Below are 53492 nucleotides of genomic sequence, written 5' to 3' on the forward strand. Positions count from 1 at the left end.
GGACGAACATGAGACCTGCCGATCGGTTCAATTAGGATAGGTATCATGATGGCGGTTCGCTTTGAATGGTCAAGCTGATTATATGAGACCGCTTACCGTCCAGTTCGATTGAGGCATACCCAAATCGAACCATGAGGATCGACTGCCTCGGGTGGGCAGCAGCTATGTTCGGTTGGGTTGGTCGCTATGATTCCGAGCAGCAGCGCGCAGGTTGTCCGCTCTCACGGGCCTCTTGGATCGGCGGACAGGGTACGTCGCCGAAGGAACAGAAGACGCAGCAGTCGCCTGCATTCGGGCGCAGGAGCGCACCGCATCCGGTGCACTCGTAGAAGAACTGGCATGCGTCGGTCGGCATCGTTTCCGTCGCCTGATGGCCGCAGCGGGGGCATGTGAGAGTGGACTGAAGCTGCATCCGCTTCACCGCATGGCCCTGAGCACCGCGGGCTCAAGGTAGGGTTCCCATACAAGCGCCAAGGCAACCAGCGCCGTCCCCATCCCGAGCAAGACAGCCGTGCGCCGTGATGGTCCGGTGCTGGCATATGGACCAGCCATGGCGCAGGCCGTTGCCCGGCGGCGGAAGAACAGCGCCCAGCCCACAAGGAGGGCCAGAGCGGCCCCGCCGAGCAGGAGCGGCCGTATGCTCGCCAACATCGTCAACCCGCCGAACACAGCCCCCGTCGCGCCGAGACCGGCGAGCGCCATCGGCAGGGCGCAGCAGGATGATGCCGCAAGCGCCCCCAGCCCGGCGACCGTGCCCAGCCCGGCAAACCAGCTCCCCGCAGGAACCGGCAGGCTGTCCCGCGGACGTGGGGCGGATCTCGCAGAGGCCGCTATGGATGGTGTGTCGGTCATGATCGTGCCACTCTGCATCCCGTAGCCACTACGGGATCAAGAGGAAAATGGTCACGGGTCCGCGCGGCCTCTCCATCGGGCAGCTTGCGGCGGCAGCCGGGGTCAATCTGGAGACGGTCCGCTACTACGAGCGCATCGGGCTCATGCCACCGCCTGCCCGCACCGGAGGCGGTCACCGGGCCTACGATCCGGCCCACGTCCAGCGCTTGGCGTTCATCCGTCACGCTCGCGCGTTGGGTTTCGGGATCGAGGATATCCGGGCCTTGCTGACGTTGGCCGCGCCCGGTCACCGATCCTGTGCCGAGGTCCGGGACATTGCCAGTGCGCACCTATCCGAGGTCCGCACCAAACTCGCCCATCTCGCACGGCTTGAGAGCATCCTGAGCAACACGATCGACCAGTGCAGCGGTACGCCGACGCCTGCCTGCCCGGTCCTCGATATGCTCGATGCTCCGATGTGATAGCGCAACCCTTTTGAAGGTCCGAATTAGGTTAGAGCAGCCGAGAATAGCGGTCCGTTAAAGGCGCATCCATAACGAACCGATGGTGCGAGTTGCGATCCGCATACCCTAATCGAGCCGTTTTGAGCGCACCCTTTTGCGCGATCGGGACTGTGTTCTGTCAAAGGCTTGTCGGGCAGGCTGCAACCGCGCGAAACCGTACCATTTTGCGCGATCAATATGTTGTGCTGGTCGCATAACGGATGCAGCGGACCGTAAGAGCCAGGACTAGAAGCGTTATGCGGCCTCAACCGGTAGCCCAGCAGCCTTCCACTCCGGAAAACCGTCCTCCAGCCGGTGCACCGTGAAGCCGCGCGCGCGGAGGACCGCGACCGTCTCGAACGACAGAACGCAGTACGGCCCCCGGCAGTAGGCAACCACCTCACGATCCGGCGGCAGCTCGTTTAATCGCTGCTCCAGTTCCGGCCAGGGGATGTTGAGCGCGCGCGGCAAATGCCCCAACCGGAACTCGCTTTCCGGGCGCACATCCAGCACCGTTACCAGCTCGCTTTCCAGGCGCTCGGTCAACTCGGACCGGGAGACCGGCTCCATCGCATCGCGGGCGCGGAAGTAGGCGGTCATCACCCGCTCGACCTCCGCCATATTGCGCTCGCCAACCTGGCTGAGAGCTTTCAGCAACGCGATCACCTCACCTTCCCCAGCCAGGCGGTAGAGCACACGCTTGCCGTCGCGGCGCGTCGCGACCAGGGAGGCCCGCCGCAGGATTTGCAGGTGCCGAGAGGCGTTGGCGAACGTCAGCGAGGCCCTTGCGGCCAACTCCTCCACGCTGCGCTCGCCCTGGCCCAGGTGCTCTAGGAGTTCCAATCGGTTCGCGTGACCGAGCGCCTGCGCGATTTCGGCCAGGCTGGCGAAGATCGCCTGTTTCGGTCCCACACTTGACACGACACCTCTCAACGTCAGAACATTCAGCATAACGATTGAATGAGTTTGAGCCTCTCAAGGGAGGAGGACAAGTCTATGAGGAAGCAACGCATTTTGCGAGCCGGATGGTAGCCGCCATGGACGCGGAGGACCGTCGCACTCATTGGCAACGCACCTACACCGCCAAGGGCGAGCGCGAGGTAAGCTGGTTTCAGGACAGCCCCCAGCCGTCTCTCGACCTTATCACGCAGGCTGCTGCCTCTCCGGAAGCCGCCATCGTGGACCTGGGCGGGGGGGCGTCATGCCTCGCGGACGCCCTCTTGGAGCGCGGCTTTCAAAACATCACCGTAGTTGACCTGTCCGAAGCAGCCCTGACCGCTGCAAAGGCGCGAATGGGCGAGGCGGCCGGGCGTATCTGCTGGATCGCCGCCGACGTGACCACTTGGGAGCCACCGCAGACCTATGACGTGTGGCACGACCGGGCGACGTTCCATTTTCTAGTCGAGGAGGTCGACCGGGTGGCGTACCTGTCCCGCCTGCGGCGCTTTCTCAAACCCGGAGGGCACGCCGTTATGGCGACTTTCGTGCCGGACGGACCGGAGCGGTGCAGCGGCCTGCCGGTAGCGCGCTACGACGCCGACAGCCTCGCCCGAACCCTGGGCCCCGCGTTCGTGCCCGTAAGCGCTCAGCAGCACACCCACACCACCCCTTGGGGTGCGCTGCAGCAGTTCCAGTTCAGCGTGTTCCGGCACGTCTCCGCATGAATGGCATGAGCAATCACAACCTCCGCGCCCTCCCGCCGATCCTGCGCGACAAGCACCCCAAGGCCGCGTCCGCATTCACGCCGCAAAACCTCCTACGCGAGGCGCGCCGCCAGAAAGACCTTCCCGATACCCCCGTACCCGAGGTCTGCATCCTCGACCCGGACGGCGATATGGTCCGCTACCTGCGCGCCACCGGCCGCGCCCGGCCCGTTGATGGGTGGGCCTGCTATCATAGCGAGATGGACTGCTTCGAGCAGGGCGGGCGCGAGTACGGCATCATCGGCTGTGCCGTTGGCGCGTCCTATGCTGTTCTGGTGGCGGAGCAGATGTTCGCCTCAGGCTGCCGCCTGCTCGTCAGCATCACCTCGTCCGGGCAGATCACCGCCTTGCGGCCCCCGCCGTATTTCATCCTGATCGAGCGGGCGTTGCGCGACGAGGGCACCAGCTACCACTACTTGCCGGCCGATGATTACGCCGAAGCCGATCCGACCCTGATGGCGGCGATCAGTCCAGCCTTGGCAAACGTAGGGGAGCCGGTCGAGCGCGGGGCGACCTGGACCACCGATGCGCCCTACCGCGAGACCGCCGAGGCGATCACCGCTGCGCGAGCGGCGGGCATCCTGGCGGTCGAAATGGAGGCGGCAGCGCTCTACGCCTTCGCCCAGGCGCGTGCGAAGGCCGTGCTGTGCTTCGCGCACGTCACCAACCAGATGGGCCAGGCCGGGGATTTCGAGAAAGGCGAGGCTAACGGAGCCACCGCTTCCCTCGCCCTGGTTCATGCCGTCGCGGACGCTTGGCTGTACGCCGAGCGATAGCGCGCCGGTTCCTCACATCCGGAGGCTACCGTGAGCAGTATCCAGCCCCACAACGAGAAGCCGGCCGGCGTCTGGAACTCCGGCGGCGGACGTTATGACGAGATCAGCCGGGGCATCGCCGACAGCATCGAGCATTGCGTGCTGCGTCTCGACCCCAAGCCCGGTGAAAAGATCCTTGACCTGGCGACCGGCACCGGCTGGACCTCGCGCCTGGTCGCCAAGCGCGGGGCTCAGGTGATCGGCGCGGACATCAGCGCCGACCTGATCGCGTTTGCGACCCAGCGTGCCACAGAGGAAGGGCTATCCATCACCTATCAGACCGGCGACGCTGAGAAGCTGCCTTTTGCGGACGGCGAGTTCGATGCGGTGATTTCCACCTGTGGTGTGATGTTCGCCAGCCGCCCGGAGGCCGCAGCAGCTGAGCTGGCACGGGTCTGCCGCAAGGGCGGGCGCATCGCGCTTACCACCTGGCTCTCGGACAGCAACCTGTTCAAGATGTTCATGGTGATGAAGCCCTACATGTCACCGCCGCCCACTCCGGCCCCGCCCTCGCCATTCGAGTGGGGCCGCACGGAGCGGATCGAGGAGCTGTTAGGCAGGGATTTCGACCTCGCTTTCGAAAAGGGCGTGTCGTTCTACCGGGAACCGAACGCCGAGGCGGCGTGGGAGACGTTCTCCAACGGCTACGGCCCGACCAAGGCCCTCGCCGTCAGCCTGGACGAGAGTCGCCGCGCGGAACTGCGCCGAGATTTCATCGCCTTCCATAAGGGGTTCTCAACCCCGCTTGGAATTTGCGTGCCCCGTGAATATTGGGTCACGCGCGGCGTCCGGCGCTAAGGAGAACCAGGTGCCCGCCCGCAAGCCAATGCAACGGTGCCGAAGCTCTCGCCCGAGCCCGGTTTATCGAGGCGCGAGGTCCTAAGCGATCATAAGCACCAGCGACCCTTCGGCTTGCGAAAAATGGTTCGGTTTCGACAGCGGGGCCGAAGGCCGACCGTCATGCCTTCTTTCGGTTGGCTGTGCTGGCGAACCTCGGTCGGAGAAAGGCGTACCCATAGCGAACCGAAAGCGCTGGTTTCCACCTGCATACCTAAATAGAACCGGCGTTTTGACCCTATAGAATGAAAACGGCCCGACTCCTTTCGCGATGAAGGATCGTGATAGCTGCCATCGACAATCTGACGGCTCTCCTTCGAAAGAGGGGCGAGAAGCGAGAATGTGTAGCGGACAGATTTGCCTACCTAGATAATCTTTACCGCAACGCACTTCGACAAGCTTTCCAGGACGGACCGTTTATCCGCCCTGTAACACCCCCAGCTTGGCAGGCATCGGGCCGCTGATCGCGATGTACATCCAGATTTCGCGTGCATCTCAGTTCAAGCCGCACGTACGGTCGCTAGAAAATGGCCCACTTCGGACGCCAGATGCTCGGACTGGCGGGACAGCTCTGAGGCGGCATCGAGCATTTGGTTGGCAGCTGCACCCGTCTCTTCGGCCGCCCCGGCGACGCCGGCGATGTTGCTCGTCACTTCGCTAGTGCCCATCGCCGCTTGGCTGACGTTACGAACGATCTCCTGAGTCGCCGCACCCTGCTCCTCGACCGCCGCCGCAATCGAGGTCGCGACGCTGTTGATCTCGCGGATGCGCGAGGCGATGCCGCCGATGGCTGTGACCGCCTGTGCTGTCGCGCCCTGGATCTGGCCGATCTGCTGACTGATCTCTTCCGTCGCTCTCGCCGTCTGCGCCGCCAATTGCTTGACCTCGGTCGCGACCACTGCAAAGCCCCGACCTGCCTCGCCTGCGCGCGCCGCTTCGATCGTAGCGTTCAGGGCGAGCAGGTTAGTCTGCCCGGCAATCATCGAGATCAGGCCGATGACATCGCCGATGCGTCCCGCCGCTCGACTTAGCGTATCGACAAGCGCCGCTGTCTCATCCGCCTGGGCGACGGCAGTCTGCGCCAACGAAGCAGAGCCGGCGACTTGGCGGCTGATTTCCTGCACCGACGCACCCAATTCCTCAGCTGCGACCGCCACCGTACCGACATTCGTCCCTGCTTCTTCCGCCGCCGCCGCGACACTGGTCGACTGGGCCGCTGTTTCAGTCGCCGTCGCAGTCATGGTCTGAGCGGTCGCCTGCAGTTCTGTCGCAGAGGAGGACACCATGCCGACGATACCTCCGACCGCCGCCTCGAACCCGTCCGCGAGTTCGATCATGGTACGCCGCCGCTCGATCGCCGCCGCCTCGTCTGCCCGACGCTTGATCTCGGCTTCCTCGGCCGCCTTGCGCGTGACCATTTCCTTGATGCCCTCGACGGCTCTGCCGACGGCGCCAATCTCGTCGCCGCGATGGGCCTCCTCGATCGTGGCGCCGATTTCACCGTGGGCCATGCGCTGCAGAACCGCGACGAGATTACCGAGCGGCCGTGTCAAACCGAACACGACGATCCCAAGCGCCAGCCCCAGAGCTGATAGCAGACCTACGACCGCTGCGGTGATAAGCAGGGTCGTCGCGCTCTGGGCATCCGCCTGAGCATCCAGCTTCGCCTGTCCCAGTTCCCGCTTGAGGCTTTCCATGATTGGCTGGACCGCGTCGCGCACCTTAGTACGGACCGGAGATGCCTCGATCAGCGCGATCTTCATAGCCGCATCGGCTTCATTTTTAAGGCCGGCGGCATTGGAGCGAGCGACGATGCTGTAATAATTATCGATAATGTTACGAAGATTTTGATTGCGATCACGCCGTTCTGGGCTATCCGCAAGTTCTGACAGCCTGTCGATCGCTTCGTATGTTTTAGTCACTGCGGCATCGAAACGGGTTTTATAACCATCCATCTCCGAGGAACGCGTTTCAAGGATAATATTACGATTTTGAACCGTCGCTTCGTTGATATTGAGCCGAACTGTCATCGCATTCTCTAGGCGCGCGGCCTGAATGTCGACGATCGATTGTGTTTGGGCGCTCAATGTCGCGAGAGTGGTTCTTGCATGCAGGACCAAGCCACCCGACACGATCGCGACAAGCACCAGCGGCACTGTGATTTTAGTGATGATTTTGGGGTCGCGGAGTAGATTCACGGTGCATCTCGGCTGCTGCGTAAGCAGCATCCCCGCCTAAATATCTCTAATATTTCTTAAATCAGGCAATCACGATGGTGTCATTCAGTCCGAGCGAAGATGCCATACATCATGAGGCGTATCCGGCAGCCCTTGCTGTACCGCCAAGTTGCTGATCGTTCATCGACATTTTGGACAGCTTAGGCCTTGGCGATCATGCCGAGAGTGCAATCAACGCCTTTGGTGGCTCCAGTCGCTCGGGCCGTCCAACCAAGTAGCCCTGGATGGCATCGCAACCGATCTCACGCATGAGTTGTAGCTGTGATGTCGTCTCCACGCCCTCGGCCTGGATCGCGACGTTCATCGTGCGCGCGATATGAGTGATACCTTCCAACACCGCCATCGAGTGTCGATCCGTCTCTGCGGTCGCCACGAAGGAACGATCTACCTTGATCCGATCGAGCGGCAAATCACGCAGATGCGCGAGCGACGAGTAGCCCGTGCCGAAGTCGTCCATCGCCACCGTCACGCCGAGGCGACGAATGGCGGCCAGCATGGTGGCGATCTGAGGCCCGTCCTCGACGATCGCTGTCTCCGTCAGTTCGATCTCTAGCCGTCGGGCGGACAACCCGCTCTGCGCCAATGCCTGCGTCAGGTCGGACAGGAGGAGAGGAGAGCGAAACTGTACCGGCGAGACGTTGACCGCCACGTAGAGGTTGCCCGGTAGCTGCACTGCCTGTCGGCAGGCTTCCTGCAGAACCCATGCGCCGATCGACACGATCTGACCGGTCTCCTCCGCCAAAGGAATGAACCGGGCGGGGGAGACCATGCCGAGCGTCGGATGGGTCCAGCGGATCAACGCCTCGTAGCCGATGATCCGATCGTCGGCGAGCGCGATCACCGGCTGGTAGGCCAAATGCATCTCGCCGCGCTCGATAGCAGTGCGCATGTCGGTTTCGAGTTGAACCCGTTCGGCAACAGTTTCCAGCATACCGGGGGTGTAGCAGCTGGTCCTGCCCCGCCCCTGACGCTTCGACTCGTAGAGTGCGATGTCGGAGAACTGCATCAGCTCGCCTGCATCGCGCGCATCGTCCGTGCAGCACACACCGATGCTGCAACCGATCGATATCCTGATCTGGTCGATCTGGAACGGGGCACTGAGTGCCGCAATCACTTGGCTAGCGACCGCCATGGTCTCTTCCTGGTCGCCGTAGACGAGCATCGCCATCTCGTCGCCACCGAGGCGCGCTACGAAGCCGTGCGGACCCGCGACCTCGTTCAGCCTACCGGCTACCTGGACCAGCAGCTGATCACCGGTCGCGTGCCCGTAGGTGTCATTGACCTGCTTGAACCGATCGAGGTCGATCAGGAGCAGCTTGAAGCGCTGCTTTGGGAAGAAGTCACGTTCCATCCGTGCGGTTAGAGCGCGCCGATTGGCTAACTTGGTTAGGGGATCGCAGAAGGCGAGTTCCGCGATCCGGCGTTGGGATTCACGGTCCTTGGTGACGTCATCGAAGGTGATGACCGTGCCACCTTCCGCGATCGGGCGGATCTCGACTTCCATGATCCGGCCGTCGTCCATGAGGTAGTCGATCAGTGTAAAGCTCTCGATCCCGCGCCACTCGTTCAAACGCATGCGTGCCTGTTGACGCCGTTCCGCGGTCCAGTCATGACGATCGCCGACCAGTTCGATGATCTCGTCCGAGTTCAGGCCGGACAAATCGGTATCGGCCGGGAAGCCGTAAATTTCGAGGTAGCGCCGATTGTAGAGGCGAACGCGGTCGGTCTCGTCAAGATACACCAAGCCGTTCGACATGTTGTCGAGGGCGGTCCGCAAGACGGCCGAATGGGCTTGCTCCTGCGCGTCGAAGCGTTGCGCCGTCAGGATCGTCAGGAAAGCGCCGAGGAATAGGACGCCAGCGGCGGCGGCTGTGAAAACGCTGAGTGTTATGTTCTCGTGCGGACCGCCAACGTATCCGGCAACGTGTTGCAGCGTCGTGCCGGCAATGGCGACGAAGTGGGTTCCGCCGACGGCCAGGGTGAAGAGAGCGCAAACCGCACGGTTGGTTGCCAAGCGTGGCGGGAGACCACAAGCCAGCGCGAGGCCGCAGGCCCCGATACAAGCGGCTAGGCCGCTTATGAGCGGGGAGTGTGTCTGCACGCATCCTTCCACCGCCGCCATGCCGGTGTAATGCATGCCGCCGATACCAAGACCGGCTACCGCACCAATGGTGGTGCGGACACGCCGCGACTTAAACAGCGGCGTCAGCGCCAGCGGCAGGCCTACGATTAGGACTGCAACAAGCGCCGAGAAGGTCGTGGTGTCGCCGGCAAAGCCTAGCAGCATGTCGGGCCTATAGCCCAGCATGGCGATAAAATGGGTCGTCCAGACGCCAAGCCCGGCCACGATCGCCGTTCCCGCCAGCCAACGGTACTGGTGGACTGGGCTGGCCTCTCTGGTCCGATGCATCAAGGCACCCACCAGCCATCCAGCCACGAGGCAGATAACGACGGCCGTAAAGATAAACCCGAGGGAATGGTCGGCGGCGAGCTGAATGGCACCGTAAATCATCGTCTGCCTATAGGCGAACATCTCTCAAGGCAGCATGAAAGAAGACGATGAAGGGACGGTTCAAACCACCGGCTTGGCGCCCTTACGACAGCGCCAGGGAACATCGACTGAAGAAAGTTGAGCCGAGATGAGCTCAAGATTTCGTGATCGTATTGTTTGAACGAAAAGTCCGCTTCCGCGAGGGGCGGCCAGCGGAAGAAAAAAACGCTTACGAGGCGCTGCACAATTTGAGGCCTACATCGTAGCAATAATTGCGCGGTACAATTATTACAAGCCAAAAAATTAACATCTTTCTTGATCCGACCATTGGCATGTCAGAACTAATGCGGGGGGTTCTCGGTGCCATTTCTTATCTTACCACCATCGGAAGCGTCGCCGGATCGAGGCGAACTCGAACACGACAGAGTATTCATCGAATCAAACGAACAGAATGATCTCATTAATGAGTTGGACTGATTGCTCGTCGGGATGGGAGGTAGGCCGCAGACGAAAGGCCAAAATTCATGTCCGCCGCCCCATCACTCGTCTCGTCAAAAGTTCACAACTCCTCTGTCGGACAGCAATTCGTGGGATGGATCCGCCGTGTGGGACCTGGCCTGCTGCTCTGTCTCGTCGTCACGGGCATCGCGATCGGGCTCGAGTATGTCGAGACCGATCTGCTTGGCCGGGCTTGGCTCGAGGCTTTGGTGCTGGCTATCCTCCTCGGTACGGCTATCCGCACCATTTGGACGCCCTCATCACGTTGGCGATACGGCATCGCCTTCTCGGCCAAGACGCTCCTCGAAATCGCCGTCGTGCTCCTCGGCGCGTCCTTGAGCGTTGGCACCATCGTCGCGGCCGGCCCGGCCCTACTAATCGGCATCGCTGCCGTTGTGGCGATAGCGATTGCAGTCAGCTACGGCCTCGGTAGAGCTTTCGGCCTTCCGCGTCGCATGGCGGTGCTGGTGGCCTGTGGTAACTCGATCTGCGGCAACTCAGCCATCGCCGCCGTCGCCCCTGTAATTGGCGCGGACAGCGAAGATGTGGCGGCCTCGATCGCCTTTACCGCCGTGCTCGGCGTACTCGTGGTGCTCGGCCTGCCCATCCTCGTTCCACTGCTGCACTTAACGAACATGCAGTACGGCGTGCTCGCCGGCCTGACAGTCTATGCGGTGCCGCAGGTGCTGGCCGCCACTGCTTCTGTGGCTGCGCTCAGCGTGCAGATCGGCACGCTCGTCAAGCTTGTGCGCGTGCTGATGCTCGGCCCCGTAGTTCTCATGCTGTCCATGCTGGCAAGCCGGCTGCGCGAGGAGACCGATGAACCTGCCCCCGATGTCACGGCGGGCGACCGGCCGGCGCCGGGCCGCGTCGCGATCCACCGCTTGGTTCCCTGGTTCATCCTCGCCTTCCTGGGCATGGCAGGCCTACGCTCTCTTGGCCTGATCCCACAGGTCATGCTCGTCCCGATCGCCACAGTGGCCACCATGCTTACCATCGTCTCGATGGCGGCGCTGGGCCTCGGTGTCGACGTGAGGGTCGTGGCCCAGGCCGGTGGGCGGGTCACAGCTGCAGTCACGCTCTCCCTGTTGGCTTTGGCCGCGATCAGCCTCTGCCTGATCCATCTGATAGGTATCACGTGAGCCAGACCGTTAGATCCGATACCCGTAGTGCCGGGGGAGCAATCGCATCCTCGAACCGCTTCAAGTATCCCTTTCCCTCACCGCCGCCGCGGTGGCCATCACAGGCGGCAGTCTGTTGTTCAAGCACGACCTGGGCTACCTGCCCAGCTAGCTATGCCTGATCGAGCTCCAGCCCTACTAGACGGCAATGCTCGTAGCAGCTGGAGCAACGATCCTACCCCGCATACGCCTCTAGCTGCCGAGCGCGGTACTACTCGTGTTCCTGCTAAAGACATGTCTCGGTATCTACCACGCACGCGCGGAACAGGGGCATGGCCCGACGCCGCCGATTGCATTGGATCTGGAGACCCTGTCGCAATGCCAGTATACGTACTTCTACAATATCGATCGAATGCCAATCGTCAGCTTCACCGAGGCAGCGTGGCTCTTCCTCGACTTTTCAATGGCTGGCTGAAACGCTGTGCTTTTACTAGGCTTTAGCATAACTCGCCTCGTATGACCGGCGCATGACAGCCGATAGCGCTATTAAAATCTGTGACAACAACCATCGCTATTGTAGAAAGATGATTATGATGAAAATCTTTGGGGATTCTATGATGATGTCTCGACGGGATGCCATGCGGATCGGCGGTTTTGCCCTGAGTGCGACGGTGACGCTGCCTCAGCTGGCAGGCCTCGCTCAAGCTGCGACCCCCTCCGTACCATTGGCAGACCTGATGCGACCGGGGCCGCTTAACGACCTATGGCTCGGTCCTGAAACTGCAAAGTGCACCATCATCGAGTATGCCTCGCTGACGTGTTCTCACTGCGCCCAATACCATACTGAGACCTGGCCGAAGCTCAAGGAGCAGTACGTCGACAAAGGCCTCGTGCGTTTCACCTTACGCGACTTTCCGCTTGATCCACTTGCAACTGCAGGCTCCATGCTGGCACGAGCCGATAATGGAGTCAGATACTATCCAGTTAGCAATCTGCTCTTTGAGCATCAGCGTGACTGGGCCTTTGTAGACAAGCCACTCGACGCGTTACAGGTTATGATGCGCCAAGCCGGCTTTTCACAAGCGAAGTTCGAAGCGACGCTGAAAGATCAGAGCCTTTACGAGGCAGTCAACACCGCGAAAGACCGAGCTTACAAAACTTTCAAAGTCGACTCGACGCCATTTTTTTTCATCAACGGCGCCCCACTGCCGGGTGCTCTTTCGTTTGCTGATTTGGAAAAGATCATCAAACCAATTATCGGCTCCTGAGACGAGCGCATGCCGAGTGATAAATGATCGAATGCTTGATTGAGATATTCACTGTCAGCCCTCGTAAAAGGGACTAGCAGGAATTTGGGTGAATGGTCCCGCCCTCCGTTCGGCCGGGCTAATCCCGCAGGCGGCGCTCCATCCGATCGCCGCGACCGCCGACGTGCTCACCATCGTCTCGATGGCGGCGCTCGGGTTGGGCGTCGATGTGCGCAGCGTCGCGGGTGCCGGCGCCCGGGTGACGCTGGCGGTGGTCGCCTCGCTCGTCGCGCTGACCGCGGTTAGCCTCGGCCTGATCCGCATCCTCGGCATCGCCTGATCCGATTTATCGAAAATACAGAACGAAACGTGCTGAACAAACCGTTTTTCAGAACGCCAGGGGAAGTCCATCTTGAACCCAAGGCGGTCGGTCGAAGGAGCCGGGACCGCCGATCCGGAGGAGGGGGCCATGACCGAGCCGGCCATCATCGAGACCGCCGAGCAGGCCCGCGAGGGCGAGACCAGCGGGCACATGCGCTGGGTCTTCCTGTGGAGCCTCGTCTTGTCCATCGCGGCCATCGCCATCGCCGGCTGACCGCCGACGCCCCGATCCCGATCCAGCAGGAGGATACAACATGACGTTCAAGACCGGACGGCGCGGAGCGCTGCAGATTCTCGGCCTCGCCGCGGGAGCGGCGGGCGGCACGGCCCTCACGCCGGCGGCGGCCCGGGCCGCGAGCCCCGACAAGCCCCCCCTGGTCGAGGCCGGGGCGGGCGACTTGCGCGCCCTGATGGAGCGCCTCGCCAAGGCGCCGCGGCGGCGCGACTTCAAGACCGTGCCGATGATCCTCACCAAGCCCGAGGAGTGGGACCACGAGGCGCTCACGGAGGTGATGGCCTACAGACCCAAACCGAAGCAGGTCTGGGACAACACCGACATCGCCAGCCCCTGGCTCAACCTGATGCGCAACGCGCTGAACGCGCAGGTCTGGTCGTTCCGCCACCCGGACTTCCTCGCGGTCTCGGCGACCCACGGCACGGCCCACCTCGCGCTCTACGATCAGGAGACCTGGGACAAATACAAGCTCGCCGACCTCGCCGGGCCGAAGTTCAAGTCGAACACCCTGATCGTCGAGGGCAAGGCGGCCTCGGCCGACCCGAAGAACTTCGAGGATCCGGCCGGCGTGTTCTCGCCCGAGGACAACGCGATCCCGGTTCTGATGCGGCGCGGCGTGGTGTTCACCTCCTGTCACAACGCGATCTGGGAGGAGGCCGGCGGCCTGATCGCCAAGGGCGTCAACCCGGACAAGCTCAGCCACGAGGCGCTCGCGGCCGAGCTGACCAACCATCTCATCCCCGGCGTGATCCTCACGCCCGGCGCCGTCGGCACGCTGCCCGAGCTGCAGCAGGCCGGTTTTCACTACGCGAAGTGAGGAGGGCTCGATGCACCGTTTCCGCAAAGCGATGCTCGCCGGCTGCGCCGTCGCCCTCGCGCTGTCCTCCGCCGCGCGGGCCGAGGACGCGAAGGGCCCACCCGGCCCGTTCCCACCTTGGCAGCACGGCGACAACAACGACGCCACGCCCCGCGGTCTGCCGTTCACCGTGCCCGAGGTCGACGTGCTCGCCGACTTCCACGGCAGCCTCGACGACCCGAAGCTCGTGCTGTTCGTGGGCGGCAACTACTTCTTCGCGATGGCGCCGCTGGTGAAGGCGTTCGAGGCGAGCCACCCGGAGTACAAGGGTCGGATCTTCTGGGAGACGATCCCGCCGGGCCTGCTCGTCAAGCAGATCGAGGCGAGCGGTACCGTCACGGTCGGCAACATGACTTTCACGGTCAAGCCCGACGCCTATTTCGCCGGGCTCAAGAAGGTCGAGGCGCTGATCCACGAGGGTAAGCTCGTCGGGCCGGCGGTGCCCTACGTGACCAACACGCTGACCATCATGGTGCCCAAGGACAACCCGGCGGGCGTGAAGGGTCTGTCTGATCTCGGCAAGCCGGGCATCCGGCTCGCGATGCCCAACCCCGAGTTCGAGGGCATCGCGCGGCAGATCAAGATGTCGCTGGCCAAGGCGGGCGGGAAGGATCTGGAGACAGCGGTCTACGACACCAAGGTCAAGGACGGCTCGACGATCCTCACGCATATCCACCATCGCCAAACGCCGCTGTTCCTGATGCAGGGCCGCGCACAGGCCGGCGTGACGTGGCAGTCCGAGGCGCTGTTCCAGCAGCAGGTCGGCAATCCCATCGGCCACGTCGACATCCCGGACGCGGACAACGCCACGGCCGTCTACGCCGGCGCCGCGGTGAAGGGGGCGGCCCATCCCGAAGCGGCCAAGGCGTGGCTCGCCTTCATCCGGTCTCCCGACGCCCTGCAGATCTTCGAGCGGTACGGCTTCAAGCCGTACCGCGGCGGTTGAGGAGGCGGCGATGGGAGGCAGGATCATGACCCTGCACCAGCTTCGCGTCTTCGTGGCGGTGGCCGAGCGGGAGCACCTGACGCAGGCCGCGGCGGCGCTGCACGCGGCACCCTCCGCCGTCAGCGCCTCGATCGCCGCTTTGGAGACCGAGTACGGGCTGTCGCTGTTCGAGCGAGCCGGGCGCGGCCTGCGCTTGACGCCTCACGGCACGGTGATGCTGGAGGAAGCCCGCGGGGTGCTGACGCGGGCCGACGCCGCTCGGGCGCGTCTCGCGACGCTGCGGACCGGGGCGGGCACAGGGGAGGCGTCGCCGTGAGCGGCACGCCGCGCCCGAGCCGACCCGGCGGATCGGCGGCCGTGCGGCCAACCGCAGGTGTACGGCCAGCCCGGACACTACCGGTGCCACGCGGCGATCACGTTCAGACAGGACCGACAACTGATGATCGGCACACCGTGCTCGTTCCACCGTGTGCGACGGACCTTATGGTTGTCGCTCGCGGCCTCGGCGCTCGCTGTCCCGGCACCGACGATGGCGGCACCGGCCTGCTCCCCGGTTTATCGGACGGTGGGGGCGGCCTGCCGGTCGATCCCCGGCAGAGCCGACCTGGATCGCCGGACGGAAACCCACGGTCCTACGGGCCCTCAGGGGGAGTGCCCGCCGGGCCTGAAGCAGGTGGCCGGGACATGCCTTCAAGCGTGTCCGGGGGGCTACGAGGACCGCGGGGCGACTTGTATCTATCGCAACCAGTCGAACTGACGCGCGATAAGTCGTCGCCACCGCTGGCGGCGGGTTGCAGCGTTCGGATCAAACGAATGGACCGCAACACGGCGAAAGCTCACACACACGTGATGACAGGCTGCTCGAATACGTCTGCGTGGTGGGGCTTCGTGGGCATGGGCGGCTGGATGTCTCGCGCAGGCCTCGCCCTGACGCTCGCGCTCCTCGCCCCTGCGCCAGTCTTCGCGGGGGACGATCCGGCTACCGGCGCGACCGTCGCGATGCAGCCCGGTTCTTCCGGACGGCCGGCCTGCGCCGCCTGCCACGGCGCCGACGGCGCCGGACAGGCGGACGTGGGCATCCCACGGCTGGCCGGACTCCACGCCTCCTACATCGCCGACCAACTCGGCCACTTCGCCACGGGGGTACGCGCCAACGCGATCATGGCCCCCTACGCCGCCTCGCTCTCGGCCGATGAGCGCCGGGCCGTCGCTGAGTATTTTGCGGCCCTGCCCATCCCCGCACCGGTCGATCCGATCCCGGAGCCGGTCGCCAAGCTCGATCGCGGCATGGCCCTGTTCCAGCGCGGGGACGCGCGCACAGGCCTGATCGCTTGTACCCAGTGCCACGGCCCGAACGGCGTCGGCGTCGGCAGCTTCACGCCGCGGCTGGCCGGCCAGTCCGGCCCCTACATCGCCGAGCAACTCCATCGCTGGCGCGCTGGCGACATCCGCGATCCGCGCGGCGCATACATGCGGGCGATCGCCGCGCGCCTGTCCCCGGCCGACATCGAGGCGGTGGCCGCCTACGCAGCCGGCCTGAAAACGGGCGAGACGATCGAAAACACGGCGGGAGGGAAGCCATGAGGTTCATGCAAGCGGCCGCGACCGCCTGCGCCGTCTCGGCCCTGGCCGTGGCGGGGCTGGCCGCGGAGACGGCGTGGTTCCCGCGTGCGGCCGGGGCAACGGAGACGCCGGCGCCCTTCACGCCGCCGGCCGAGGACGCGATTCCCGCCGGCAAGTTCGGCGACGAAGTCCGGCTGGGCGAGCAGATCTTCCGCGAGCCGGGGGAACACGCGGCCGCCTATGTCGGCAACGACCTGCGCTGCTCGAACTGCCACCTCGACGCCGGGCGGCTGGCCGGCTCGGCGCCGATGTGGGCGGCCTACGTCTCCTATCCCGCCTACCGGTCCAAGAACGGTCATGTGAACTCGTTCCAGGAGCGCCTGCAGGGTTGCTTCCGTTACAGCATGAACGGGAAAGTGCCCCCGCTCGGCGACCCGGTGCTCGTCGCCCTGGAAAGCTACTCCTTCTTCCTCGCCAAAGGCCTGCCGACCGGCGAGAAGCCCGAAGGCCGCGGTTTCCCCGCGCTCCCTAAGCCCGCGCTGGCGCCGGACTACGCCCGCGGCGCGCAGGTCTATGCCGAGAACTGCGCCGCCTGCCACGGAGCCGACGGGCTCGGCCAGTCGGCCGACGGCAAGGTTGTGTTCCCGCCGCTCTGGGGTCCGCGCTCGTTCAACTGGGGCGCCGGCATGGGCTCGATCAAGAACGCCGCCGAGTTCATCCACGCCAACATGCCGCTGGGCATGGGCGGGACGTTGACGCCGCAGCAATCCTGGGACGTGGCGACCTACATCGACAGCCAGGTCCGCCCGCAGGATCCGCGCTTCACCGGCGACGTGGCCGAGACGCGTGCCAAGTTCCACGACAACCCGAACTCCATGTACGGCCGCACGGTCGACGGCGCCGTGCTCGGCGATCCGAAGGTGACGCCCCCGGCTGGCACCGTCCCGGCCTCCAAGGCGGAGCACAAGTGATGAGCGGAGAGGGTATTCCTCCGTCGCCCGCGGAGGAGTCCGCCCCGACCGAACCCGTGCGGCCGGTCGGCACCTGGGTTGTGGCGGCCTTCCTGGTCGCCTCGATCGTCGTCGTCTGGTGCCTGGCGGCGCTGGTCTTCCATACCCGGAGCTGAGAACCCGCGATGAGCGAGACCGGCGCGTCGTCCGCCTTCGAGGACGCTTTTCACAAAGCCGCGGAGCGCCACGAGCGCGCTTGGGTTTTCCTGGCCGTCACGATGCTGACCCTGCTGCTCGCCGGCACGATGTTCCTCGTCGTCTACGCCTACGGAATCGTCGTGCGTACCGACGGCTTCCGCCGCGATCCGGCCGCGCTCGATACCCCCGAGGGCAGCATCGTGAAGACCGGTCCGAACGCCTACACCGTCACCGTGGTCGCCCACCTCTGGCGCTGGAGCCCGAGCCCGCTGCGCATCCCCAAGGGCGCGACCGTCACCTTCCGCGTGACCAGCGCCGACGTGCTGCACGGGTTCGCCATCCAGGGTACCACCGTCAACGTCACGGCGGTGCCGGGCATCACCGGCAGCGTCACCTACACCTTCAACCGGCCCGGCACCTTCAACATCGTCTGCAACGAGTATTGCGGGCTGGAGCATCAGGGCATGCTCGGGCGCATCGTCGTCACGGGAGATCCGGCATGACCGCCACCGCGATCCCCGGCACGCTGCCGGCTTCCGTCGCCGCACCCGCTGACGTCTTGGCGCCGCAGCGGCGCACGATGCTGGCCTTCCTGGTCTGGGGCTTCTCGGCCCTGATGATCGGGGCGATGATCGGCCCGCTCCAGGCGCTCAACTACGGCGGCATCAACGCCTACCCGGCCCTCACGCCGATCCTGAAGTCCTACTACCAGGGCCTGACCATCCACGGCGTGCTCAACGCCTACATCTTCACGTTCTTCGTGACCTGCGGCCTGCTGGTCTATCTGCCGGCGCGCGAACTCGGGCTCGCGCCGAGCATGGCGCTGTGGCGCGGCTGCTTCGCGACGATGGCGCTCGGCACGCTGATGCTGCTGCTCGCCATGTTCGACAACTCGTCGAGCGTGCTGTGGACGTTCTATCCGCCGCTCAAGGGCAGCGCGTGGTTCTACCTCGGCATGACGCTGGTCGTCCTCGGCAGCCTGATGCCGCTGCCGATCCTCCTAGACCTACGTGCCCGCTGGAAGGCGCGCCGGCCCGGCGAGGTCACGCCGCTCGTCACCTACATGAGCCTGACGACCATGCTGATGTGGGCGCTGGCCGGGGGCGGCGCGCTGATCGAGCTCGTCGTCCAGCTCAACCCGTGGGCGCTGGGGCTGACCGATACGGTCGACCCGATCGTGGCCCGCACCCTGTTCTGGTGGACCGGACACCCGATCGTCTACTTTTGGCTGATGCCCGCCTACGTGAGCTGGTACGGGCTGCTCTCGAAGCAGATCGGCGGCAAGCTCGTGTCCGACCCGATGGCGCGGCTGACCTTCGCGCTGCTGCTCGTGTTCTCCCTGCCAGTCGGCAGCCACCATCAGTTCACCGATCCCGGCTTCTCGCCGGTCTGGCGCGGCATCCTCACCGCGCTCACCCTGTCGGTGGCGCTGCCGAGCTTGGTCACCGCCTTCACCATCGGGCTCAGCCTCGAATACGCCGGGCGACTGCGCGGCGGCCGGGGCTGGCTCGGCTGGTTCACCGCTCTGCCCTGGCGCGACCCCAGTGTCGCCGCGCAGGTGCTGGCGATGCTCACCTTCATCTTCGGCGGGGCCGGCGGCATCGTGAACGGCAGCTGGGAGCTCAACAACATCGTCCACAACACCACGTGGGTGCCGGGCCACTTCCACATCACGGTCGGGACCGCCTCGGCGCTGACCTTCATGGGCGTGGCATTCTGGATGCTGCCGCATCTCACCGGCCGCGCGCTCCTCAGCCGGCGGCTGGCGCTCGCGGCCGCGTGGCTGTGGTTTACCGGGATGTCGGTGTTCGCCCTCGGCATGCACTGGGCGGGCCTCTTCGGCGTGCCGCGCCGGGCCTGGGTGTCGATGCTGCCGCGCTCGGTCTACGACCGGGTCTACGGCGACGCCCATCTCGCCCTGATCCTCGTGGCGGTGGGCGGCTGCATCCTGTGGCTCGCGACGATCGCCTTCTACACGGTCTTCCTCGGCAGCCTCGGCACGCGCCGCCTCGACCGGCGCCCGGCGATCCCCTTCGCCCAGGCCTTCGGCGGCCGCGAGAGCTACGCCCTCGACGGCGGCGAGCCGGTCGGCATCGTCGCCCATCAGGAAGCCTCGAAGCTCGCCCGCGCCCTGGAGCATCTCGGGCTCATCACCGCCTTCACCGCGCTCGCCACCGCCGCGGCCTATGTGCCGATCTTCTGGCCATTCCTCCGGAACGTCACCGCCGCCCGCGGGTGGGTCGTCTGGTGAGAGGTGCCGGCATCACGCGACGGGCCGTCCTGAGCGCGCTGCCGCCTGTCGCGCTCATCACGCTGTCGCCCGTCGCGCTGCGGTGGGGACGCTCCGGCGGTGCGCTCATCGGTACGCCGGTCCCCGCCGGTCCGACGCCGCCGCTCGCCTTATCGAAGACCGATGGCCGGCCGTTCGACCTCGCCGCCGAGCACGGTCGCCTGGTCCTGGTCTATTTCGGCTACACGCGCTGCCCGGACGTGTGCCCGACGACGCTGGCCGACGTGGCGGCCGCGCTCGCCCACCTGAGCGCCGGAGAGGCCGCAAGGGTGCGTGTAGCCTTCGTGAGCCTCGACCCCGCGGCGGATCCAGCCCCGGCGTTGCAAGGCTACCTCGGAAGCTTCGGTCCCAGCCCGCCCTTCGTCGGCTTGACCGGCTCGCCCACGGCGGTCGCGCGGGCCGCCGCTGCATGGGGCGTCACGTGGCGGAAGGCGGAAGGTGGCTTCTTCGACCATAGCTCATTCGTGACGGTGGTCGATCCGGGCGGAATTCGCCGCCTCCGCTACGGATACGCGCAAACCCAGGATCCGATCGCGCTCGCTCACGATCTCAGCGTCCTTCTACACGATGCCTGAGCGAGCGCTTCCTTCCCTCCGCCGCGCGGCCGGTGCCACGGGCATCGTCGTGACGGTGGTGGCCAGCCTCGGTCTACGCGACCCGCTGGCCTCGATGGCGAGCTACACCGCCGCTCTGATGGCGCTCAACCAGATCGCTCCCCCACTCCTTCTCCTCGCCCTCGACCGCCCGGGACCGCGCGCGGCGAGATTCCTCGCCGCGACGCTGGATCCGATCCTGGCGTTTACGGCCTTCTGCACCCTGAGCGTCGCGGTCAGCCTGCCCGGCATCTTCGAACCGACGCTGGCCAACGCGCTGTACGCGGCCCCGCTCGGGCTGCTCGAACTCGGGACCGGCCTCATGATGTGGGCGCAGGCGATGCCGGCGACGCGTCAGGTCCACTCGGCCTGGCGGGTGGCTCTGCTCCTCTGGATCGCGAGCGTCCCGATGACCGCGGTCGCCGTCGTGTGGATGCTCAGCCCCGACGTCCTCTACACGCCCTATCTCGACGTCATCTGTCGATGGAACGTGCCGCCGCTCGTCGACCAGAAATGGGCGGGGTTCGTGATGTTCGCAGCCGGCATGCCGATGCAACTCGCGGCCGTCTGGCTTTTGCTGGGCCTGTCAGGGGCGCAACGCGATGCCGCCTGAGCCCGCATCCGAGTCACTCCCCACCTTGCGTGGCATCGACTGGCTCGCCGCCCTGCTGGCCGGCATCGCCGGCGCGACGGATGCCACCGGCATCCTCGCCTTCGGCCGCTACACGGCGCACATGTCGGGCACGACCTCGCAGACCGTCGCGCACGCCCTCTCGAACATGGGCCCGGTGGCACTCGGCATCCTCGCGATCCTGTGCTTCGTCGCCGGCGCCGCGCTGTGCGGCTTCGTGGCCGAGGCGTTCGCCGCGCGGGCGGCCCGGCGGACTCTGGCGGGCCTGCTCGCGGTCGAAGGGCTGCTGCTCGCCCTGGCCGCGACGCTGCTGACCGCCGCACCGGAACCGATCCTCGCTCTGGCGCCGATGGCCTTCGCGATGGGCCTCCAGAACGCGACGAGCTCACGCCTGCTCGGACCGACGATCCGCACCACCCACGTCACCGGGACGCTGACCGACCTCGGCGACGCGCTCGGCGCCTTGGCACGGCGCGGCCTCGGGCGGCGCGCGGCGCTCACGGACGTGGCGGTGCGCAAGGGCCTGCTGTTCTGCGCCTTCGCGGGCGGCGGGGCGTTGGGCGGAGGCGGATACGTCTGGGTCGGCTTGTACAGCCTCTTCGCCTCTGCGGCCCTTCTCGGCCTCGCTGCTGTCGCCCTCGCGCGGTCCGGCCGCGCAGGGATGGCGACGCGGCCCTGACCGATCCTGCTTCGTCAGGCCGATCCCGCCGAAGCGGGATTACTGGCGCTCTCGATCGCCTCGCGGATCATCCGGCGGGCGGCCGCCGGGCCGTCCCAGCCCAGGATCCGCGCCCACTTGCCGGGCTCCAGGTCCTTGTAGTGCTCGAAGAAGTGCTGGATCTGCTGGCGCGTGATCTCCGGCAGGTCGGTGTGGTCGCGCACGGCATCGTAGCGGCGGGTCAGGCGCGCGGCCGGCACGGCGACGATCTTCTCGTCCGTCCCGTGCTCGTCCTGCATCAGCAGGACGCCGACCGGCCGCGCGCGCAGCACTGCGCCCGGCACGATGGCGCGCGTATTGGCCACGAGCACCTCGCAGGGGTCGCCGTCTGGTACCTCACCAGCTGCCAGGGTGGGAGCTGCCATCATGGCGAACAGCGACAGGGCCACGGTGAACGTCCGGTGTCTCATGGGCATCTTCCTTCCGATGTTCGTGGTGCGGTGGCGGATCAGGCGGCGGCTTTCGGCTTGGCCATCCATTCCCGGCCCTTGAGCATCCCGCTCCAGTAGATGGGCGGAAGCATGCGTTCCTTGAGGAACCAAGCCATAGCACTCGGTTTCGTGCCGTCGATGAACCAAGACGGAAAGCTTGGGAGGAGCTTGCCGCCGTAGCCGAACTCGGCGAGCAGGATCTTGCCCCGCTCGACCGTCAACGGACATGAGCCGTAGCCGTCATAGACGGCCTCGGGCTCCTTCACGAAGCCCATCTCATGCAGGAGGTTGTGCGCCACGATGGGTGCCTGCTTGCGCGCGGCCGCGGCGGTCTTGGCGTTGGGGGCGCTGCAAGCGTCCCCCAGGGCGTAGACATCAGGGAAGCGCGCGTGACGGAGGGTGGCGTGATCGACCTCGATCCACCCGGCGGCGTCGGCCAAGGGCGAAGCCCGCACGAAGTCCGGGGCCTGCTGCGGCGGCACGACATGCAGCATATCGAAGTCCGTCTCGACCTCGGAGGTCGCGCCGTCCACGCCGGTCCGGGTGAACCAGGCCCGACGGCCGGGCCCATCAATTCGCGTGAGGTTGTGCCTCAGGTGCAGGCCGGCCCGGTAGCGTTCGATGTATTCCATCAGGGGCGGCACGTACTCCTTGACCCCGAACAGAGTGGGCGTGGCTGTGAAGAAATCGATCGTTACGTCGCCCAGCAGGCTGGCCCGCTGCCAATGGTCGGCCGAGAGGTACATCGCCTTCTGGGGGGCACCGGCGCACTTGATCGGCATCGGCGGCTGCGTGAACACGGCACGCCCCTTCCGCAGGCCCTGCACGAGTTCCCAAGTGTAGGGCGCGAGGTCGTAGCGGTAGTTCGACGTGACGCCATTCCGCCCAAGCGTACCCGCGAGCCCGTTGATCCCATCCCAATTCAACTTCAGGCCCGGGGCCGCGACGAGCCGGTCGTAGCGGACGACGCGGCCGTCCTCCAGGACGACCGCCTTACGGTCAGGCTCGAAGGCCGCCACGCCGGCCTTGATCCAATGCACTCCCTCGGGAATCAGCGACCCCATCGTGCGGGCGGTCTCGTCGGCCGTGAACACGCCGCATCCGACCAGGGTCCAACCAGGCTGGTAGTAGTGCACGTCCGCCGGGTCGATGATCGCGACCGTGAGGTCGGGCTTGCGCACCTTCAGGCTCGCGGCGACAGCGATGCCGGCCGCCCCGGCCCCTACGATGACCACGGTATAGCTCGTCCCGCCATCGTCGCTCGGCGAGCGCCTCCCGGCCGCGATGCGCCGGGCGGAGCCGGCCATGTCATACCCAGCGGCCTTCGTCGCCGCGAGGATGTCCGGAAGCGGACGACCACGCCGGCCTTCGGCGAGCGACCACAACGTCGCCGAACGGGTGCCGGTCCGGCAGTAGGCCAACACGGGCTTCGGCGAGGTGCGCATCGCCTCGGTGAAGGCGGCGACATCGTTCTCGGTGATGCCGCCTGACACGGCAGGCAGGTAGGTCATTTCCAGCCCAGCCTTGCGAGCCTGAGTGGCGACCTCCTCATAGGCCGGCTGGTCGGCGGCCTCGCCGTCAGGACGGTTGCAGATGATCGAGCGGAAGCCGGCCTCGACGATGGCACCGACCTCGCTCGGCGCAAGCTGCCCCGAGACGGAGAGGTCCTGCGTGATCCGTTTCGCGTCCATGGATACCTCCGGGCGGGCAGTGATCGATCCGATCAATATATATTAATATATATCGACTTCTAAGTCACAAGACGAACATATATTGACAGGGCGCGCAAGGGCCTGCACTGTCATGTCATCGATGGATCTGTGCCGTGGATACGTCATTTCATGAATTTAGAAAGCGACATCGTCCGACCTGACGTGGTCAATGCCGCGGGCCCGCCCGTCCTGTGTGACGTGGCGCCTCCCTTCCGCGCGAGGACGACGATGGGCGAGCGCTCGCTCGACATGTACCGAGGGCGCTGGCTGGTGTTCTTTTCGCATCCGGCCGACTTCACGCCGGTCTGCACCAGCGAGTTCGTGGCCTTCGCGAAGGCATCGGACCGCTTCCGGGAGCTCGGGTGCGACCTGCTCGCCCTGTCGGTCGACAGCCTGTCCTCCCACCTCGCTTGGAAGCACAGCATCGAGCATCGCTTCGGCGTGCGCGTGCCGTTCCCCATCGTGGAGGACCCGGCGATGGGCATCGCCAGGGCCTACGGCATGCTCCCGGCGAACGCGACGTCGAGCGCCACGGTGCGGACGACCTTCGTGATCGATACGCAGGGCGTCGTCCGGGCGACGGTGTCCTACCCGATGACCGTGGGCCGCAGCGTCGACGAGGTCCTGCGCCTGGTGGCGGCCCTCCAGGCGACCGACGCGGCCGACGTCTCGACCCCCGAGGGCTGGATGCCGGGCGACCCCGTCATCGTCGCACCGCCCCTCACCTTCGACGAGATCACGGCCCAGCCCGAGACCGGGGCGTCGGACTGGTACTACCGACTGGGGAGCGCATGACCATGGCCGGCCCCGATCCCAGACCCGTCGTGCAGGGCTTCCACGAGGCCACCAGCGGCAGCGTCCAGTACGTCGTGTCGTGCCCGGTGACGCGCCGCTGCGCCATCATCGATCCTGTGCTGGACTTCGACGAGAAGGCGGGGACCACCTCGACGCGATCGGCCGATGCGATCCTCGCCTATGTCCATGGCGAGGGATTGCGGGTCGAGTGGATCGTCGACACCCACCCCCATGCCGACCACCTCTCGGCGGCACGGTACCTGAAGGAGGCCACCGACGCCCCGACGGCGACGGGCGAGCACGTCGTCGACGTCCAGGCGCTGTGGAAGGGCATCTACAATCTGCCCGCCGATTTCCCCACGGACGGCTCGCAGTGGGACAGGATTTTCGCCGACGGAGAGACCTTCCAGATCGGCGAACTCGACGCCCGCGTGATGCATTCGCCGGGACATACGCTCGCCTCCATCACGGTCGTGGTCGGAGACGCCGCCTTCGTCCACGACACGCTGTTCATGCCGGACTCCGGGACGGCGCGCTGCGACTTCCCCGGCGGCGACGCCGCGAGGCTCTGGCGCTCGATCCAACGCATCCTCGCGCTTCCGGACGGGACCCGTGTCTTCACCGGCCACGACTACGGCCAAGGTGGCCGGGAGCCACGTTGGGAGAGTACGGTCGCGGAGCAGCGGGCGACCAACACGCACATGGTCGCCGCGGGCACGGAGGACGAGTTCGTGGCCGTCCGGAAGGCCCGCGACGCGACCCTCCCGATGCCGAAGCTGATCCTGCACGCCCTGCAGGTGAACATTCGCGGCGGTCGGCTCCCCGAGCCGGAGGCGAACGGCAAGCGCTACCTCAAGATCCCCCTCGACGCCTTCGGGAGGACCGCCCCTTGACGGAGGAGCTCACGCTTCGGATCGGCGACGCGCTCAAGGTCCTGGCGAACCCCAACCGGCTGCGCATCGCCTTCCTCCTGCTGGAGGGCGAACGCTCGGTCACCGACATCGAGCGCGAACTCGGCATTCGGCAGCCGACCCTGTCGCAACAACTCGGCGAGTTCCGAGAGGCCGGGTTCGTCTCGACCAGGCGGGAGCACAAGTCCGTCTTCTATCGCGTCACGGAACCGAGGGTCGTGGCGGTGCTGAACGAGCTTCGCCGGATCTACTCGGCCGCGCCGGACAGCCTGCCCGCGATGCGGGCGGCACCTGCCGGACGCCCCCGCCCTCAGCAGGCCGCGATGTTCGGGCTGGTCGGAAGTCGGGCGTGAGCGCCTTCCTGTCGCCGCTCGTGGGTGGCCTCCTCATCGGCGCGTCCGCCGTCGTCCTGCTCCTGGGCAATGGGAGGATCGCAGGCATCAGCGGCATCGCTGGCGGTCTGCTTGGACCATCCAGACGCGACACCCTTTGGCGCGGTGCCTTCCTCGTCGGCCTGCTTCTCGGCCCGATCCTTTATCGGATGCAGGCCGGGCATTGGCCCGAAGTCCGGATGGAGGCGTCCTGGCCGATGTTGATCGCGGCCGGCCTCCTCGTCGGCTACGGCACCCGCCTCGGGTCGGGCTGCACAAGCGGGCACGGGGTGTGCGGAATAGCCCGGCTATCGCCGCGCTCGATTACGGCGGTGGCCGTCTTCATGGTCGTGGCCGCAGTGACGGTGTTCATTGTCCGTCATGGGATCGGCACATGACCGGCGCCCTTCGTCTGGCGGTCGCCCTCTTAGCCGGCCTCCTCTTCGGCCTCGGTCTCGCCATCTCAGGCATGATGGACCCGGCCAAGGTTCTCGGGTTCCTCGACGTGGCGGGGCCATGGGACCCGAGCCTCGCCTTCGTCCTCGGCGGTGCGGTCGGCGTCTCCGCCCTCGGCTACGTGATGGCGGCCTGGATGGGGAAACCGGCGACGGCCCCGCGGTTCGACATCCCGACGACACGCACCGTCGACGCCCGGCTGGTCGGCGGCGCAACGCTGTTCGGGATCGGATGGGGCCTAGTGGGCCTGTGTCCCGGTCCGGCACTGGCGGCGCTTACCCTCGGCCTGCCTTCGATCGGCGTGTTCGTCGTCGCGATGCTCGCGGGCATGGTTCTGTTTCGTCTCACGCCGGGCATGACGCCACGAACCGGCGAGGTCCGACGGTGAGCGCGCTTCCCGCCCTGCTGTCTGGGGGTGGCGTCGGCTTTACGCTCGGGCTGATCGGCGGCGGCGGGTCGATCCTGGCGACGCCCCTTCTGCTCTACGTCGTCGGGATGTCCCAACCTCACCTGGCCATCGGGACCGGGGCGCTGGCGGTGTCGGCGAACGCCTTCATGACCCTCGGTGGCCATGCCAAGGCCGGCAACGTCCGATGGGGCTGCGCGGCGGGTTTTGCGCTTGTCGGGGTGCTCGGGGCCCTCGTCGGATCGACCCTTGGCAAGGCGTTCGACGGAGAGAGGTTGCTGTTCCTGTTCGCCGTGCTGATGGTCGTGGTCGGCGGCCTGATGCTGCGTCCGGCAAGTGACGGTGGCCCTGCCGACGAGCATGCGCCGGTGTCGGTGCCGAAGGTCGTGGCCTCGGCCCTGGCCGTCGGGATGCTGTCGGGGTTTTTCGGCATCGGCGGCGGCTTCCTGATCGTGCCGGGGCTCCTGTTCGCCACCGGCATGCCGATGATCAACGCGGTCGGCTCGTCGCTCCTCGCCGTGGGGGCCTTCGGATTGGCCACGGCGGCGTCCTACGCGCTGTCGGGCCTGGTGGACTGGGTCGTGGCCGCGGAGTTCATCGCGGGGGGCCTCATCGGAGGCTTCATCGGCATGCGGCTGGCCTGCCGGCTGGCCAACCAAAAGAGGCTCCTGAATCGGATCTTTGCCGGGGTCATCTTCGCGGTAGCGGGGTACATGCTCTACCGGAACGCCAGCGCGTGGGGACTCTAGCCCAGCTAAGCATGAGCGGCTTTGCCTTGCCTAGCTGACGCCCACCCGAACGCGGTGCCGAGCGGCACGCAGCCTCCGTGGTTTCAACCATAGACCTCCGCGAAGATCTGGCCGGTATCTCGAAGGTAAGACTTCCGATCTCCTAGCTTTTACTGACTCTACGTTTATATGATGCGGATTTTTAAGTCAGATATCGATAGATGTTCGCCATAACTGCGAATAATAGCAGATTAACTATGCTGGCAATCCTAGTTACAGAGTTGGCAGCGAGTGCCAAAGCACCTCTTAAGAGGTTACCGATACTGGCTGCGTCGTGGCATGTAGCGACCAGCGGAGCGTTGAAGGGAAGCACACTGTGCCCAGTACCAGCCCGTAGATGCTCCTCGATCGACGAGAATAATGATCTATAAAATCGATTAAAAATATAAGAATATTCTATTGGAAGACACGCTGTAGAGAAGATATCCCTTGCACATCGTGGTGCGGGTGCTCAGTGCGCCGCGCCCGCAAGGCGGAGAACACCCTTGAACCACCACGCCCTGTCACGTCGTGTAGTCCTCGCCGGTCTCGGCTTCGGCAGCCTCGGTGCCGCCGCGCCTGCCTGGGCCACTGGCTCAGTCAGGCTACCGCTGCCCGGCGGCCCCGACGCGCGCGACCTCACCACGGGGTTTCCCGGTAAGGGGTCGATGATCCTGCAGCGCACCCGCCCACCCTTGTTGGAGACGCCGTTCGAGGTGTTCGACCAGGGTGTATTCACCCCCAACGACCGCTTCTACGTGCGTTGGCACTGGGCCTCGATCCCCACCGAAGTCGATGCCCCGAGCTTCCGCCTCAAGATCCACGGCCATGTCGAGAAGGAACTCTCCCTCTCGCTCGACGAGATCGCCCGCCTGCCGCAGTTCGAGATCGCCGCGGTCAACCAATGCTCGGGCAACTCGCGCGGTCTGTTCGAGCCGCGTGTCTCCGGCGCGCAATGGGCTAACGGCGCCATGGGTAACGCGCTCTGGACCGGCGTGCGGCTCAAGGACGTGCTCGACCGGGCCGGCGTGAAGGCTGGCGCCGTGCAGGTGCGTTTCAATGGCCTCGACGAGCCTGTGGTCGCCGACGCGCCCGACTTTAAGAAGTCTCTGGATCTCGATCACGCCCGCGATGGCGAGGTGATGATTGCCTACGCGATGAACGGCGAGCAGCTGCCACTGCTCAACGGCTTCCCGCTCCGGCTCGTCGTGCCAGGCTGGTACTCGACCTACTGGGTCAAGATGCTGTCCGACATCGAGGTGCTCGATCATGCTGACGAGCAGTTCTGGACGAAGACCGCCTACCGTATCCCCGCCACTCCTGGCGCGAATGTCCGGCCCGGAGAGACCGGCTACGCCACCGTGCCGATCAACCGGATGGTGCCGCGTTCCCTGCTGACCAACGTCAAGGCTGACGCCTTGGTGAAGGCCGAGGCTCCGCTCAATCTGCGGGGCATCGCTTTTGGGGGCGATTGTGGGGTGAGGACCGTCGAGGTCTCCTCTGATGGCGGGCAGAGCTGGCTTGCCGCTGCTCTCGGCAAAGACGAGGGCAGCTACAGCTTCCGTCGCTTCGAGGCGAGCCTTCCTGCCCTAATCGCTGGCCGGCACGAACTGAAGGTCCGCTGCACCAATACGAAGGGCGTGGCCCAGCCACTGGAGCCGACCTGGAATCCGAATGGCTTCATGCGCAGCGTGGCCGAAACCACGCCCGTCGTGGCATCCTGAGGCGAGGAGCAGAGCATGTCCCCGATGATCCTGCCCCGCCTCGCGCTCGCCGCGCTGTTCGCCGTCTCGCTCGTCGGAGGAGCCGCCCTGGCTGGCGAGGCGATGCGGTTCAAGTCTGTCTCGGTCCAGCTGCCGCAGAGCGACCGGACCTTCCCGGGCGGCCACGAGGCAGAGGCAATCAACAACAACTGTCTGGCCTGCCACTCGGCCGCGATGGTGCTGACTCAACCCAAGCGCTCCAGGACTGAATGGAGTGAGACGGTTAACAAGATGATCCACACCTACAAAGCACCGATCGACGATACGGACGTGCCCGCTATCGTCGATTACCTCGCCAGCATGAAACCACAGCCTTAGCAGTCAGGCCGTTCTCGCAGGAGCGGCCTTGATCAGGTCGAGGAGCGCGTCGGCGGCCCGGCTGCGGTAGCGCTCCTTGTGACGCAGCATCCGGTACGCCCGCTTCGGCAGGTCGAACGGTACATGACAGAGCGTCTCGGCCTTGAGGCTTGCCGCAGCCACACAGGCCGAGAGCACGGTCGCGCCACCGCCCGCCTCGACCGCGGACCGCACCGCCTCGTTCGAGGGCAGTTCAAGCATCACCGTCAGACGTGTCGGGTTGAAACCGCGCTGGGCCAGTGTCTCCTCGAAGGCCGAGCGCGTGCCAGAGCCCGGCTCGCGCAACACCCAGCTGCCCTCCGCAAGCTCGTCCAGCGACAGCTCACTGCGCCTTGCCCAGGGGTGGTCAGGGGCGACGAGGAGCATGAGCTGATCCTCGGCCACCGTCGTGCTGGTCAGCGCCGGATCGTCGAGCGCGCCTTCGACGAAGCCCAGTTCGGCCCCACCCTCGCGCACAGCGGCCGCGGCCTGAGTGGTGTTGCCGACCGTCAGATTGAGGGTAATCTCCGGATAGGCACGGCGAAAGGCGACCAGGTAGCGGGGCAGCCAGTCACTCGCGATCGTCTGGCTGGCCTGGATGCTCAGCGTGCCCCGTCGAAGTCCGCTGAGTTCAGCCAGCACCAGCTCGGCACACTCTGAGCGGGCGAGCACGGCCCGCGCCTCCCCGAGGAAAAGGCGACCTGCTTCGGTGAGCTCGATGCCGCGCCCAACCCGGTGGAAGAGCTTGACGGCGTGCCGCCCCTCGATGGCGCTGACAGCCGAGCTGACGGCGGATTGAACCAGATTGAGCGCTTCAGCGGCACGCGTGACATGCTCGCGTTCGGCGACCGCCACGAAAATCCGGAGTTGGTCGAGGGTCATGTAGCCACCTCGGGTGGGATCCTGGCTCGCGTCCTCGACTTGAGCACTGAGACGTTCGGCTTAGCAGAACCGAAGGTCCACATCGCTGAACCGAGCGGCCTAGAGATAATCGAATTTTCAGATCAGAGTCAGCGTAAAAATGCGTTGGATCGAACCATTTCCGGGTGAGATCCTTGGTCCGAACCACGAGGCTCCTATGACAAACCGCAGTCCCAGTTTGATTGCTCAGGTCAACGGCTATCCGCCTGGACTGACGCTGTGGGTAGCGGTTGCTGCCGCGGCGACCTAGTTCCGGGGGTAGAAGAGCGGATGTTCGACCGGGCTTAACTCGAAGCTCTGGTTCGCACCAACCTGATCAACACCCACGTGCGCATCGTCTGGACGCCCGCGACCGGCGCTTCTTTCCTGGCATTGCGCTCGGGGCGCCCGCAGCATGCCGCTTTTCTTCCGGGGCGGTATGATTGCGAAGCTACACAGGACAGGCCCTGATCATGACTAGGATCCAGGCGAACGATCAAGCTGCCGAATGGACGGCACGATTGACGAAGGGCTGCGCGATCTCGGCGATACCCAAGCCGACATATGCGCAACTGGAGGAGTTGCGTCATGACCTCTACACGGTCACGGACCGTCTTCTGGTGCTGGATGTACCCGCGGAAAGCTGGCCGGATTCACTCAATCTGACGATCGAGGATTGGGAAGCGCGGCAAAGCCTAACCTGTCACCGGGTGGTCGCTGTTCAGGTCAACTCCGGATATTTTAAGATGTCGCCAAAATGTTCTTAGATAGATAATAGTAAGTTCGATTTATAGTTGCATCTGACGCGCGCACTCACGGCCCGGAACGACAAATACTTAGGTCAATCTGCCTTCAATCCATCACCTTCTGAACGGGCAATGTCGCTTGCAAGACGTAGCCGCTGGCGGGGCTCAAGCTGGAGGATTGAACTGGGTGCGTCGGGATAAAGGTTTGGTGGATTGGGTGGGACGAACATCTCGATGCCCGATGGCGGCGCATGAGCGGCCTGGATGCCTCCTGCTCGCTGACGCGGATCCGGTCAGCCGAGAGCAACGAGGGCGGGAGTTGGCCGAACTGGACTACCACGTCTGGGTGGCCTCATCTCTCGGTGAGGCATCCGCGATCATCGCGGCTGAACAGCCACACTTCGCCATCATCGATTACAAGCTGTCGGACGGCAGCGGAGTCAGCCTGATCCCGAGGCTCGTCACAGCAGATCCCGCTGCCCGCATCGTCGTCCTATCGTTCTATGCCACCTTCCAAGGTGCAGTTACCGCCTTACGCATGGGCGCGACCGATTTCCTGGCTCGGCCAGCGGCAACCGCCGAGATCGATGCGATCCTGCGCAAACTACCGGACGGATGTAGGCTCAGCGGTGCGCCGGACAGCTCGCTGGAAGCTGTCACCCGACGCCACGCTCAGGAAATCTTGCGCGTCATGGCCGATGACATCTGCGCCACAGCGCGTGTGCTGGGCATCGACACCCGTACGCTACGAAAACTGCTCGTGCGTGCCTAGCCGTCGATACTTCAAAACGTGACCGGGCCTTTGATCTGTAAGGTTCGCCGGCTCTTCGGCTGGATACCGATAGGGCTGGTACCGATGGCGAAGTCTGGACAAAGGAGCGGCGGCTGCAATATCCCTCCGCCTCGGCAGTTCGGATGTCATCGCCGACGACGTCGCACGATGGCCCACCCTGCTTGTCCTGGCCACGCCAAGCGACGCGAAGGCCTGCTCTTCCAGCCATACGCGTCAGGCCAGTACCACAGGAGAGGATGCTTGCGCGATGTGCACAGCACCGGATCGTTCTACCGTGACCTGGACCGGCAATAGAGCCGCTTCCTCGGCTGTGTCCGTCACGACCAGAAGACTCTCAGGCGCGAGCGGGCCCGACGTGAGCGCCTCGATCACGCCTGCACAGTCCTCAAGGTGCCGCAGCGTGCCGTCCAGAACGAGGAGATCTGGCTGGCGCAGGACGGCACGGGCAAGCTCGATCGACGCTTGCTGCCGCACCGTGAGGAGCCGGCCACGGTTTCCGACGCCGTAGTCGAGCCCGCGGACCCGCACGTCGCCTTCAAGCCCGAAGTGCCGCACGGCGGCTCGGACGTGCTCTTGGATGTCGACTTCGGCGTTCATCTGCGTCGTGTCGATGCGTCCGAACAGGAGATTGTCCAGCATCGAGCTGCGCATATTGATGCGGCCCGGATCGAACGGCGCGATATCGGGCTTGCCTCCCGAATGCAGCCGCGTCTGGAGCGGTCCGCGTGCACCCACGATCCGCCGGCACAACGGTCTGTCCAGCAGCCCGAGCCGGTGGGACGGCTCGATATAGGACAGTGCGAGGGTGAGGAAGACGTCGTCGCCGGGCCTATCGGGAAGCGCGCGATCTCCGAGAACGGCGAGACGTCGCTCGATCTCGGGTAGAGCCTCTTGGTCGATCACTGGGAGGCAACGGAACAGGGCATGTCCCGGCGGAAGGCCCCGGGAGATCTCGACGAGCGTGCGAGCGACCGCTACGCCAAGACGGTCGAGGTCTCTGAGCAGGCCATGTTCCGCCAGCACAGCGCGGAAGCGCGGCTCCGACGCGAGGCGTTGGCCAACGAGGGCTGGATCTGTAGGCACGCCGAACAGGAGGTTCTCCGCAACTGTCGCGCGCTGGTTGTATTCCTCCAGCTCGAACGGCAGGACGAGATCAGTCTTGCCGGTGGCGACGAGCCGGCGGTGCAGGTGCCGGCGCGCCGCAATCATGCGCTCGCCCAAAGGCGTACCCTCGCAGCGCGAGGTCGCGGTCAGGCCGAACCGGTAGAGATCCTCATCCATGCCGAGTCGGGAAAGCAGATCCAGCATCCGCAGGTCGAGCGCGCGGGTGTCAGACGCACCGAGCGCGGCAAGGTCGACCCATTGCGTGTCCACTGGGTCTGGGGAGTTGCCCGCGCGATGCGCCTCGAACAGGGGCCGAGTGTCCTCCAGGTCCGACTGTGGGGCTGTGCGCAGTCCATAGACGAGGTTGTCACGGATGGTGCCGGGGAACAGGACCGGATCGCGGCCGGCGTAACCGATGCGCCGCGCTCGTGCGGCACGCCCGGCCGTTACAAGGTTGAGGGCGCCGATGGAGACCGCCCCGGCCACAGGTGATTGCAGCCCGGCAAGTGCGCGTGCGAACTGGTGCGCGAGGCCGGTCCCGGGCGAGTGAAGCCCGACTTGCGCCGGCAGGGCGATGTGCAGGTCCGCGATCGTCACCGACCGACCCTCCTTCGGGTCACGCAGGACGAGCCCATCCGACGTCACGGCGCGGGTTTGGTCCTGCGGCAGATCCGATCGAGTCGCATCGGCCAGCCGCAGGCGCTGTGCACCAAAATGTGCGGCGATCGCCTCGTACTTCACCTCAACGTCCAGGCGCTGCTGGTCCCAGTCGATCAGTCCCTTCAGGGGAGGAGGCAAATCGCGGTAAGCTGCCAAAACCGCGACCAGCTGGCCGATGCTGAGCTCGCCCTTAAGGGCGAGCAGGCCGCCGACGGCATAGAACAGGAACGGTGTCACCTGTGCGAGCAGGTTGTTGAGGTACTTGATCGCAAACTTGCGCCGATAGATCTGCAGGCGCAGGTCATAGAGCCCATGGAGCCGGCCGCTGATCTCGGCTCTCTCCCAGCGGACGCTGTCATTGACCGTCACGGCATCGAGCCCGTCCAGCACCTCCGCGACACGGCCGGCGAGGTTGCGAGACTCGATCTGACGCTGACGACTGAGGCGTAGGATCGCGTGCCTGAGCCGAGGAATGACGGCTATCTGCACGCCGGCTATCGCGCCGGCGGCCAGTCCGAGCCACACGTTCTGCATCAGAATGAAGGCCAGCGCAGTCGCGGCGTGCGTGCCGAGTTGGGCGGGCACCACGATCGCGTCGCCGATGAAGGAGCCGATCGGCTCGACCTCGTCGCGGATGATGGTCGCGGTCTCAGAGGATTTCACCTCGCGCTGGGTTTCAGGGGTAAAGCGCAACATCAGCGAGAACAGCTGGAAGCGTAGGCGGCGCAGCATCCGCTCACCCAAAACCCCCTTCTGCAGGTTGATCCGGAACTTGAAGGCACCGTTGATCAGGACGAGGATGAGGAACAGCCCGGACAACCAGAGCAACAGTCCCTGGCGGTCGGCGTGGAAGCCATTGAAAATCTCGGTCCAACCGCCACCGAGGAAGGCAGGCCACGCGATCTCGAAATTCAGGAACGGCGCGGTCGCCTCGCCGTGGGCGAACGCCTTGCCGATGATCGCGTCGTTGACGATGCGCTTGGGCAGGTCGAGGGAGGCGAAGTAGAACGGCACCGAGGCCAGGACGACCATGCAGATGGCAAGTTGGTCGCGCTTCGAGTGGCGCCAGATGTACGGGAACAGCCGCGGCTCCAGGCCTGGTGTCGGGGCGTCCCTGTCTCGGTCGGGGGACCACTCACCACCCGGCGGACGAGCATTCGTCTTCTCCTGTGCCACCGTAGCACCGCCGCGGCAATGCGGACGATCCTGTTCGGTGACCGGGGGCAAAAACGCGTCTTGGATCAAGGGGGGCTCCACTCTGGCGTTCTCCACCATCGTCGAGCTTGAAAGTTCGATCCAACGGAACCTCTCGATGTTTCCGTTCTGTAAAAACGATCGGTCTTCTGGGAGGCGCTTCCTCGTCGATGTCGCCCGTGAAAGTCGCCGTGCGGGGCGCTCTGAAGCATGGCACGATTACTGAACTGTCAAGTCTTAGCTGTAAGAACCGCCGTGGCCTTGCTGTCGAGCATAAGGAGGCTTCGCCGGGATGCACTCTGTATAAGACCCTGCGGCTAATGTCTCGCTGTGCTCGGCGGATCGACGAAGAACATTGTATTGACCGCGCGCACGGCGACAGCGGCACGGTTCAACTCGGGTTCCACGGCAGTGCAGAAGCCATCGGCCTTGGCGATCCTGCGTTGGTTCGACGAACGGAGCGCAGCTTCGCGAAGCCGCATCCCCTTGGCTTGGAGGCGTTCAATTTCGGCCGATACCGCGGTACTCCATGCCGCGACCTCCGCAGGCGTGCTGAGTGTCGCGGCAGCATCCGTAAGGCGCGCGAGGTGATGGGCGGGATTGGTGGAGGGCATCGTTAATCGGCCTGAGATCTACAAGTGCGTGCTCCCGAAAATCAAGACGCCAGCCTTTACGCTCCGGGGACACCGCACGCCAGCCAATGCCGGGCAAAGCACGAACAAATTCCACTCGCGAGAGATCCTTGCCGAGCGTACGACAGGGCCGCATCCCGGAATATATGCTCGAGCCAAACCGTGTGCCGGAACCATGTCCGCATCTCGACAAACAAGGAGCGGGTCGGGCGGAATTTGAAACAATGTCATTTCTTTCAGGAAAACTCGTAAGCGTTTCTATTCTTGAACAAACATCATCCTCGCACGGGTCTGACCGACTCACCGATGACATTCGGGGGCCCATATTCGTTTTGTCGATTTAAAAAGGCTCTCAGCGGATCATCTCGACGACAACATCGGCGGCCTCGGCGATCGTCGTCCAACGCCGTTCGGCGGTAAGGGCAGGCCGATCTTCCTGCTTGGCAAGGGCCAGACAATATCGGTCCCCGAGTGACAGACCACCCTCGACAGTGAGAGGGCGCAGCATGCCGGCCTCGTACGACAGCGCGGCATCGACGGTGACCCACCGGATCGGCAAGGGGCGTAACAACGCGTCGATCTCCGCGCGCGCCGCGCCGAGCTTGGCGTAGTGGCTGACGACTTCGGCCAGATTGACGGTCGTCATGACCGAGCCGTCGAGCGCGGCTTTCACCCGATCCGCTCCCGGCTCCCCTAGCAAGAGCGCGAGTAGTGCGGACGCGTCGAGGACGACGCCCGTCATTCGGCTTCAGCCTCACGAGCGCGATCCGCGAGGAAATCCGCCACGGTCGCGCCTGCCGTGTCACCGACCAGTCTACGGCTCAAGGCCTGCGCCCGGGCGACGACCTGATCGAGGGTCCGGAGCACGATGGCGTCGCCCATATCCTCGACGATGACCTCACCGCCACGAGCAAGACCATGCCGCTTGCGTAAATCGGCCGGCAAGCTCACGCGCCCGTCAGGCATCACCCTCGCTTTCATGGGACGTCTCCATCGTGTGCCATGGGCATAAGCATACGCCATAAGCCTCGATCCATGCCAGGACGAACTTTGAATGTCAGTTACGCAAGAAGCTGGCTCCCCTGAGCTGCATCGTGGTTCCCCCTTTGTGTCCGCAAGGGGATCGGTGAGCGGACGCGCGGCCGATCCATCCCCGTAGGCTCGATCCGCCTTCGCAGTCCGAGTCTCAATCGACTGGTACGATAAAAATTGCGGTGAGGGGACCCTGTACGTTACAGTCCCGCTCATGACGCATGTGCTGATCGGCTACGCCCGCTGTTCGACCGACAAGCAGGACCTCGCCGCCCAGCGTCAGGCGCTGGTCCAGCTCGGAGTGGCGGCCGATCGCATCTACACCGATAAGGGCTTCACCGGGACGAACCGAGCCCGCCCCGGCCTCGACCAGGCGCTGGCCGCGGTCCGGAGCGGCGACACCCTGGTGGTGCCCAAGCTCGACCGGCTCGCCCGATCGGTGCCGGACGCGCGCGCAATCGGCGACGCGCTCGCGGCGCGGGGTGTGAAGCTCCAGCTCGGCGCCAGCGTGCACGACCCCACCGACCCAATGGGCAAGCTGTTCTTCAACATCCTGGCGACGTTTGCCGAGTTCGAGGCGGACCTGATCCGGCTGCGCACGCGCGAGGGCATGGCAGTGGCCCGCGCCAAGGGAAAGCTGCGGGGCAAGAAGCCCAAGCTCTCCGATCGCCAGCAGAAGGAACTGCGCCGGATGTACGACACCGGCGACTACGCGATCAGCGACCTGGCCGAGCTGTTCTCGATCTCCCGGCCGACGGTCTATCGCACCCTGGAGCGCCAGCCCGCCACGCCCGCGATCATTGCCGCCTGAACGGAGGCACCATGAGGATCGAAGGATTGCACCACGTCCAGCTCGCGATGCCGCCCGGGCAGGAACAGATGGCGCGCGACTTCTACGAGGGCGTGCTCGATATCCCCGAGGTGGCCAAGCCACCCCGTCTCGCGAAGCGGGGAGGCTGCTGGTTCGAGCGGGGCGCTTTGCGGGTCCATCTCGGCGTCGAACGGGAGTTCCGCCCGGCCCGGAAGGCTCATCCTGCCCTGTCGGTCATCGATCTGGCCGCACTGGTGCAGCGGTTGGAGCGAGCGGGGTACCCTGTCGTCGAGGACGAGCCGCTGCCTGGATACCAGCGCCGCTATGTCGACGATCCCTTCGGCAACCGCATCGAACTCATCGAGCCGGATTGAGGCATGCTGGAGTGCCAGAAAGCGCTGATAATCAGTGCCAAATAGCAATCAAGGTCACACCGGGGAGGGGTCCGACTAGCTTGTAAGGAAAACGTTCGTTTTTCGTACGTCCGCGCGCCGGCTGCCGAATGACCGAGGTGGGTGGTTTTCCGCCCGTCTGCTTCCGGGCGGCGGCCTACTGGGCGACCCAGGATCGGCCGCGCATCTACCGCTGGCACTCGTTCGATTGGGCGTGCGAGCAGACGAAGATCGAGCATCGCCTGACCAAACCGCGCTGCCCGTGGACGAACGGTCAAGTTGAGCGGATGAACCGAACCATCAAGGACGCCACGGTCAAGCGCTACAATTACGCTAACCACGACGAACTCCGGCAGCACCTGCAGCTCTTTGTGGATGCCTACAACTACGGTCGCCAGCGCAAGACCCTGCGCGGCCTCACGCCCTACGAGTTCATCTGCCAGACCTGGACAAAAGAGCCCGAACGCTTCAGGCTCGATCCGTCACACCACATGCCGGGACCGAACATCTAGGAGAACGAGGCCACTGCCAAGCGGTAGGCCGATAGCTACGCCCACGCCGAACTCTTCGCTGAACCCCGTCAGCCAATATTTGAGGCCAGCTAATCCAAGCCCAAATCCAGTAATAGCGACGGACGCGAATAAGGTTTGGTTCGGTTTGGACATAGGGCCTCGGCGGTAGCTAGCTCAGAACGGCGATCCGCTGCATCTTGATAGCCGTTCCTCCTGAGCGTAGCCCCGGCGCTTCCTATGAACGATTGCCGCAGCATGGAGCAAACACGGCCCATGAGGGTTGCAACTCGTACGAAAGACACGTTTAGGTAAGGTCAAGCTCTCGCGCCTATAACGTCGACAGCGACCTATTAGGGAAGGATACGTCGATGCACTGGACCGCCGTTTTCCTGGCAGGCTACGCCACCTGCTTCGTGGAAATCTGGCGGCTTTGCGATCAAGCCCCTGTTGCTCCTGAGGATTATTCCGGCGACCTTTAGAGATCTCTTGTACGTCGTCCCAGTTCGGCGCCTGCCTTGTTGAAGCAAGGGCCTTTCCCTGGTTCTTTTCCGTAGCGCACGTGATGACGATGCGGTGCATCTCCTTCGCTCAGCTTGCTCCAATCAGCGGTTGGCCCATGGATCGTTCGGGCCATCTCACACGCTGTATGGGCGGACCAAACCACGATGGAGGCGCCTACCTGCTCGTGCTCGCTACGGCTGGCGTTGCCGCTCAGCCGTACGACGATAGGCGACCGCCACCGCCCGACGAGGATTACGACCGACCGCCCCCGCCACCTCATCGTTTCCAGCCCCCGCCGCCGGACCTCGATGACGATAGGCCCCCGCCCCATCATCACCGGAGGCCCCCGCCGCCGGATGACGATGACGATGATGGACCGCCCCCGCCACCGCCGGGGCGGCTCTAAGGCCAAACGGAGGCACAGGCTGTTCGCTTTTTGTGCCGCTGTGGTCGCTGGGTGGCAGCTGCAGCCCAGCGGCTGGGGTATGGTCAGGCGTCCTCAAGGCGCCTCCCATGCCGATCCCCCTCCCCACGCCTCACCGGCTCGCCCTTCTCGGGCTTCTCCTCGCTAGCCTTGTGCTGCTGGCGGATGGCGCAGCTCGGGTCGAACTCGCCCGTGCGGTGAATGCCTCGCTGGGCGATGGCGCCCGCGTAATTGCTCACATCGCCGTAGCAGACGACTGAGCGGCATCCGTGCGCGCTCTCGCAATCATCGTTAGCCTTGCAGCCGTTGAGCCACTTGCGGCTCTCGCGGCTGCACCGGGTGATCTACAGGCGCTTGAGCAGGCGTGGCATAGCTGCATCCGTGATGCTTCCACTCACCAGCCGGCGGGGCAGAGCCGCGCCGGAAACGAGCGCAACGCCTTGGATGAGTGCAGGGAACGTGAGGATGCCTACGTGGCGGCCTCTATGGCAGCTCGCTCGGCTGATGCCGTGCCACAAAACAGTCGGTCACGGACATGGGTGTCCTACGTAGGCTTCGTGCTCGATCCAGTCAAAGCCTGGATCGAAGCGCTGCGGCGCTGACCTGCACAGTAGGAACGGGCGCGTTCGGCCATGTGTTGGCTCCTGCACAGATAGGAGACACGCCATGCCCCGGATTGTGATTGCAGCCTCAGCCCTGGCTCTCAGCGCTCTGGTCGGGACTGCTCCTGCACAGGCTAAGGGCTGCCTGAAGGGTGCAGTCGTTGGCGGCGTTGCCGGTCATATGGCCGGGCACGGCAAAGCCGGGGCTGCGGCCGGATGCGCCGTGGGACATCACAAGGCCAACAAGGCAAGCAAGAGCGGTGGGCAAGGGCAGCAGTAAAGAACTGCGGGGGCCTTCGCCTACGACACGGCCGACAACACCGGCGCCAACCTCACGGCCTTCTGCCAGCGGTACCACATGAACCATGACCGGCCGGAGCATATGCGGCGGCGGCGGTGGACCTTATGCCGGCGGAAAGCATCGGGGGATCTGTATGCGGACCACCACTTGATCGGCCCTCCGGCATCACCATCTACCAAAGTGATGGGGATGGAGCTCCCCGACAACCGCCCGTGAGGGCTGATGGCTCCTGTCACGGAGGGTGCGTCGGCGCCCGCGCGTGGCGGGGGCTTGGAGCACCACCGGCCGCGTAGCGGACTCTTCGTCACCCTCGCGAGTGCGAGTGGGGCGATACTGTGAACTTCCTAATTGTATTCCTCGTTGTGGGCGCTGGCGGCCTCACTGGGCTCGTGGCGGGACTGGCGCTTGCACGCGCCGCCTTGGCCGGGGACCTGTTGTGAATGTCGCCCGCACCCTCTTGCTCGTCCGGCACGGAGAGAGCGAGGCCAACGCAGCCGGCGAGTTCACCGGCACCCGCGACGTACCGCTGACAGCGCGCGGGCGCGAGCAGGCGCGGGCCGCGGGGCGGCGCCTGCTAGAACATGGCCTCTACCCCGACGCCGCGTTCTGCTCGACCCGCTCGCGCACCGCTGAGACCGCGGGGCTGATCCTCGACGCGCTCGGTCGCCCTGGCCTCGCGGTCGAGTGCGCTGCCGCGCTGGATGAGCGCGACTATGGCGCGCTCACCGGCCTCACCCATGTCGAGGCGGAGGTGCGCTGGGGCGCGGATCAGGTCAGGGTGTGGCGCCGCTCCTATGCGACCGCTCCCCCGGGAGGCGAGAGCATTCGGGACACCTTGGCGCGCGTGGCGCCTTACCACCTCACCCGCGTTCTGCCGGCGGCGATGCGCGGGACCGCCCTCGTCGTCGCCCACGGTAATTCGCTGCGCGCCCTCGTGGCCGGCATCGAGGCTCTGCACGCCGACGCCATCGCGCGTCTGGAGCTGCCGACTGGCTCGGTGCGCGTCTACCGCTTCGCCCCGGACGCCTCGGTCGAGGCGCGCGAGGTCGTGACCTGAACCGCTACCCACGGAGTCCCCACCATGAGCTCGATATCGCAGCCTCCGCAGCACGACCCCGACCCGGAACTGGAAGACATCCGCGGACTCGGAGTCGTCGAAGGCCAGCACCACAGGGCGGCGGGCCCATTCGGTGGGTCGGGAAGATCGATAGGTCTCGTCTGGCTGATCCCGGCCGCGATCCTCGTCGTCGCCTTGGTCGCGCTGTTCCTCGTGATGCGCTGAGACCCTCGATCCAATGCGGAGCACGCCATGAGCACGGGCACAACCATCCACAGCCTCGACGCCCTTGAGATCCTCGACTCACGCGGCCACCCGACGCTTCAGGTGCGCGTCACTCTCGACGGAGGCGTCACTGCAACGGCCAGCGTGCCAGCTGGGCGAGACCACCGACGCGTTCATTGCCGATTTCGCAGTGGCGATGGGTTGCGGCCAGATGAAGTCCGACGCGCCCTGCCGGGGCGAGCGGCTGGCAAAGTACAACCGCCTCCTTGATATCGAGGCCGAACTTGGCCCCCGCGCCCGGTTCGAGAACCCTTTCGGACGCCACGGCCGACATCAGTCGGCGAACAGGAGTGAGCCATGAGCAAGAGCACCCGCGAGACCCTCTATCCCGGGACGCGTCTCAGCGCGAAGGTCACCCCACGCGACAACTGTCCGGACAGCTCGGAACCCGAGCAGCCGAACTATCCCCTAATCGAGGCGCTGCGTGCAGCTCGCGAACAGGGCTACGACGCGATCACCGCCGTCGAGCGTTACAATCCAGACTTCTCTATCGACCTTTCCCGCTGCCATATCGAGGCGGAGGCGGAGGCGCTGCTGGAGCGCTGGTACGCGCGGCGTGTCGCGGTTCTCGACGACACGCGTGAGACGCTCAGGCGCCTTTGGCGGGAGCATCAGGAGGTGGCATCCGCCCCATGAGCGACCGGCCCAATCATTGAGCATGGGCGTGTCTCCGGACCGCATGAGCGGCGTCGCCGTGAGGTCGTACCCGGAACGTTACGAGGCCGGACGCGGATTGATACGTTGAATCCCTGGATGCTGAGAGAGGAGAACCCCATGACGAGCTTGGCCGAGCGCAAGACGCGCCTGATCGTTCACGGGGAGACGCCCTACAACGCCGAGCCGCCGCTGGACCGCCTGCGTGCCGCCTACCGGACCGCAGCCGACGACTTCTACGTGCGCTCGCACGGCGATCTGCCGGAGATCGAAGCGGACGGCTACCGCTTCACCGTCGACGGGGCGGGTTCGACCGCGTTGAAGCTGTCGCTACACGACCTGCAATCGCGCTTCCCGCAGGTCACCGTCACCGCCACGATGCAGTGTGCCGGCAACCGCCGCGCGGACATGCGGGCGGTTGCCCCGGTCTCCGGCGACCCGTGGGACGGCGGCGCGATCGGCACCGCCGACTGGACTGGGGTCCGGTTGGGTGATGTGCTGCGCGAGGCCGGGATCGACGCCGGTGCAGACCTGCACGTCGCCTTCGAGAGCCACGATACGGTCGAGGGGCATCCCTACGGGGCCTCGATCCCACTCGCCAAGGCGCTCGCACCAGAGACCCTGCTCGCCTACGCGATGAACGGCGCGCCTCTCCTGCCCGAGCACGGCTTCCCGCTGCGCGCCGTCGTGCCGGGATTTGCCGGGGTGCGCAGCCCGAAATGGCTGAAGCGCATCACTGTGCAGGACCATCCGTCGGACAACCCGATCCAGGCCGGCGACTACAAGCTGTTCCCATCCGACGTGACCGCGGAGACGGCAGACCCGGCTGAGGGGCACACGATTAACACGATGCCTCTCAACGCGGTGATCTGCGAGCCGTCGCGGGGTACGAGCCTGAAAGCCGGGTCAAACAGCATCAAGGGCTACGCCATCTGCGGAGATCGCGCCGTGGTCCGGGTCGACGTCTCGGGGGACGGCGGCCGGACATGGGCGCGGGCCGCGTTGGAACACGATACACGGGCGCCGTTCGCCTGGACGTTCTGGACGATCGACCTGGACTTGCCCGCGGGCGAGCATGAGCTGGCGGTGCGCGCCTGGGACGAGGCCGGACAAACCCAGCCCGCGGCTCCCGACGACACCTGGAACTACAAGGGCTATCTCAGCGCCGCGTGGCACCGCACGCGGGTAAGCGTGGTCTGAACTTTCAGACCTGCCATAGCGTGACCGCCGCCAGCCCTGCGACCGCGGCGAGGAGCAGGGCGATGCCGAGTGTCAGCACACGAGGCATCAGCCGGGCCTCGGCGGTTGCCACGATTACGGTAGGTCACGACAAGGACGGTAGTTGACGGCAAGAGTACGGTAGCAACGAGGGTATCACACCACACGCACTGAGCCATTCAGCTAGTAGAATTGATAGACGCGACCCGAAAGCAATAATGGGCTGCCAATGCGTCATGTGCAGCCATGACTATTGAAAAAACTTGCATAACCAGAATATATACTGATTGTATAATTTTTATTTTGAAATTAAGGGATCAACCACTTGAGATAAAGTTTCTATCGGCATGTCTCCCTTCAGGCGACGGCCATTTACAAAGAATGTCGGAGTGGAGTCAATCTGTAGAACTTCCGCACCTTTATTTTTGACTACATTGATTGCATCGTAGATTTCTTGGTTTCTCAAGCAATTATCGAACTGCTGCTGCTCGATCCCGGCTTGCTGCATCAGCATCCGCAGCTTATCGACGGGATGTTCGGTGAATGCCCAGTCAGCTTGGCGCTCAAACAGCAAGTCAGTGATCGGGTAGTAGCGCGTTTTCCCCGCGCATCGGGCCTGCATGAAGGCAGCCGTTGCCAGCGGGCCGATTGGAAACTCGCGCAGGGTGAAACGAACCTTGCCGGTATCGACATAGCGCTCTTTGAGAGCGGGCCATGTCTTTGTGTGAAATGTGGCGCAGTGTGAGCAGGGCATCGAGGCATACTCGATGATCGTCACTGGCGCATCCTTATCTCCAAGCCATACGTCACCAAGCGGACCCGCTTCAGCGAGTACGTCGGGAGAGATATTCTGCGCCAAGGCTTGCTTTACAAAATTAGCACGAGCGACAGCGGCCCCCACAGCCACATACAGAACTCGGCGGCGTGTGATCATTAGAGGATCAGCAGTCCTGAGATAAAGCGCGGCTGGTACAAGCTAAAGAGCTGAGCGACAAGGGCTCGTGTGATCCGATGCATTATCTCGGCAGCATTCTACCTCCCGAAGCGTGGCCCCGGCGCGTCGCCCAGCGACTACGGGCGACCCCTCATCCGTTGCCAGAGATTGAGCCCCATGCGAGAGGCGATCTAGTCGCCACGCTTCAGTCCCGCCATGCCGATCCGGCGCGAGCACCGCTTCTTCTACCCCATCGACTGGCCGCAGCTGTCGGCGGTGATCCGCTTTCGACGCGCCAAGGGCCGCTGTGAGGGCTGCGGGCGACCGCATGGGGAAACCGTCTGGCACCTTGGCGATGGCCGCTGGTGGGACGCGCAGGTCGGTTCCTGGCGCGACGGGAAGGGGCAGGCCGTCTGCCTTGCGGTTGGAGAGGACGACGTTCTCAGATCCGTACGGACGACGCGGGTGGTCCTGGCGACCGGCCACCGCAACCACGACACCGCCGACAACCGGGACGTGAACCTCATAGCGGTCTGCCAGCGGTGCCACATGAACCACGACCGGCCGGAGCATCCGCGGCGGCGGTGAAGCGTACCGCCAGTTCACGCGGGCTGAGTTCAGGCTGCTCCAAGGCCAGGGCCACGATCTGCTCGCGGATCTCCGCAGGGAGACGGTTCCAGACCCGGCTCGGCCGCGAGGGATGGTCGCTCAACGCCTCGGGGCCGCCGCGCTGGTAAGCGTCGTACCACCGGTAGAACGTCGAGCGGGTGATGCCGAGCTTGCCCAGGGTGGCGCGCACCGGCAGATGGGATTGCTCAACGAGCCGGATGATCTCCAGCTTCTCGGGGGCCGGGTACCTCATGCCTCGTCGCCCCCAGCCCCGCTCATGCTTTTTTTGAGCAGACGGTTCTCCAGGACGAGATCAGCCACGACCTCCTTCAGCGCCCCCGCTTCGCGACGAAGATCCCGCACCTCATCCGTGGTGGCAGCACGAGCCGTGTCGCCGGACAGGCGCTTCTTGCCAGCCTCCAGGAAATCCTTGGACTAGCCGTAGTACATCGAGGTGGCGATCCCCTCACGTCGGCACAACTCGGCGATGCTGTCCTCGCCACGCAAGCCTTCCAGCACCACGCGGATCTTCTCCTCGGACGAGAACTGCCGACGTGTGGCCCGACGGATGTCCTTGATCACCGCTTCTGCCGGCTTCTTGGCCAGTCCAGATGTCTGCTTCATCTTCGCTCCTCAGGGGCTACGATGAACCAGCCATCCTCCGTTCGTGAAGACCCCCAATCTGTCCCACAGGTGCTGACGTCGGACAATTCGGTAGCTCGCCCGACCATGTCCGGAAAACGACCGTTTTCCTTACACAACGGCCGGGGCACTCACCGGCACGCCGAAACGGCCGCGTTTGTGTAAGGAAAATATGACAGGAAAACTATTGCTAGAAAAACGTCCTTGTGGGACTATCCTGACATGCTTGTCGGCTACGCGCGTGTGTCCACCCTTGACCAGAACCTGGACCTGCAGCGCGATGCCCTGCTGAAGGCCGGCTGCGAAAAGATCTTCGAGGAGAAAAAGAGCGGCAAGGCCGGCACCAAGCGGCCCGAGTTTGAGGCCGCCCTCGCCTACCTGCGCCCGACCGATCAGCTGGTGGTCTGGAAGCTCGACCGTCTCGGCCGCTCCCTTGTCGAGATGATGCGCACGATCGACGGGCTGCGGTTGAAGGAGATCCACTTCCGCAGCCTGACCGAGCAGTTCGACAGCGCGACCGCCCACGGCCGCTTTGCCCTGCAGATGCACGGCGCCATGGCCGAGTATTTTCTCGACCTTAACCGTGAGCGGACGATGGAAGGTCTGAAGGCTGCCGTTGCCCGTGGGCGCAAGGGTGGCCGGCGCAAGGCGCTGTCCGAAGGGGATCTGGAGGTGGGGCGTGCCCTGCTCGCCGCCGGCAACATCTCGATCGCCGAGATCGCTAAGCGCCTCGGAGTCAGCCGGATGACCTTCTACACCTATTTCCCCCAGGCGCGGATGCGCAGCCAGGCGGCGAAAGGCTAAGCCCGATGCCGATCCGCCCGGAGAACCGCTTCTTCTACCCGATCGACTGGGTGCAGCTTTCCCAGGTGATCCGCTTCAAGCGCGCCAAGGGATGTTGCGAGGGCTGCGGCCGCCCGCATGGCCAACTGGTCTGCCACCTAGGCGACGGCCGCTGGTGGGACGCGGCCGCCCAGACCTGGCGCAGCGGCAGGGGCCGCAAGCTGAAGCTGGCGCCCCCGGAGGCTCTGCCGGCTGACGCGAAGCGCTATACGACCCGGGTGTACCTGGCCTGCGCCCATCTGGATCATGACCCAGGCAACAACGCGCCGGTCAACCTCAAGGCACTCTGCCAACGCTGCCACATCCTGCATGACCGGGACGAGCATCAGCGCCAGCGCTGGGTCACCTATCGGGTGCGCAAGGCCGTCGGCGACCTGTTCCTTGGACCTTACCCGTTCCGGTACTGAGCGGACCTATGAAAACACCAAAATCTTTTGCAGGCGCTATCCCCGATCAGGATCGTCTCACGACGGCCAAAGAGCGGGCGGACCATTTAGTTGATCATATTGCGAGCCTGTTCACGATGCACGAAGCCAATCGCTTCGTGATTTACAGTGACGTTCTCGCCAAACAGATCCCACCTTCTTACGCAGCACACGCCTTCAATCAGTTTCAGCAAAGCATGCATTTATTTGAGTTGGTGCGGCTCTGCGCCTTGTGGGATAAGCCCGCTAAAGATCGGGAAAGTATCCCGACCATTATGGCGCTGATTGATAAGACCGAGATCGTCGAAAGCCTTATTGCGAGCACTCACCGCTATTATGCCAATGAGGTTACAGCGGCTTACCTCAATCCTTCAACGGACCCTCAACACCATGCGGCCTATCAAGCATGGTGGGATGAGGAACGGAAGCGACGGGCTGATGAGGAAGCGGCGAAAGTTCGAACTTGGCTGATCGAGGCTAGAACGCAGGCTGATACCATACAGGCATCACCTGAATTGGCTGCCTTGCGCAACTTTCGAGATAGCTACATCGCCCATAACCTAAGGTTGCCCGAGCCATCGCTAAATAGCCCAGCGACGGTTCATCAAGTTAAATACGGTGATGAGACTAAGCTGCTAGATCAAACCATTAAAATTGCAGATAATCTTCACTTGGCGCTAAATGGGACCAGTTTTGACTGGGATGGGTCGCGAGAGATCGCCGAAAACAATGCCCGAGATCTATGGGAGGCATGCCAATTCGTAGGCATCGGCCGGATGCGCCGCCAGAGCTGACAATCTGCGGTATGCCGCTTACGGCATGCCGCAAGCTGTGGCGTGGCTTTCGCCGCTGCGGAGCCCCCCGCTTCGTTGTGATCTAATGGCGTCCTAATGCCGCCGCATAATTTGGTTGGTCAGTCGCCGAAGCTCTGCAAACAGGTATAGCTCGTCGTCCTGAGTGATGATCCTGGCGTGCATAACTTCAATGCGAGGAACTGCCAAACGCTGCATTGACTCGCGGAAATGCTCCTCTTTGTTAAAAAAGGTAGAGAACACTTCCTTGAAATTGTCTCGCTTGCAGATAATTAGCTCATAATCGGTAAAATCAGAGTAGATAATAATCTTACTGTGCCGATCGCGGTTCGGGTCCTTTTTCTGCTTTTCGAGCCATCTGTCCAGCATGTTGTTTGGAAGGCGACGCTCAGGCCACTTCTCGCCGAAAGCCACTGTCATCTGTTCGTCAATAAATCGACGCAGCTGCGTTTCAAAGCGCTGCAGCCAGTTGTGAGCCTGGTTATTACGGAGGAACCCGGCCTCAAGCTCTAGCTCTTCGCTGCCGACAACCGGCAAACCATATAGCGCGACCAGAGGTGGCGGATCGGTCCGGATTTCGGTGACGTCAAGGCTGTCCTCGAACGCGTCCTCCGGTAGATCAGTCAGATCGCGATTGAGCCCACGCTCGATGTAAAATTCGGTACGGACCGACAGTTCGCTCAACGTTGTGACATCGCGAGTTATCGGATCTCGCCAGTCGCCCAAGCTTGCTCTAAGTGCTCCAGCCACTTCGTCTGAATAAGCCATGGGCAGGCGGATAGCCCGGCCTAGGCTCTCTAGCTCGGCAAATCGCGCCAGTGAGGCTGCAGCGTTGGTAGCTTCGATCCAGGGGGTACGGATAGCCTCTGCGGCGCGGACGGTGCGCTCGAAATCGACGCCAAGCAGACGGCTTGTCGGAAAGAGATGTGATGGATCAATCCCTTTGAATTGGGCGGCTAAGGCACCTGCAGCGGGCATCGTAAAACGTTCCGGGTCAGCCGCTCGCAATGCCGTAACTTCCACGGCTCGAAATCCGAGTTGAGCGATGGTCGGGGGCTGAATTTGAGCCTGTAGCCGCTCAAGACTTTTGGCCGAAGCCATAAATCCTGACGTTATCCTATTATGCTCCTCCATAATCCTCGTCAGCCCGGCGGATGGTCTGAGCGCAGAAGCGATATCAAAGCCAGGAACAAGACGCGCTTTACTGAGCATATCTGGAGTGGCCGACAATTGAGCCAGCGCGCGGCTGACCGAAACCGGAGCCTCAACTAAAGCACGATGACGCTCCGCCACCTTCTGCATGTCCCGAGCGACAGAACCAAAGGCTCCCTCAGCTTTTGCACGATAGCTGGCGAGATCCTCGACCATACGCGCGGTCGCCGGAAGCTTGCTCAAATCCGCAGCTTTAAGGTCGCTCAACTTCACAGGTCGATCCTCATCCGCAGTCTGCTTCGGCTTTTGATCGTCCGCCATGGCCTTTCCCGACGTTGGTCTGCTTGATCGTCTTTTAATGACCGACAGCCACAGCCAGGTGCACACCCGCCGCCTTTTGAACCGTGCTCAGGACGCTGAACAGGTTGCTGGCTGTGGGATTGCCGGTCGGGCTGAGCATGCGCATCAGGCTTTTGGACGAGGAGCCGGTCTCTGCAGCCAGGCGTTCAAAGCCGATGGTCGCGTTGATGTAGTCGCGGAGGACCGCCTTGCCGGTGTCGAGGTCGCCCGCCAGAAACTGGTCGACCGCCTCGGTCAGCAGGGCGTCACGGAACGCCGGGTCGCACCCGGCACGCGCCTTCACGGTGTCCTTGAAGCTGCGGGTCAGGGCCATTACCCCTCCTCCTTCTTGCGTCGTTTGTACTCTGCCCAGTGCGCCTGCGCCTCGGCGATGTCATCCTGCTGCCGGCGCTTGGTGCCGCCACAAAGCAGGATGATCAGCGTGTCCCCGTCTCGGCCGAAATACAGCCGGTAGCCGGGACCCCAGTCGATCCGGAACTCCTGGACCCCTTCTCCGACCGCCTTGGCGTTCGCGAGATTGCCGAGCTCCATCCGCGTCAGCGCCACCGTGACCTTGGCCGCCGCCTGGGCGTCCAGATCATCGAACCAGCTGGCGAACGGGCTCCCTCCGCGGGCGTCCTGAAACTCCCTGATCTCCATTCAATATAGTACCGTATATGTTACCAATCAAGCCCGCTCTGACAGGCTGCTGGCTCTTCGGTACACCGGAGCGGCTTAGCGAGTCCCTGCCGTTGCCTGCCGGAACGGCAGGTTTCTGCGGATACGGTCACGTTACTGCATGCCGTTCACGGTTTGCGGTAAGCCGTTCGCCGTAAACGGTGACGTTGAACAAAGATGGAACGAACGCTCCGCCTGGCCATTGGTCTGCTGAGCTGCCAAGGCCGCCAAAGGGAGAGCAGCGAAAGCCGATCACGTCTGGAGGCGCTGTCCCCGATGCCGAACAACGCCTTCATCTCCTACGCCCACGCCGATGAGAAGCGCCTGGAGCGCCTGCACAAGCACCTCGTCATGCTGCGGCGCGACGGCAGCCTGCAGGCCTGGTCGGATCATGCGATCATCCCTGGTGACAACGTCGGCCAGACGATCAGTGCGGCGCTGGCTCAGAGCAGCCTGTTCATCGCGCTGGTCAGCCCGGACTACCTGGCCTCGAACTACTGCTACGAAAAGGAATTCCAGCGGGCGCTGCAGCTGCAGGCGGAAGGCCGCCTGCGCATCGTGGCCGTGATCCTTGAACCGTGCGACTGGCTCAACTCGCCGTTTAGCGAGATCCTCGTCCTGCCTAAGGACGGCAAGCCGGTTTCGGATTGGACCAACGAGAACACCGCCTACCTCAACGCCGTTGAGGGGATCCGTAGGGCGCTCGCCGCATCCCCCTCCCCGGCACCCGGGGCGGCCACTGACGATCCCGGTGCGACGGCAGCCGGCACGGCCCGCCGTGTGCGGGTCAAGCAGCAGTTCGATGCGATCCAGAAGGCCGAGTATGCCGAGGCCGCCTTCCGGACGATCCAGACCTATTTCCAGAATGCCTGCGCCGAGCTGCATGAGGCCAGCGACCAGATCCGCGCGCGGTTCGAGTCTATGGGCCCGAACGCGTTCACCTGCACGGTGGTCAACCGAGCCCTGATGCGCAACGGCGAGGCGCACATTACGGTCCGGCAGGCGCGCGGCGGTCGCATGCAGGTCGGTGAACTGTCTTTCTTCTACCAGCCGCATGCCGAGGCTGGTACGTCGAACGGCTGGATGAGCGTCGAGGCAGACGACTACAACCTGTTCCTGAACGCCATGATCGACGGGCTAGGACGCTCGCGCGACGAGAAGGTTACGCCGGAGCAGGCTGCCGAACGGCTCTGGAACAACTTCGTCACCCAGGCCGGGATCGAGTACGAGTAGAGTTGCCGCTTACGGTATGCGGCATGCCGCAGCCACGGCGGCCGAGGCCGCCGGCATCGATTGTTCTCGCCTGAGCCAACAACATATTGTTCTTACAGCGTTACCGTAAGCCGTTTACGGCAAATGGCGAGATCATCGCGATGCGGGCGTTCTCTCCTATCGGCGCTGAGATGAGCTAGCGTTACCGCGGGCTTTGCCGTAAACGGCATGCCGCTTGCCGTGTGCCGCATAGGGCAGACCGCTTGCCGCATACCGCGTGCAGTTTGCTGTTAACCGCTTGCCGTTTAGGCTCGCCCCCGAAAGGATGCCGCCATGAACGTCATCGCATTTGTCACCCAGAAGGGCGGCACCGGAAAAAGCAGCCTGGCCGTCTCCCTGGCCGTCGCGGCCGAGGAGCGGGGGCTCAAAACCTCGATCATCGACCTCGACCCGCAGGGCACCGCCAAGAACTGGTACGAGCGGCGCGAAAGCACCGGCGGCCCGGAGGTCAACACCATCCAGGCCAGCCAGCTCGACGCCGCCATAGGGATCCTCAGGAAGCAGGGGGTCCAGCTCGTGATCATCGACACGCCCGGCGTCGACACCCCGGCTGCCACCGCCGCGATCCAGGTTGCCAATCTGTGCCTGATCCCGGCTCGGCCGAGCATCGCCGACATCGAGGCCGCCGCGCCGACCGTGCGCAGCATCACCCGCCTCGGCAAACCGTTCTCCTACGTCCTCAACCAGTGTCCGCCGGGTCGTTCGATCCGCACCAGCGACGCCTTCCGCGTCCTGCAGCTGTCCGGCGCAGTGGCGAGCACGCCGCTCGCGATGCGCGCCGACCACATGGACGCGCTGGCGACAGGGCAGGGGGTCACCGAACGCGACACCACCAGCAAGGCCGCCACCGAGGTGCGCGAGCTGCTGCAGTGGGCGCTCAACCGCATGGAAGGAAAACAGCATGGCCAAGAAACCCGCGTCGCTTGAAATCGCCCTTGGCGGTCACAGCCAGCCCGCCGCGACCGATACCGCCGAGGTCGTGCAGCACCCGTCCGCCGCAGCCGCCCGTCCGGGCAAGCCGCAGGAGGCCAAGCTCACGGTCTACGTGCCACCGGCGGCCAGCAAGCGCCTGCGCCTGATGTGCATCGAGCACGACCGCGACTTGAATAGCTACCTGCGCGAAGGCCTCGACATGGTCCTGGCCAAGTACGGCCAACCGTCGCTCGCCGAGTTTTCCGAGAAGTAATCTGACCCCTTGCGGTTTGCGGTAAACCGTAAGCCGTAAACGGCTGGCGTTGCCGACCGGCTGCATACGGGCTGCTGCAACAGTGAGCAGAAATTTGGGGCTGCTGTTCCCGAATTTTGGTGCCACTGTTCCCGTCATGCCCTAGCTTGAGTCGCAGCCATGACCACCGGACGCCCGCTCACGCCTGAAGAACAGCAGCGCCTCGCGCGCCGCGAGCGGACGCTCAAGAACCGGCGCGGCCGACGCAACCCGGCGGTGATGCCGGACCGCCTGGCGCGGACCTCGGCCTTCGTGCCGCGCAAGGTCAACCTGATCACTGACAGCAACTTCACCCGCGTCTACGAGGTGCCAGGCTACTCGGTGGTGGAGGTGAGGGGGCGCGAGCTGGGCAGCCAGCACCGCGATGCGATTTATGCCTTGTTTCGCCTCAAGCGCGAAAAGGTCTCCATGCCCAACCCGGACTACCGGCCGGGCACGTTCATTCCGCCCATGCGGACCTACTACGAGACGCGCACGAGCTGGCGTGAGCTGATCCGCGTGATGGGCCGCACCGAGCACGTAAACAACCTCCTGAGCCTCGTGCACGTGTTCCAGGAGATCCAGCAGGTCAGTGTGCTGATCCACGAGGGCCGTTCCCTCGACGAGCTCGACAAGATCAAGAAGACCCGCTCGATCGGTGCTCTGCCGGATAGCCGCGGCAGCGCGGCGCCGCTGATCACCGAGGTCAGCTGGGAGGGGGCGCAGCTCGATAGCAGCGTCACGGTCCGTTACGGCCCGAGCGTGCTACAGATGATCGAAAAGGCCCACCTGGTCAGCATCAACGCCGACGTGCAGTTCCGCCTCAAGGGCGACCACGCCAAGACGTTCTGGCCGTTCATCGACAGCCAGCCGGCCTTCGCCTGGATCGACGAGGAGCGCCTCGCCCAGCTCGCCGGCCGGGATCTCTGGTCGGACAAGGAGAGCAGCGCGACCCGCGCCCAGTTCCGGAAGGACTGCCGGCAGGCCTTCAACGACATGGTCGCTGCCGGTGGCCTGAAGGAGTGGCGTGAGGAGATCACCGGCTCGGGCTGGAAGAAGTCGCGCCGCTACCACTACACCCATGCTGCGCCGACCCAGCTGGAGATGGATTTGGCCAAGGCTGCCGGGCAAGCGGCAGCGCAGCTGACTGCCTAAGCGTCTGAAAACCTTTG

General features: G+C 64.5%; 62 protein-coding genes, 3 pseudogenes and 1 riboswitch. Of the genes and pseudogenes, 48 read left to right on the forward strand and 17 right to left on the reverse strand.

The window, feature by feature from the left end; translation table 11 throughout:
* Positions 1-184: 184 nt before the first annotated feature.
* Positions 185-412, reverse strand: a complete 228-nt coding sequence (locus AAHF99_RS23845) for a GDCCVxC domain-containing (seleno)protein (RefSeq protein ID WP_081497060.1) — start codon at positions 410-412, stop codon at positions 185-187.
* A 5-nt stretch (positions 413-417) separates the two neighbouring features.
* Complete coding sequence (locus tag AAHF99_RS27215) at positions 418-870, reverse strand: mercuric transporter MerT family protein (protein ID WP_412759941.1); 453 nt, start codon at positions 868-870, stop codon at positions 418-420.
* A gap of 29 nt (positions 871-899) precedes the next feature.
* Here AAHF99_RS27215 and AAHF99_RS23850 point away from each other — a divergent pair, with 29 nt between their 5' ends.
* The gene (locus tag AAHF99_RS23850) at positions 900-1313 is read left to right on the forward strand and encodes a MerR family transcriptional regulator (RefSeq protein WP_342166886.1); all 414 of its coding nucleotides are present in this window, start codon (positions 900-902) and stop codon (positions 1311-1313) included.
* A 276-nt stretch (positions 1314-1589) separates the two neighbouring features.
* Here AAHF99_RS23850 and AAHF99_RS23855 read toward each other — a convergent pair whose 3' ends face one another.
* Entirely contained in the window at positions 1590-2255 is a 666-nt protein-coding gene (locus tag AAHF99_RS23855; protein WP_007568919.1) for an ArsR/SmtB family transcription factor, read from the reverse strand.
* Positions 2256-2371: 116 nt separating this feature from the next.
* Between AAHF99_RS23855 and AAHF99_RS23860 the strand changes: the two genes are divergently transcribed.
* Genes AAHF99_RS23860 through AAHF99_RS23870 form a run of 3 tightly spaced genes read left to right on the forward strand, consistent with a single transcriptional unit; the run spans position 2372 to position 4650 of the window.
* Entirely contained in the window at positions 2372-2998 is a 627-nt protein-coding gene (locus AAHF99_RS23860) for a class I SAM-dependent methyltransferase (RefSeq protein ID WP_007568917.1), read from the forward strand.
* Between the two features lie 5 nt (positions 2999-3003).
* Positions 3004-3813 (forward strand): nucleoside phosphorylase, encoded by an 810-nt coding sequence (locus AAHF99_RS23865; protein WP_039904490.1) that lies wholly within the window; start codon positions 3004-3006, stop codon positions 3811-3813.
* A 30-nt stretch (positions 3814-3843) separates the two neighbouring features.
* Positions 3844-4650 (forward strand): class I SAM-dependent methyltransferase, encoded by an 807-nt coding sequence (locus AAHF99_RS23870; RefSeq protein WP_342166887.1) that lies wholly within the window; start codon positions 3844-3846, stop codon positions 4648-4650.
* A 539-nt stretch (positions 4651-5189) separates the two neighbouring features.
* Here the strand turns inward: AAHF99_RS23870 and AAHF99_RS23875 are convergent.
* Positions 5190-6887 (reverse strand): methyl-accepting chemotaxis protein, encoded by a 1698-nt coding sequence (locus tag AAHF99_RS23875; RefSeq protein ID WP_342166888.1) that lies wholly within the window; start codon positions 6885-6887, stop codon positions 5190-5192.
* A gap of 193 nt (positions 6888-7080) precedes the next feature.
* Positions 7081-9459, reverse strand: coding sequence for an EAL domain-containing protein (locus AAHF99_RS23880; RefSeq protein ID WP_342166889.1), 2379 nt, complete (start codon positions 9457-9459; stop codon positions 7081-7083).
* A 482-nt stretch (positions 9460-9941) separates the two neighbouring features.
* Between AAHF99_RS23880 and AAHF99_RS23885 the strand changes: the two genes are divergently transcribed.
* From AAHF99_RS23885 to AAHF99_RS23955, 15 genes and pseudogenes are all read left to right on the forward strand, one after another.
* Positions 9942-11057, forward strand: coding sequence for a YeiH family protein (locus AAHF99_RS23885; protein WP_342166890.1), 1116 nt, complete (start codon positions 9942-9944; stop codon positions 11055-11057).
* Between the two features lie 596 nt (positions 11058-11653).
* Positions 11654-12304 (forward strand): thioredoxin domain-containing protein, encoded by a 651-nt coding sequence (locus tag AAHF99_RS23890; RefSeq protein WP_342166922.1) that lies wholly within the window; start codon positions 11654-11656, stop codon positions 12302-12304.
* Positions 12305-12407: 103 nt separating this feature from the next.
* Positions 12408-12623: pseudogene (locus tag AAHF99_RS23895) on the forward strand (hypothetical protein); the annotation flags it as partial.
* Positions 12624-12752: 129 nt separating this feature from the next.
* A complete protein-coding gene (locus AAHF99_RS23900; RefSeq protein ID WP_342166891.1) occupies positions 12753-12878 on the forward strand; it encodes a hypothetical protein in 126 nt (41 codons plus the stop codon).
* A 40-nt stretch (positions 12879-12918) separates the two neighbouring features.
* Positions 12919-13716 (forward strand): thiosulfate dehydrogenase, encoded by a 798-nt coding sequence (gene tetH / locus AAHF99_RS23905; protein WP_342166892.1) that lies wholly within the window; start codon positions 12919-12921, stop codon positions 13714-13716.
* A 10-nt stretch (positions 13717-13726) separates the two neighbouring features.
* Complete coding sequence (locus tag AAHF99_RS23910; protein ID WP_342166893.1) at positions 13727-14701, forward strand: molybdate ABC transporter substrate-binding protein; 975 nt, start codon at positions 13727-13729, stop codon at positions 14699-14701.
* Between the two features lie 10 nt (positions 14702-14711).
* A complete protein-coding gene (locus tag AAHF99_RS23915) occupies positions 14712-15017 on the forward strand; it encodes a LysR family transcriptional regulator (RefSeq protein ID WP_342166894.1) in 306 nt (101 codons plus the stop codon).
* Positions 15018-15607: 590 nt separating this feature from the next.
* Positions 15608-16285 (forward strand): c-type cytochrome, encoded by a 678-nt coding sequence (locus AAHF99_RS23920; protein ID WP_039904522.1) that lies wholly within the window; start codon positions 15608-15610, stop codon positions 16283-16285.
* The gene (locus AAHF99_RS23925; RefSeq protein WP_007568999.1) at positions 16282-17235 is read left to right on the forward strand and encodes a c-type cytochrome; all 954 of its coding nucleotides are present in this window, start codon (positions 16282-16284) and stop codon (positions 17233-17235) included. The genes AAHF99_RS23920 and AAHF99_RS23925 overlap by 4 nt, the downstream gene beginning before the upstream one ends.
* Positions 17235-17390, forward strand: coding sequence for a hypothetical protein (locus tag AAHF99_RS23930; RefSeq protein ID WP_007568998.1), 156 nt, complete (start codon positions 17235-17237; stop codon positions 17388-17390). Before AAHF99_RS23925 ends, AAHF99_RS23930 begins: the two co-directional genes overlap by 1 nt.
* A gap of 9 nt (positions 17391-17399) precedes the next feature.
* Entirely contained in the window at positions 17400-17915 is a 516-nt protein-coding gene (locus AAHF99_RS23935) for a cytochrome c oxidase subunit II (protein WP_007568996.1), read from the forward strand.
* On the forward strand, positions 17912-19663 hold the full coding sequence (locus AAHF99_RS23940; RefSeq protein ID WP_007568994.1) for a cbb3-type cytochrome c oxidase subunit I: 1752 nt from the start codon (positions 17912-17914) through the stop codon (positions 19661-19663). Before AAHF99_RS23935 ends, AAHF99_RS23940 begins: the two co-directional genes overlap by 4 nt.
* Positions 19660-20277 (forward strand): SCO family protein, encoded by a 618-nt coding sequence (locus AAHF99_RS23945; protein WP_007568992.1) that lies wholly within the window; start codon positions 19660-19662, stop codon positions 20275-20277. The genes AAHF99_RS23940 and AAHF99_RS23945 overlap by 4 nt, the downstream gene beginning before the upstream one ends.
* Positions 20270-20908, forward strand: a complete 639-nt coding sequence (locus AAHF99_RS23950; protein WP_007568989.1) for a cytochrome c oxidase assembly protein — start codon at positions 20270-20272, stop codon at positions 20906-20908. The genes AAHF99_RS23945 and AAHF99_RS23950 overlap by 8 nt, the downstream gene beginning before the upstream one ends.
* 25 nt (positions 20909-20933) lie before the next feature.
* Entirely contained in the window at positions 20934-21605 is a 672-nt protein-coding gene (locus AAHF99_RS23955; protein ID WP_052311458.1) for a YoaK family protein, read from the forward strand.
* A 14-nt stretch (positions 21606-21619) separates the two neighbouring features.
* Here AAHF99_RS23955 and AAHF99_RS23960 read toward each other — a convergent pair whose 3' ends face one another.
* Positions 21620-22186: an inorganic diphosphatase gene (locus AAHF99_RS23960; RefSeq protein ID WP_370881423.1), complete on the reverse strand. Its 567-nt coding sequence runs from the start codon at positions 22184-22186 to the stop codon at positions 21620-21622.
* Entirely contained in the window at positions 22093-23766 is a 1674-nt protein-coding gene (locus AAHF99_RS23965) for a bifunctional protein tyrosine phosphatase family protein/NAD(P)/FAD-dependent oxidoreductase (protein ID WP_007568984.1), read from the reverse strand. The genes AAHF99_RS23960 and AAHF99_RS23965 overlap by 94 nt, the downstream gene beginning before the upstream one ends.
* A gap of 150 nt (positions 23767-23916) precedes the next feature.
* Between AAHF99_RS23965 and AAHF99_RS23970 the strand changes: the two genes are divergently transcribed.
* The 8 genes from AAHF99_RS23970 to AAHF99_RS24005 all read left to right on the forward strand — a co-directional run bounded on the left by AAHF99_RS23970 (position 23917) and on the right by AAHF99_RS24005 (position 29574).
* On the forward strand, positions 23917-24582 hold the full coding sequence (locus AAHF99_RS23970) for a peroxiredoxin (RefSeq protein ID WP_043075144.1): 666 nt from the start codon (positions 23917-23919) through the stop codon (positions 24580-24582).
* A complete protein-coding gene (locus tag AAHF99_RS23975) occupies positions 24579-25475 on the forward strand; it encodes an MBL fold metallo-hydrolase (RefSeq protein WP_085985826.1) in 897 nt (298 codons plus the stop codon). The genes AAHF99_RS23970 and AAHF99_RS23975 overlap by 4 nt, the downstream gene beginning before the upstream one ends.
* On the forward strand, positions 25472-25846 hold the full coding sequence (locus tag AAHF99_RS23980; protein WP_007568978.1) for an ArsR/SmtB family transcription factor: 375 nt from the start codon (positions 25472-25474) through the stop codon (positions 25844-25846). The genes AAHF99_RS23975 and AAHF99_RS23980 overlap by 4 nt, the downstream gene beginning before the upstream one ends.
* Positions 25843-26262: a YeeE/YedE family protein gene (locus AAHF99_RS23985; protein WP_007568976.1), complete on the forward strand. Its 420-nt coding sequence runs from the start codon at positions 25843-25845 to the stop codon at positions 26260-26262. The genes AAHF99_RS23980 and AAHF99_RS23985 overlap by 4 nt, the downstream gene beginning before the upstream one ends.
* Positions 26259-26708 carry a YeeE/YedE family protein gene (locus AAHF99_RS23990; RefSeq protein ID WP_007568975.1) on the forward strand — a complete coding sequence of 150 codons (450 nt, stop codon included), beginning with the start codon at positions 26259-26261 and terminating at the stop codon, positions 26706-26708. Before AAHF99_RS23985 ends, AAHF99_RS23990 begins: the two co-directional genes overlap by 4 nt.
* On the forward strand, positions 26705-27475 hold the full coding sequence (locus tag AAHF99_RS23995; RefSeq protein WP_007568973.1) for a sulfite exporter TauE/SafE family protein: 771 nt from the start codon (positions 26705-26707) through the stop codon (positions 27473-27475). Before AAHF99_RS23990 ends, AAHF99_RS23995 begins: the two co-directional genes overlap by 4 nt.
* A gap of 524 nt (positions 27476-27999) precedes the next feature.
* Complete coding sequence (locus AAHF99_RS24000; RefSeq protein ID WP_007568971.1) at positions 28000-29217, forward strand: molybdopterin-dependent oxidoreductase; 1218 nt, start codon at positions 28000-28002, stop codon at positions 29215-29217.
* A gap of 15 nt (positions 29218-29232) precedes the next feature.
* The gene (locus AAHF99_RS24005; RefSeq protein WP_007568969.1) at positions 29233-29574 is read left to right on the forward strand and encodes a hypothetical protein; all 342 of its coding nucleotides are present in this window, start codon (positions 29233-29235) and stop codon (positions 29572-29574) included.
* Positions 29575-29577: 3 nt separating this feature from the next.
* Here AAHF99_RS24005 and AAHF99_RS24010 read toward each other — a convergent pair whose 3' ends face one another.
* Positions 29578-30474, reverse strand: a complete 897-nt coding sequence (locus AAHF99_RS24010; RefSeq protein WP_007568968.1) for a LysR family transcriptional regulator — start codon at positions 30472-30474, stop codon at positions 29578-29580.
* A 491-nt stretch (positions 30475-30965) separates the two neighbouring features.
* Here AAHF99_RS24010 and AAHF99_RS24015 point away from each other — a divergent pair, with 491 nt between their 5' ends.
* A complete protein-coding gene (locus AAHF99_RS24015) occupies positions 30966-31259 on the forward strand; it encodes a hypothetical protein (RefSeq protein ID WP_128755109.1) in 294 nt (97 codons plus the stop codon).
* Between the two features lie 220 nt (positions 31260-31479).
* Positions 31480-32010, forward strand: a complete 531-nt coding sequence (locus AAHF99_RS24020; protein ID WP_039904502.1) for a response regulator transcription factor — start codon at positions 31480-31482, stop codon at positions 32008-32010.
* 234 nt (positions 32011-32244) lie between these two features.
* Here AAHF99_RS24020 and AAHF99_RS24025 read toward each other — a convergent pair whose 3' ends face one another.
* The 4 genes from AAHF99_RS24025 to AAHF99_RS24040 form a co-directional block, all read right to left on the reverse strand.
* Positions 32245-35040, reverse strand: a complete 2796-nt coding sequence (locus tag AAHF99_RS24025) for an ABC transporter transmembrane domain-containing protein (protein ID WP_342166895.1) — start codon at positions 35038-35040, stop codon at positions 32245-32247.
* A 266-nt stretch (positions 35041-35306) separates the two neighbouring features.
* The gene (locus tag AAHF99_RS24030; protein WP_128755108.1) at positions 35307-35603 is read right to left on the reverse strand and encodes a hypothetical protein; all 297 of its coding nucleotides are present in this window, start codon (positions 35601-35603) and stop codon (positions 35307-35309) included.
* 370 nt (positions 35604-35973) lie between these two features.
* Positions 35974-36363, reverse strand: coding sequence for a type II toxin-antitoxin system VapC family toxin (locus tag AAHF99_RS24035; RefSeq protein ID WP_007568961.1), 390 nt, complete (start codon positions 36361-36363; stop codon positions 35974-35976).
* The gene (locus AAHF99_RS24040) at positions 36360-36602 is read right to left on the reverse strand and encodes an AbrB/MazE/SpoVT family DNA-binding domain-containing protein (RefSeq protein WP_043075148.1); all 243 of its coding nucleotides are present in this window, start codon (positions 36600-36602) and stop codon (positions 36360-36362) included. Before AAHF99_RS24040 ends, AAHF99_RS24035 begins: the two co-directional genes overlap by 4 nt.
* Before the next feature lie 265 nt (positions 36603-36867).
* On the opposite strand from AAHF99_RS24040, the gene AAHF99_RS24045 reads away from it, so the two are divergent.
* The 11 genes and pseudogenes from AAHF99_RS24045 (at position 36868) to AAHF99_RS24090 (ending at position 43392) form a co-directional block, all read left to right on the forward strand.
* Complete coding sequence (locus tag AAHF99_RS24045; protein ID WP_342166896.1) at positions 36868-37464, forward strand: recombinase family protein; 597 nt, start codon at positions 36868-36870, stop codon at positions 37462-37464.
* Positions 37465-37475: 11 nt separating this feature from the next.
* Positions 37476-37838, forward strand: a complete 363-nt coding sequence (locus AAHF99_RS24050; RefSeq protein ID WP_342166897.1) for a VOC family protein — start codon at positions 37476-37478, stop codon at positions 37836-37838.
* Positions 37839-38041: 203 nt separating this feature from the next.
* Positions 38042-38368, forward strand: a pseudogene (locus AAHF99_RS24055) (integrase core domain-containing protein); the annotation flags it as partial.
* A 1014-nt stretch (positions 38369-39382) separates the two neighbouring features.
* A complete protein-coding gene (locus AAHF99_RS24060; RefSeq protein ID WP_342166898.1) occupies positions 39383-39553 on the forward strand; it encodes a hypothetical protein in 171 nt (56 codons plus the stop codon).
* A gap of 406 nt (positions 39554-39959) precedes the next feature.
* Positions 39960-40175, forward strand: a complete 216-nt coding sequence (locus AAHF99_RS24065; protein ID WP_342166899.1) for a hypothetical protein — start codon at positions 39960-39962, stop codon at positions 40173-40175.
* 197 nt (positions 40176-40372) lie between these two features.
* Positions 40373-40435: riboswitch (Fluoride riboswitch) on the forward strand.
* Positions 40436-40632: 197 nt separating this feature from the next.
* Complete coding sequence (locus tag AAHF99_RS24070) at positions 40633-41253, forward strand: 2,3-bisphosphoglycerate-dependent phosphoglycerate mutase (protein WP_342166900.1); 621 nt, start codon at positions 40633-40635, stop codon at positions 41251-41253.
* 24 nt (positions 41254-41277) lie between these two features.
* The gene (locus tag AAHF99_RS24075) at positions 41278-41478 is read left to right on the forward strand and encodes a hypothetical protein (protein ID WP_342166901.1); all 201 of its coding nucleotides are present in this window, start codon (positions 41278-41280) and stop codon (positions 41476-41478) included.
* A gap of 27 nt (positions 41479-41505) precedes the next feature.
* Positions 41506-41748, forward strand: coding sequence for a hypothetical protein (locus tag AAHF99_RS27220; protein ID WP_412759942.1), 243 nt, complete (start codon positions 41506-41508; stop codon positions 41746-41748).
* On the forward strand, positions 41690-41839 hold the full coding sequence (locus AAHF99_RS24080) for a hypothetical protein (RefSeq protein ID WP_342166902.1): 150 nt from the start codon (positions 41690-41692) through the stop codon (positions 41837-41839). Before AAHF99_RS27220 ends, AAHF99_RS24080 begins: the two co-directional genes overlap by 59 nt.
* Positions 41836-42174: a hypothetical protein gene (locus AAHF99_RS24085; RefSeq protein WP_342166903.1), complete on the forward strand. Its 339-nt coding sequence runs from the start codon at positions 41836-41838 to the stop codon at positions 42172-42174. The genes AAHF99_RS24080 and AAHF99_RS24085 overlap by 4 nt, the downstream gene beginning before the upstream one ends.
* A gap of 138 nt (positions 42175-42312) precedes the next feature.
* Positions 42313-43392 (forward strand): molybdopterin-dependent oxidoreductase, encoded by a 1080-nt coding sequence (locus AAHF99_RS24090; RefSeq protein WP_342166904.1) that lies wholly within the window; start codon positions 42313-42315, stop codon positions 43390-43392.
* A 316-nt stretch (positions 43393-43708) separates the two neighbouring features.
* Here the strand turns inward: AAHF99_RS24090 and AAHF99_RS24095 are convergent, their stop codons facing one another.
* Positions 43709-44344, reverse strand: a complete 636-nt coding sequence (locus tag AAHF99_RS24095; RefSeq protein ID WP_342166905.1) for a DsbA family protein — start codon at positions 44342-44344, stop codon at positions 43709-43711.
* A 216-nt stretch (positions 44345-44560) separates the two neighbouring features.
* Here AAHF99_RS24095 and AAHF99_RS24100 point away from each other — a divergent pair, with 216 nt between their 5' ends.
* Positions 44561-44932: a hypothetical protein gene (locus AAHF99_RS24100; protein WP_342166906.1), complete on the forward strand. Its 372-nt coding sequence runs from the start codon at positions 44561-44563 to the stop codon at positions 44930-44932.
* Here AAHF99_RS24100 and AAHF99_RS24105 read toward each other — a convergent pair.
* Positions 44928-45577: pseudogene (locus tag AAHF99_RS24105) on the reverse strand (helix-turn-helix domain-containing protein); the annotation flags it as partial. The gene AAHF99_RS24100 and the pseudogene AAHF99_RS24105 overlap by 5 nt on opposite strands.
* A 240-nt stretch (positions 45578-45817) precedes the next feature.
* Between AAHF99_RS24105 and AAHF99_RS24110 the strand changes: the two are divergent.
* The 3 genes from AAHF99_RS24110 to AAHF99_RS24120 are packed head-to-tail and all read left to right on the forward strand — an operon-like array spanning position 45818 to position 47657.
* A complete protein-coding gene (locus AAHF99_RS24110) occupies positions 45818-46399 on the forward strand; it encodes a recombinase family protein (protein ID WP_342166907.1) in 582 nt (193 codons plus the stop codon).
* Positions 46400-46404: 5 nt separating this feature from the next.
* A complete protein-coding gene (locus AAHF99_RS24115) occupies positions 46405-46845 on the forward strand; it encodes a hypothetical protein (RefSeq protein WP_342166908.1) in 441 nt (146 codons plus the stop codon).
* A gap of 8 nt (positions 46846-46853) precedes the next feature.
* A complete protein-coding gene (locus AAHF99_RS24120; protein ID WP_342166909.1) occupies positions 46854-47657 on the forward strand; it encodes an AbiU2 domain-containing protein in 804 nt (267 codons plus the stop codon).
* Between the two features lie 93 nt (positions 47658-47750).
* Here AAHF99_RS24120 and AAHF99_RS24125 read toward each other — a convergent pair whose 3' ends face one another.
* Genes AAHF99_RS24125 through AAHF99_RS24135 form a run of 3 tightly spaced genes read right to left on the reverse strand, consistent with a single transcriptional unit; the run spans position 47751 to position 49826 of the window.
* Positions 47751-49148 carry a Swt1 family HEPN domain-containing protein gene (locus AAHF99_RS24125; protein ID WP_342166910.1) on the reverse strand — a complete coding sequence of 466 codons (1398 nt, stop codon included), beginning with the start codon at positions 49146-49148 and terminating at the stop codon, positions 47751-47753.
* A 34-nt stretch (positions 49149-49182) separates the two neighbouring features.
* Entirely contained in the window at positions 49183-49500 is a 318-nt protein-coding gene (locus AAHF99_RS24130; RefSeq protein ID WP_342166911.1) for a helix-turn-helix domain-containing transcriptional regulator, read from the reverse strand.
* A complete protein-coding gene (locus tag AAHF99_RS24135) occupies positions 49500-49826 on the reverse strand; it encodes a type II toxin-antitoxin system RelE/ParE family toxin (protein ID WP_342166912.1) in 327 nt (108 codons plus the stop codon). Before AAHF99_RS24135 ends, AAHF99_RS24130 begins: the two co-directional genes overlap by 1 nt.
* A gap of 294 nt (positions 49827-50120) precedes the next feature.
* On the opposite strand from AAHF99_RS24135, the gene AAHF99_RS24140 reads away from it, so the two are divergent.
* The 4 genes from AAHF99_RS24140 to AAHF99_RS24155 all read left to right on the forward strand — a co-directional run bounded on the left by AAHF99_RS24140 (position 50121) and on the right by AAHF99_RS24155 (position 53475).
* On the forward strand, positions 50121-51077 hold the full coding sequence (locus tag AAHF99_RS24140; protein WP_342166913.1) for a toll/interleukin-1 receptor domain-containing protein: 957 nt from the start codon (positions 50121-50123) through the stop codon (positions 51075-51077).
* 312 nt (positions 51078-51389) lie between these two features.
* Positions 51390-52043: a ParA family protein gene (locus AAHF99_RS24145; RefSeq protein ID WP_342166914.1), complete on the forward strand. Its 654-nt coding sequence runs from the start codon at positions 51390-51392 to the stop codon at positions 52041-52043.
* Positions 52018-52302 (forward strand): ribbon-helix-helix domain-containing protein, encoded by a 285-nt coding sequence (locus AAHF99_RS24150; RefSeq protein WP_342166915.1) that lies wholly within the window; start codon positions 52018-52020, stop codon positions 52300-52302. The genes AAHF99_RS24145 and AAHF99_RS24150 overlap by 26 nt, the downstream gene beginning before the upstream one ends.
* A gap of 159 nt (positions 52303-52461) precedes the next feature.
* On the forward strand, positions 52462-53475 hold the full coding sequence (locus tag AAHF99_RS24155) for a hypothetical protein (RefSeq protein ID WP_342166916.1): 1014 nt from the start codon (positions 52462-52464) through the stop codon (positions 53473-53475).
* The last annotated feature ends 17 nt before the right edge of the window (positions 53476-53492 follow it).

This window comes from Methylobacterium litchii (genome assembly GCF_038442315.1).
Taxonomy (GTDB): domain Bacteria; phylum Pseudomonadota; class Alphaproteobacteria; order Rhizobiales; family Beijerinckiaceae; genus Methylobacterium; species Methylobacterium litchii.

What these genes read in the sequence shown, in the direction of transcription:
- AAHF99_RS23845 (WP_081497060.1), bottom strand. Translation starts at nt 412, where the DNA reads ATGCAGCTTCAGTCCACTCTCACATGCCCCCGCTGCGGCCATCAGGCG.
- AAHF99_RS27215 (WP_412759941.1), bottom strand. Translation starts at nt 870, where the DNA reads ATGCAGAGTGGCACGATCATGACCGACACACCATCCATAGCGGCCTCT.
- AAHF99_RS23850 (WP_342166886.1), top strand. Translation starts at nt 900, where the DNA reads ATGGTCACGGGTCCGCGCGGCCTCTCCATCGGGCAGCTTGCGGCGGCA.
- AAHF99_RS23860 (WP_007568917.1), top strand. Translation starts at nt 2,372, where the DNA reads ATGGACGCGGAGGACCGTCGCACTCATTGGCAACGCACCTACACCGCC.
- AAHF99_RS23865 (WP_039904490.1), top strand. Translation starts at nt 3,004, where the DNA reads ATGAGCAATCACAACCTCCGCGCCCTCCCGCCGATCCTGCGCGACAAG.
- AAHF99_RS23880 (WP_342166889.1), bottom strand. Translation starts at nt 9,459, where the DNA reads ATGTTCGCCTATAGGCAGACGATGATTTACGGTGCCATTCAGCTCGCC.
- AAHF99_RS23885 (WP_342166890.1), top strand. Translation starts at nt 9,942, where the DNA reads ATGTCCGCCGCCCCATCACTCGTCTCGTCAAAAGTTCACAACTCCTCT.
- AAHF99_RS23890 (WP_342166922.1), top strand. Translation starts at nt 11,654, where the DNA reads ATGATGTCTCGACGGGATGCCATGCGGATCGGCGGTTTTGCCCTGAGT.
- AAHF99_RS23900 (WP_342166891.1), top strand. Translation starts at nt 12,753, where the DNA reads ATGACCGAGCCGGCCATCATCGAGACCGCCGAGCAGGCCCGCGAGGGC.
- tetH (WP_342166892.1), top strand. Translation starts at nt 12,919, where the DNA reads ATGACGTTCAAGACCGGACGGCGCGGAGCGCTGCAGATTCTCGGCCTC.
- AAHF99_RS23910 (WP_342166893.1), top strand. Translation starts at nt 13,727, where the DNA reads ATGCACCGTTTCCGCAAAGCGATGCTCGCCGGCTGCGCCGTCGCCCTC.
- AAHF99_RS23915 (WP_342166894.1), top strand. Translation starts at nt 14,712, where the DNA reads ATGGGAGGCAGGATCATGACCCTGCACCAGCTTCGCGTCTTCGTGGCG.
- AAHF99_RS23920 (WP_039904522.1), top strand. Translation starts at nt 15,608, where the DNA reads ATGTCTCGCGCAGGCCTCGCCCTGACGCTCGCGCTCCTCGCCCCTGCG.
- AAHF99_RS23925 (WP_007568999.1), top strand. Translation starts at nt 16,282, where the DNA reads ATGAGGTTCATGCAAGCGGCCGCGACCGCCTGCGCCGTCTCGGCCCTG.
- AAHF99_RS23930 (WP_007568998.1), top strand. Translation starts at nt 17,235, where the DNA reads ATGAGCGGAGAGGGTATTCCTCCGTCGCCCGCGGAGGAGTCCGCCCCG.
- AAHF99_RS23935 (WP_007568996.1), top strand. Translation starts at nt 17,400, where the DNA reads ATGAGCGAGACCGGCGCGTCGTCCGCCTTCGAGGACGCTTTTCACAAA.
- AAHF99_RS23940 (WP_007568994.1), top strand. Translation starts at nt 17,912, where the DNA reads ATGACCGCCACCGCGATCCCCGGCACGCTGCCGGCTTCCGTCGCCGCA.
- AAHF99_RS23950 (WP_007568989.1), top strand. Translation starts at nt 20,270, where the DNA reads ATGCCTGAGCGAGCGCTTCCTTCCCTCCGCCGCGCGGCCGGTGCCACG.
- AAHF99_RS23965 (WP_007568984.1), bottom strand. Translation starts at nt 23,766, where the DNA reads ATGGACGCGAAACGGATCACGCAGGACCTCTCCGTCTCGGGGCAGCTT.
- AAHF99_RS23970 (WP_043075144.1), top strand. Translation starts at nt 23,917, where the DNA reads ATGAATTTAGAAAGCGACATCGTCCGACCTGACGTGGTCAATGCCGCG.
- AAHF99_RS23975 (WP_085985826.1), top strand. Translation starts at nt 24,579, where the DNA reads ATGACCATGGCCGGCCCCGATCCCAGACCCGTCGTGCAGGGCTTCCAC.
- AAHF99_RS23990 (WP_007568975.1), top strand. Translation starts at nt 26,259, where the DNA reads ATGACCGGCGCCCTTCGTCTGGCGGTCGCCCTCTTAGCCGGCCTCCTC.
- AAHF99_RS24005 (WP_007568969.1), top strand. Translation starts at nt 29,233, where the DNA reads ATGTCCCCGATGATCCTGCCCCGCCTCGCGCTCGCCGCGCTGTTCGCC.
- AAHF99_RS24010 (WP_007568968.1), bottom strand. Translation starts at nt 30,474, where the DNA reads ATGACCCTCGACCAACTCCGGATTTTCGTGGCGGTCGCCGAACGCGAG.
- AAHF99_RS24015 (WP_128755109.1), top strand. Translation starts at nt 30,966, where the DNA reads ATGACTAGGATCCAGGCGAACGATCAAGCTGCCGAATGGACGGCACGA.
- AAHF99_RS24020 (WP_039904502.1), top strand. Translation starts at nt 31,480, where the DNA reads ATGGCGGCGCATGAGCGGCCTGGATGCCTCCTGCTCGCTGACGCGGAT.
- AAHF99_RS24030 (WP_128755108.1), bottom strand. Translation starts at nt 35,603, where the DNA reads ATGCCCTCCACCAATCCCGCCCATCACCTCGCGCGCCTTACGGATGCT.
- AAHF99_RS24035 (WP_007568961.1), bottom strand. Translation starts at nt 36,363, where the DNA reads ATGACGGGCGTCGTCCTCGACGCGTCCGCACTACTCGCGCTCTTGCTA.
- AAHF99_RS24040 (WP_043075148.1), bottom strand. Translation starts at nt 36,602, where the DNA reads ATGAAAGCGAGGGTGATGCCTGACGGGCGCGTGAGCTTGCCGGCCGAT.
- AAHF99_RS24045 (WP_342166896.1), top strand. Translation starts at nt 36,868, where the DNA reads ATGACGCATGTGCTGATCGGCTACGCCCGCTGTTCGACCGACAAGCAG.
- AAHF99_RS24050 (WP_342166897.1), top strand. Translation starts at nt 37,476, where the DNA reads ATGAGGATCGAAGGATTGCACCACGTCCAGCTCGCGATGCCGCCCGGG.
- AAHF99_RS24060 (WP_342166898.1), top strand. Translation starts at nt 39,383, where the DNA reads ATGCCGATCCCCCTCCCCACGCCTCACCGGCTCGCCCTTCTCGGGCTT.
- AAHF99_RS24065 (WP_342166899.1), top strand. Translation starts at nt 39,960, where the DNA reads ATGCCCCGGATTGTGATTGCAGCCTCAGCCCTGGCTCTCAGCGCTCTG.
- AAHF99_RS24075 (WP_342166901.1), top strand. Translation starts at nt 41,278, where the DNA reads ATGAGCTCGATATCGCAGCCTCCGCAGCACGACCCCGACCCGGAACTG.
- AAHF99_RS27220 (WP_412759942.1), top strand. Translation starts at nt 41,506, where the DNA reads ATGAGCACGGGCACAACCATCCACAGCCTCGACGCCCTTGAGATCCTC.
- AAHF99_RS24080 (WP_342166902.1), top strand. Translation starts at nt 41,690, where the DNA reads ATGAAGTCCGACGCGCCCTGCCGGGGCGAGCGGCTGGCAAAGTACAAC.
- AAHF99_RS24085 (WP_342166903.1), top strand. Translation starts at nt 41,836, where the DNA reads ATGAGCAAGAGCACCCGCGAGACCCTCTATCCCGGGACGCGTCTCAGC.
- AAHF99_RS24090 (WP_342166904.1), top strand. Translation starts at nt 42,313, where the DNA reads ATGACGAGCTTGGCCGAGCGCAAGACGCGCCTGATCGTTCACGGGGAG.
- AAHF99_RS24095 (WP_342166905.1), bottom strand. Translation starts at nt 44,344, where the DNA reads ATGATCACACGCCGCCGAGTTCTGTATGTGGCTGTGGGGGCCGCTGTC.
- AAHF99_RS24100 (WP_342166906.1), top strand. Translation starts at nt 44,561, where the DNA reads ATGCCGATCCGGCGCGAGCACCGCTTCTTCTACCCCATCGACTGGCCG.
- AAHF99_RS24110 (WP_342166907.1), top strand. Translation starts at nt 45,818, where the DNA reads ATGCTTGTCGGCTACGCGCGTGTGTCCACCCTTGACCAGAACCTGGAC.
- AAHF99_RS24115 (WP_342166908.1), top strand. Translation starts at nt 46,405, where the DNA reads ATGCCGATCCGCCCGGAGAACCGCTTCTTCTACCCGATCGACTGGGTG.
- AAHF99_RS24120 (WP_342166909.1), top strand. Translation starts at nt 46,854, where the DNA reads ATGAAAACACCAAAATCTTTTGCAGGCGCTATCCCCGATCAGGATCGT.
- AAHF99_RS24125 (WP_342166910.1), bottom strand. Translation starts at nt 49,148, where the DNA reads ATGGCGGACGATCAAAAGCCGAAGCAGACTGCGGATGAGGATCGACCT.
- AAHF99_RS24130 (WP_342166911.1), bottom strand. Translation starts at nt 49,500, where the DNA reads ATGGCCCTGACCCGCAGCTTCAAGGACACCGTGAAGGCGCGTGCCGGG.
- AAHF99_RS24135 (WP_342166912.1), bottom strand. Translation starts at nt 49,826, where the DNA reads ATGGAGATCAGGGAGTTTCAGGACGCCCGCGGAGGGAGCCCGTTCGCC.
- AAHF99_RS24140 (WP_342166913.1), top strand. Translation starts at nt 50,121, where the DNA reads ATGCCGAACAACGCCTTCATCTCCTACGCCCACGCCGATGAGAAGCGC.
- AAHF99_RS24145 (WP_342166914.1), top strand. Translation starts at nt 51,390, where the DNA reads ATGAACGTCATCGCATTTGTCACCCAGAAGGGCGGCACCGGAAAAAGC.
- AAHF99_RS24150 (WP_342166915.1), top strand. Translation starts at nt 52,018, where the DNA reads ATGGCCAAGAAACCCGCGTCGCTTGAAATCGCCCTTGGCGGTCACAGC.
- AAHF99_RS24155 (WP_342166916.1), top strand. Translation starts at nt 52,462, where the DNA reads ATGACCACCGGACGCCCGCTCACGCCTGAAGAACAGCAGCGCCTCGCG.